At 40.8% G+C, this 57,671-nt stretch carries 53 protein-coding genes and 1 pseudogene (2 of these 54 cut by a window edge); 26 read left to right on the forward strand and 28 right to left on the reverse strand.

What is annotated here, in order from left to right; translation table 11 throughout:
• From MKI85_RS02295 to MKI85_RS02305, 3 genes are all read right to left on the reverse strand, one after another.
• Positions 1–804: the start of a M16 family metallopeptidase gene (locus MKI85_RS02295; protein WP_241624603.1), read on the reverse strand. Its footprint begins 1,962 nt before the window's first position; only the first 804 of its 2,766 coding nucleotides appear in the window; the start codon lies at positions 802–804; the stop codon falls past the left edge of the window.
• A gap of 129 nt (positions 805–933) precedes the next feature.
• On the reverse strand, positions 934–1,758 hold the full coding sequence (locus MKI85_RS02300; protein ID WP_241624605.1) for a PhzF family phenazine biosynthesis protein: 825 nt from the start codon (positions 1,756–1,758) through the stop codon (positions 934–936).
• Between the two features lie 156 nt (positions 1,759–1,914).
• Positions 1,915–3,303, reverse strand: coding sequence for an L-cystine transporter (locus MKI85_RS02305; RefSeq protein ID WP_241624607.1), 1,389 nt, complete (start codon positions 3,301–3,303; stop codon positions 1,915–1,917).
• Positions 3,304–3,460: 157 nt separating this feature from the next.
• Here MKI85_RS02305 and MKI85_RS02310 point away from each other — a divergent pair, with 157 nt between their 5' ends.
• Both MKI85_RS02310 and MKI85_RS02315 read left to right on the forward strand, forming a co-directional pair.
• Complete coding sequence (locus MKI85_RS02310) at positions 3,461–4,051, forward strand: flavin reductase family protein (protein WP_241624609.1); 591 nt, start codon at positions 3,461–3,463, stop codon at positions 4,049–4,051.
• 118 nt (positions 4,052–4,169) lie between these two features.
• Positions 4,170–5,372, forward strand: coding sequence for a YbfB/YjiJ family MFS transporter (locus tag MKI85_RS02315; RefSeq protein ID WP_241624611.1), 1,203 nt, complete (start codon positions 4,170–4,172; stop codon positions 5,370–5,372).
• A 38-nt stretch (positions 5,373–5,410) separates the two neighbouring features.
• Here MKI85_RS02315 and MKI85_RS02320 read toward each other — a convergent pair whose 3' ends face one another.
• Complete coding sequence (locus MKI85_RS02320; RefSeq protein ID WP_241624612.1) at positions 5,411–5,971, reverse strand: M23 family metallopeptidase; 561 nt, start codon at positions 5,969–5,971, stop codon at positions 5,411–5,413.
• Between the two features lie 396 nt (positions 5,972–6,367).
• The gene (locus MKI85_RS02325) at positions 6,368–6,838 is read right to left on the reverse strand and encodes a hemerythrin domain-containing protein (RefSeq protein WP_241624614.1); all 471 of its coding nucleotides are present in this window, start codon (positions 6,836–6,838) and stop codon (positions 6,368–6,370) included.
• A 593-nt stretch (positions 6,839–7,431) separates the two neighbouring features.
• Between MKI85_RS02325 and MKI85_RS02330 the strand changes: the two genes are divergently transcribed.
• A complete protein-coding gene (locus tag MKI85_RS02330) occupies positions 7,432–8,577 on the forward strand; it encodes a catalase family protein (RefSeq protein ID WP_241624616.1) in 1,146 nt (381 codons plus the stop codon).
• 390 nt (positions 8,578–8,967) lie between these two features.
• Positions 8,968–9,756, forward strand: a complete 789-nt coding sequence (locus MKI85_RS02335) for a pseudouridine synthase (RefSeq protein ID WP_241624618.1) — start codon at positions 8,968–8,970, stop codon at positions 9,754–9,756.
• 50 nt (positions 9,757–9,806) lie between these two features.
• Here the strand turns inward: MKI85_RS02335 and MKI85_RS02340 are convergent, their stop codons facing one another.
• Both MKI85_RS02340 and MKI85_RS02345 read right to left on the reverse strand, forming a co-directional pair.
• Positions 9,807–10,511, reverse strand: a complete 705-nt coding sequence (locus tag MKI85_RS02340; RefSeq protein WP_241624620.1) for a hypothetical protein — start codon at positions 10,509–10,511, stop codon at positions 9,807–9,809.
• Positions 10,512–10,607: 96 nt separating this feature from the next.
• The gene (locus MKI85_RS02345) at positions 10,608–12,839 is read right to left on the reverse strand and encodes an NADP-dependent isocitrate dehydrogenase (RefSeq protein ID WP_241624622.1); all 2,232 of its coding nucleotides are present in this window, start codon (positions 12,837–12,839) and stop codon (positions 10,608–10,610) included.
• A 466-nt stretch (positions 12,840–13,305) separates the two neighbouring features.
• Between MKI85_RS02345 and paaI the strand changes: the two genes are divergently transcribed.
• Both paaI and uraH read left to right on the forward strand, forming a co-directional pair.
• The gene (gene paaI / locus MKI85_RS02350) at positions 13,306–13,719 is read left to right on the forward strand and encodes a hydroxyphenylacetyl-CoA thioesterase PaaI (RefSeq protein WP_241624623.1); all 414 of its coding nucleotides are present in this window, start codon (positions 13,306–13,308) and stop codon (positions 13,717–13,719) included.
• A 130-nt stretch (positions 13,720–13,849) separates the two neighbouring features.
• Entirely contained in the window at positions 13,850–14,248 is a 399-nt protein-coding gene (gene uraH / locus MKI85_RS02355) for a hydroxyisourate hydrolase (protein ID WP_241624626.1), read from the forward strand.
• 87 nt (positions 14,249–14,335) lie between these two features.
• On the opposite strand, the gene MKI85_RS02360 is transcribed toward uraH, so the two are convergent.
• Positions 14,336–16,039 (reverse strand): M61 family metallopeptidase, encoded by a 1,704-nt coding sequence (locus tag MKI85_RS02360; RefSeq protein ID WP_241624628.1) that lies wholly within the window; start codon positions 16,037–16,039, stop codon positions 14,336–14,338.
• Between the two features lie 179 nt (positions 16,040–16,218).
• Here MKI85_RS02360 and MKI85_RS02365 point away from each other — a divergent pair, with 179 nt between their 5' ends.
• From MKI85_RS02365 to MKI85_RS16895, 5 genes and pseudogenes are all read left to right on the forward strand, one after another.
• Complete coding sequence (locus tag MKI85_RS02365; RefSeq protein ID WP_241624630.1) at positions 16,219–17,532, forward strand: D-alanyl-D-alanine carboxypeptidase PBP6B; 1,314 nt, start codon at positions 16,219–16,221, stop codon at positions 17,530–17,532.
• Positions 17,533–17,640: 108 nt separating this feature from the next.
• Positions 17,641–18,535: pseudogene (locus MKI85_RS02370) on the forward strand (NAD(P)/FAD-dependent oxidoreductase).
• Between the two features lie 135 nt (positions 18,536–18,670).
• Positions 18,671–19,153 carry an FKBP-type peptidyl-prolyl cis-trans isomerase gene (locus tag MKI85_RS02375; RefSeq protein WP_016167486.1) on the forward strand — a complete coding sequence of 161 codons (483 nt, stop codon included), beginning with the start codon at positions 18,671–18,673 and terminating at the stop codon, positions 19,151–19,153.
• 141 nt (positions 19,154–19,294) lie between these two features.
• Entirely contained in the window at positions 19,295–20,710 is a 1,416-nt protein-coding gene (locus tag MKI85_RS02380) for a cryptochrome/photolyase family protein (protein WP_241624633.1), read from the forward strand.
• A 596-nt stretch (positions 20,711–21,306) separates the two neighbouring features.
• Positions 21,307–21,432 (forward strand): hypothetical protein, encoded by a 126-nt coding sequence (locus MKI85_RS16895; protein ID WP_281070014.1) that lies wholly within the window; start codon positions 21,307–21,309, stop codon positions 21,430–21,432.
• 95 nt (positions 21,433–21,527) lie between these two features.
• Here the strand turns inward: MKI85_RS16895 and yaaA are convergent, their stop codons facing one another.
• Entirely contained in the window at positions 21,528–22,307 is a 780-nt protein-coding gene (yaaA, locus tag MKI85_RS02385; RefSeq protein WP_241624635.1) for a peroxide stress protein YaaA, read from the reverse strand.
• 125 nt (positions 22,308–22,432) lie between these two features.
• Here yaaA and MKI85_RS02390 point away from each other — a divergent pair, with 125 nt between their 5' ends.
• The gene (locus tag MKI85_RS02390; protein ID WP_100241582.1) at positions 22,433–23,062 is read left to right on the forward strand and encodes an alpha/beta hydrolase; all 630 of its coding nucleotides are present in this window, start codon (positions 22,433–22,435) and stop codon (positions 23,060–23,062) included.
• 425 nt (positions 23,063–23,487) lie between these two features.
• Complete coding sequence (locus MKI85_RS02395) at positions 23,488–23,928, forward strand: DUF2147 domain-containing protein (protein ID WP_241624637.1); 441 nt, start codon at positions 23,488–23,490, stop codon at positions 23,926–23,928.
• 142 nt (positions 23,929–24,070) lie between these two features.
• Here the strand turns inward: MKI85_RS02395 and MKI85_RS02400 are convergent, their stop codons facing one another.
• The 4 genes from MKI85_RS02400 to pheA all read right to left on the reverse strand — a co-directional run bounded on the left by MKI85_RS02400 (position 24,071) and on the right by pheA (position 28,640).
• A complete protein-coding gene (locus MKI85_RS02400; RefSeq protein WP_348637228.1) occupies positions 24,071–24,379 on the reverse strand; it encodes a GNAT family N-acetyltransferase in 309 nt (102 codons plus the stop codon).
• Between the two features lie 241 nt (positions 24,380–24,620).
• Positions 24,621–24,995, reverse strand: a complete 375-nt coding sequence (locus tag MKI85_RS02405; RefSeq protein WP_241624639.1) for a hypothetical protein — start codon at positions 24,993–24,995, stop codon at positions 24,621–24,623.
• A gap of 116 nt (positions 24,996–25,111) precedes the next feature.
• The gene (locus MKI85_RS02410; RefSeq protein ID WP_241624641.1) at positions 25,112–27,358 is read right to left on the reverse strand and encodes a bifunctional prephenate dehydrogenase/3-phosphoshikimate 1-carboxyvinyltransferase; all 2,247 of its coding nucleotides are present in this window, start codon (positions 27,356–27,358) and stop codon (positions 25,112–25,114) included.
• Between the two features lie 172 nt (positions 27,359–27,530).
• Positions 27,531–28,640: a prephenate dehydratase gene (pheA, locus tag MKI85_RS02415; protein ID WP_241624643.1), complete on the reverse strand. Its 1,110-nt coding sequence runs from the start codon at positions 28,638–28,640 to the stop codon at positions 27,531–27,533.
• A 441-nt stretch (positions 28,641–29,081) separates the two neighbouring features.
• Between pheA and MKI85_RS02420 the strand changes: the two genes are divergently transcribed.
• Positions 29,082–29,600, forward strand: coding sequence for a type 1 glutamine amidotransferase domain-containing protein (locus MKI85_RS02420; protein WP_241624644.1), 519 nt, complete (start codon positions 29,082–29,084; stop codon positions 29,598–29,600).
• A 32-nt stretch (positions 29,601–29,632) separates the two neighbouring features.
• On the opposite strand, the gene MKI85_RS02425 is transcribed toward MKI85_RS02420, so the two are convergent.
• Together MKI85_RS02425 and MKI85_RS02430 are read right to left on the reverse strand one after the other, a co-directional pair.
• Positions 29,633–30,775, reverse strand: coding sequence for an acyl-CoA dehydrogenase family protein (locus MKI85_RS02425; protein WP_241624645.1), 1,143 nt, complete (start codon positions 30,773–30,775; stop codon positions 29,633–29,635).
• A 158-nt stretch (positions 30,776–30,933) separates the two neighbouring features.
• Positions 30,934–32,280, reverse strand: coding sequence for a dicarboxylate/amino acid:cation symporter (locus MKI85_RS02430; protein ID WP_241624646.1), 1,347 nt, complete (start codon positions 32,278–32,280; stop codon positions 30,934–30,936).
• Between the two features lie 446 nt (positions 32,281–32,726).
• On the opposite strand from MKI85_RS02430, the gene MKI85_RS02435 reads away from it, so the two are divergent.
• Positions 32,727–33,722, forward strand: a complete 996-nt coding sequence (locus MKI85_RS02435) for a glycosyl transferase family protein (RefSeq protein ID WP_241624648.1) — start codon at positions 32,727–32,729, stop codon at positions 33,720–33,722.
• A 114-nt stretch (positions 33,723–33,836) separates the two neighbouring features.
• Here the strand turns inward: MKI85_RS02435 and MKI85_RS02440 are convergent, their stop codons facing one another.
• Together MKI85_RS02440 and MKI85_RS02445 are read right to left on the reverse strand one after the other, a co-directional pair.
• Positions 33,837–34,109 carry a YeaC family protein gene (locus MKI85_RS02440; RefSeq protein WP_241624651.1) on the reverse strand — a complete coding sequence of 91 codons (273 nt, stop codon included), beginning with the start codon at positions 34,107–34,109 and terminating at the stop codon, positions 33,837–33,839.
• 2 nt (positions 34,110–34,111) lie between these two features.
• Positions 34,112–35,017: an NAD(+) kinase gene (locus MKI85_RS02445; protein ID WP_241624653.1), complete on the reverse strand. Its 906-nt coding sequence runs from the start codon at positions 35,015–35,017 to the stop codon at positions 34,112–34,114.
• A gap of 189 nt (positions 35,018–35,206) precedes the next feature.
• Here MKI85_RS02445 and mrcB point away from each other — a divergent pair, with 189 nt between their 5' ends.
• The gene (gene mrcB / locus MKI85_RS02450; protein WP_241624655.1) at positions 35,207–37,606 is read left to right on the forward strand and encodes a penicillin-binding protein 1B; all 2,400 of its coding nucleotides are present in this window, start codon (positions 35,207–35,209) and stop codon (positions 37,604–37,606) included.
• A 16-nt stretch (positions 37,607–37,622) separates the two neighbouring features.
• On the forward strand, positions 37,623–38,171 hold the full coding sequence (locus tag MKI85_RS02455) for a tetratricopeptide repeat protein (protein WP_241624657.1): 549 nt from the start codon (positions 37,623–37,625) through the stop codon (positions 38,169–38,171).
• Positions 38,172–38,208: 37 nt separating this feature from the next.
• Here MKI85_RS02455 and MKI85_RS02460 read toward each other — a convergent pair whose 3' ends face one another.
• A complete protein-coding gene (locus MKI85_RS02460; RefSeq protein ID WP_241624660.1) occupies positions 38,209–39,108 on the reverse strand; it encodes an NUDIX domain-containing protein in 900 nt (299 codons plus the stop codon).
• A 140-nt stretch (positions 39,109–39,248) separates the two neighbouring features.
• Between MKI85_RS02460 and hemP the strand changes: the two genes are divergently transcribed.
• The gene (hemP, locus tag MKI85_RS02465; protein ID WP_100241596.1) at positions 39,249–39,419 is read left to right on the forward strand and encodes a hemin uptake protein HemP; all 171 of its coding nucleotides are present in this window, start codon (positions 39,249–39,251) and stop codon (positions 39,417–39,419) included.
• Between the two features lie 94 nt (positions 39,420–39,513).
• Here hemP and MKI85_RS02470 read toward each other — a convergent pair whose 3' ends face one another.
• The 4 genes from MKI85_RS02470 to MKI85_RS02485 form a co-directional block, all read right to left on the reverse strand.
• Entirely contained in the window at positions 39,514–40,863 is a 1,350-nt protein-coding gene (locus MKI85_RS02470) for a sensor histidine kinase (RefSeq protein ID WP_413351799.1), read from the reverse strand.
• Between the two features lie 6 nt (positions 40,864–40,869).
• Positions 40,870–41,535 carry a response regulator transcription factor gene (locus MKI85_RS02475; RefSeq protein ID WP_241624662.1) on the reverse strand — a complete coding sequence of 222 codons (666 nt, stop codon included), beginning with the start codon at positions 41,533–41,535 and terminating at the stop codon, positions 40,870–40,872.
• 99 nt (positions 41,536–41,634) lie between these two features.
• Positions 41,635–41,979 (reverse strand): NirD/YgiW/YdeI family stress tolerance protein, encoded by a 345-nt coding sequence (locus MKI85_RS02480; protein WP_413351801.1) that lies wholly within the window; start codon positions 41,977–41,979, stop codon positions 41,635–41,637.
• Between the two features lie 208 nt (positions 41,980–42,187).
• The gene (locus MKI85_RS02485) at positions 42,188–43,945 is read right to left on the reverse strand and encodes a GspE/PulE family protein (RefSeq protein WP_241624664.1); all 1,758 of its coding nucleotides are present in this window, start codon (positions 43,943–43,945) and stop codon (positions 42,188–42,190) included.
• A 280-nt stretch (positions 43,946–44,225) separates the two neighbouring features.
• Here MKI85_RS02485 and MKI85_RS02490 point away from each other — a divergent pair, with 280 nt between their 5' ends.
• The gene (locus MKI85_RS02490; RefSeq protein WP_413351803.1) at positions 44,226–45,458 is read left to right on the forward strand and encodes an MgtC/SapB family protein; all 1,233 of its coding nucleotides are present in this window, start codon (positions 44,226–44,228) and stop codon (positions 45,456–45,458) included.
• 252 nt (positions 45,459–45,710) lie between these two features.
• Complete coding sequence (locus MKI85_RS02495; RefSeq protein ID WP_241624666.1) at positions 45,711–46,655, forward strand: sensor domain-containing diguanylate cyclase; 945 nt, start codon at positions 45,711–45,713, stop codon at positions 46,653–46,655.
• Here MKI85_RS02495 and tsaA read toward each other — a convergent pair.
• The gene (gene tsaA, locus MKI85_RS02500) at positions 46,629–47,357 is read right to left on the reverse strand and encodes a tRNA (N6-threonylcarbamoyladenosine(37)-N6)-methyltransferase TrmO (RefSeq protein ID WP_241624668.1); all 729 of its coding nucleotides are present in this window, start codon (positions 47,355–47,357) and stop codon (positions 46,629–46,631) included. The two genes, MKI85_RS02495 and tsaA, sit on opposite strands and share 27 nt — an antisense overlap.
• A 105-nt stretch (positions 47,358–47,462) precedes the next feature.
• Between tsaA and MKI85_RS02505 the strand changes: the two genes are divergently transcribed.
• A complete protein-coding gene (locus MKI85_RS02505; protein WP_241624670.1) occupies positions 47,463–48,242 on the forward strand; it encodes a ferredoxin--NADP reductase in 780 nt (259 codons plus the stop codon).
• A gap of 455 nt (positions 48,243–48,697) precedes the next feature.
• Here the strand turns inward: MKI85_RS02505 and MKI85_RS02510 are convergent, their stop codons facing one another.
• Positions 48,698–49,264 carry a TetR/AcrR family transcriptional regulator gene (locus MKI85_RS02510; protein WP_241624672.1) on the reverse strand — a complete coding sequence of 189 codons (567 nt, stop codon included), beginning with the start codon at positions 49,262–49,264 and terminating at the stop codon, positions 48,698–48,700.
• A gap of 260 nt (positions 49,265–49,524) precedes the next feature.
• On the opposite strand from MKI85_RS02510, the gene MKI85_RS02515 reads away from it, so the two are divergent.
• A complete protein-coding gene (locus tag MKI85_RS02515; protein ID WP_241624674.1) occupies positions 49,525–50,364 on the forward strand; it encodes a hypothetical protein in 840 nt (279 codons plus the stop codon).
• A gap of 167 nt (positions 50,365–50,531) precedes the next feature.
• The gene (locus tag MKI85_RS02520) at positions 50,532–51,320 is read left to right on the forward strand and encodes a DUF2071 domain-containing protein (RefSeq protein ID WP_241624676.1); all 789 of its coding nucleotides are present in this window, start codon (positions 50,532–50,534) and stop codon (positions 51,318–51,320) included.
• A 25-nt stretch (positions 51,321–51,345) separates the two neighbouring features.
• On the opposite strand, the gene MKI85_RS02525 is transcribed toward MKI85_RS02520, so the two are convergent.
• Positions 51,346–51,987 carry a cation transporter gene (locus MKI85_RS02525; protein WP_241624678.1) on the reverse strand — a complete coding sequence of 214 codons (642 nt, stop codon included), beginning with the start codon at positions 51,985–51,987 and terminating at the stop codon, positions 51,346–51,348.
• A 63-nt stretch (positions 51,988–52,050) separates the two neighbouring features.
• On the opposite strand from MKI85_RS02525, the gene MKI85_RS02530 reads away from it, so the two are divergent.
• The 3 genes from MKI85_RS02530 to MKI85_RS02540 all read left to right on the forward strand — a co-directional run bounded on the left by MKI85_RS02530 (position 52,051) and on the right by MKI85_RS02540 (position 54,182).
• Positions 52,051–52,455, forward strand: a complete 405-nt coding sequence (locus MKI85_RS02530) for a MerR family DNA-binding protein (protein ID WP_241624679.1) — start codon at positions 52,051–52,053, stop codon at positions 52,453–52,455.
• A gap of 80 nt (positions 52,456–52,535) precedes the next feature.
• Positions 52,536–53,930, forward strand: coding sequence for a prephenate-dependent tRNA uridine(34) hydroxylase TrhP (gene trhP, locus MKI85_RS02535; RefSeq protein ID WP_241624680.1), 1,395 nt, complete (start codon positions 52,536–52,538; stop codon positions 53,928–53,930).
• Between the two features lie 3 nt (positions 53,931–53,933).
• Positions 53,934–54,182: a YfhL family 4Fe-4S dicluster ferredoxin gene (locus MKI85_RS02540; protein WP_241624681.1), complete on the forward strand. Its 249-nt coding sequence runs from the start codon at positions 53,934–53,936 to the stop codon at positions 54,180–54,182.
• A 144-nt stretch (positions 54,183–54,326) separates the two neighbouring features.
• Here MKI85_RS02540 and ahpF read toward each other — a convergent pair whose 3' ends face one another.
• The 3 genes from ahpF to MKI85_RS02555 all read right to left on the reverse strand — a co-directional run.
• Positions 54,327–55,892: an alkyl hydroperoxide reductase subunit F gene (ahpF, locus tag MKI85_RS02545; RefSeq protein ID WP_241624682.1), complete on the reverse strand. Its 1,566-nt coding sequence runs from the start codon at positions 55,890–55,892 to the stop codon at positions 54,327–54,329.
• Between the two features lie 140 nt (positions 55,893–56,032).
• Positions 56,033–56,935 carry a hypothetical protein gene (locus MKI85_RS02550; protein WP_413351805.1) on the reverse strand — a complete coding sequence of 301 codons (903 nt, stop codon included), beginning with the start codon at positions 56,933–56,935 and terminating at the stop codon, positions 56,033–56,035.
• 59 nt (positions 56,936–56,994) lie between these two features.
• Positions 56,995–57,671, reverse strand: the 3' portion of a protein-coding gene (locus MKI85_RS02555; RefSeq protein WP_241624685.1) for a toxic anion resistance protein. 442 nt of this gene lie beyond the right edge of the window; the window shows 677 of its 1,119 coding nt (coding positions 443–1,119); its start codon lies off the right edge, out of view — the gene reads right to left on this strand; the stop codon is at positions 56,995–56,997.

Below are 57,671 nucleotides of genomic sequence, written 5' to 3' on the forward strand. Positions count from 1 at the left end.
CACGGTAAATTCACGCTGCTTGATTTTACTGGCATCCAACATAGGCACTTGAACCTGAGCAGGAATTTGGCGTGCAGGAATAGCACTAAATTGCTGATCAATCTGTTTTAACACTTGTGCCTTGTCGAATTTACCCGCAATCACCATTGCCGCATTATTCGGTGCATACCATGTGCGGTAGAACTGATTCAGTTCGTTCATTTTAATGGACTGCAATTCGTTTAAATCACCAATCGGTAAACGCCCTAAATACTGGTTGCCATAAGCCGACTTCCACATCTGATCCATCAACACCGCAAAAGGTTGATCCAGACGCACTTCACGCTCACGTTTTACAATCGCAATTTCAGAAGGAACAAACTTTTCTTGCAGCACCAATTTATCCATACGCTCGGCTTCTAAATGCAAAATTTCATTTAAAGCCGTTTGTTCAGGACGCACTACGTTGATATAGCGGGTTGAATAATAGTCGGTACTGGCATTGGTCATTAAGGTGTATTGATCCAGTCTGCGCTGGAATTCTTCGCCTTTAACATTCTGCGTTCCCTTAAATGCAAGGTGTTCTAATAAATGTGCCAAGCCCCCTTTGCCCTGCGGATCATTCAATGAGCCTGTCAGATATATGGTGCTCATATAGACTTTATTTTCTTTATCATTCGGCGCCAAAATTACGCGAAAACCGTTATCTAATTTATATTCTTCAATTTGATGATCTGATTTGACCAAAACAGGCTGTGCCCAAGCAGCCGAACTTAAACCAACAAAAAACAGAGAGAAAGTAAGTTTTTTCAACCGCATCAACATATTAATTCCAATATATTCAGTCATATAAATATTTTATAAGCTGCCTATCTTACGGAATCAAAAATGGGATTTATAGTGAAGTTTTGCAAAGCAACCCTCTGTTTTGAGCGTTGCTTTGTAGCAATCTGTTTAATCTAAAAATAACTCTGCCTGCATATAGAGTTTGCCATAGCCCGAAATTTCAATACGCTCCTGATCCAAAATCTTGCAGTACAATTCACCACCACGTTCAGATGCTTGATAAGCAAACAACTCGGCTTTGTTTAATCGTTCTGCCCACAATGGCGCAATCGCGGTATGAATTGAACCTGTGACAGGATCTTCATTAATGCCCATCGCTGGGGCGAAATAACGCGAAACGCAGTCGTATTGTTCACCTGTCGCGGTAATCGCAACATCAACACTTGAACAATGCGCAGTAATCGCAGTGCGCAATGAACCCAATTGTTTTAACAGTTCTAAATTCGGCTGTTCATCCAGAACATCTTGCACAGACGCATATTCAACAATGTAGGCTTGCTGATTCAAATACACATTTTTAAATGGTTTGCTGAGTGCCTGTGTTAAAAGCTCTGGATAATCTGCTACTTTTTCTGCACGACGAATTGGGAAATTCATACAGATTTTGCCATCTTCAGCCTGACTCACAATGAAGATGCCTAGATTTTTGACATGAAAATGAATGGTTTTGGCTGGGGTAAAATCTTTAAACAGTACGAAGCTGCTGGCTAAAGTCGCATGTCCACAAAAATCCACTTCGGCTGTTGGCGTGAACCAACGGATTTCAAAATGTTCATCATCAATCTTTTTTACAAATGCAGTTTCAGACAGATTATTTTCTAGAGCAATATTTTGCATCAGTACTTCATCTAACCATTGCTCAGCCACAATCACTGCCGCAGGATTACCCTTAAATAATGCATTGCTAAAAGCATCGACTTGATACATTTTCATGATTTTTCTCCATTGTTTCATGCTTATTATGCCGTTACAGCCCAACAATAACAGATACAAATTTATTTGATTTATGGATACAGTTATTTCATGGCATAAAAAAAGAAAGCCAATATCTAAAATACTGACTTTCTCATTCATATCGAAACCGTAAAATTAACTCTCGATTAAATCCACATTTTCTTGTTTGAAAATCGCTTGATCGGTTTGCCCCAAGACTTGACTGGTGACCATCCCCGCAGTCATTGAACCATTCACATTCAACGCTGTACGCCCCATATCAATCAAAGGTTCAATCGAAATCAACAGTGCCACTAGGGTCACAGGTAAACCTAAGATTGGCAATACAATGAGCGCAGCAAAAGTTGCACCGCCCCCAACACCTGCAACACCCACAGAACTCAGTGTCACCACGCAGACTAAAGTCAGAATCCAGATCGGATCTAGAGGATTGATCCCGACCGTCGGTGCAACCATCACCGCCAACATGGCTGGATATAAACCTGCACAACCATTTTGACCAATGGTTGTCCCGAAAGATGCCGAAAAGCTGGCAATTGACTCAGGCACACCCAGACGACGCGTTTGCGCTTCAATATTCAACGGGATACTGGCAGCACTGGAACGGCTGGTAAAGGCAAATGTGAGTACAGGCCAAACCTTTTTAAAGAATTGAACTGGATTTACCCCTGTCATTAACAAAATCAGTGCATGCACAGCAAACATGATGCCTAGACCAATATAAGATGCAACCAAGAAGCCACCCAGATTTAGGATGTCTGCCAACTTTGAATTCGCCACAATATTGGTCATTAGGGCAAACACACCATACGGGGTGAGCGTCATAATTAAGCGGACTAATTTCATGACCCATGCTTGCATAATTTCAATCGCAGCAAGCAATTTCTGTCCTTTTTCAACATCCGCCTTAATTAAGTTTAAGCCTGCAATACCAAGGAACACCGCAAAAATCACCACACTAATAATAGAAGTTGGATGCGCGCCCGTCAGTTCAGCAAAAGGATTGCTCGGAATAAAAGAGAGAAACAGATCTGGAACTTGTAAATTGGTCACTTGCCCGACATAGTCGGTCTGAATCGCATTCAGACGTTCAGTTTCTTGTGCACCCTGAACCAGACCTGCCGCAGTCAAACCAAAGGCATTGGTCACCACTACACCGACAAACGCAGCAATGGCCGTTGTGACTAACAAAATACCAATACTAATGAAACTGATTTTGCCCAGCGAACCTGCATCATGCAGTTTAATGACCGCACCTAAAATGGAAACAAAGACCAGTGGCATGACCACCATTTGCAACAGTTTGACGTAGCCTTTACCCACCAAGTTAAACCATTGCACTGACTCTTGCAGCACGGTTGAGCCTGTGCCATACACCAAATGTAAGACTAAACCGAACACTACCCCCAAGCAGAGACCAGCAAGCACCTTTTTGGCAAGGCTCCAATGGGTATGACGTGTCCGACTTAATAAGAACAGCAATGCCACAAAGAGTATGACATTGATGATTAAGGGCATATTCATGTATTTTCCCTAAATAATGTAACCCTTATTATAAATCAAAATTCCATTCGACTTTTGGCTTTACCTATCAGTGCTAACCAAGTGTTCAAATTTAGACTACTCCAGCAGCAATCAGGGTTATGATATGCCGTAGAAAATACTCTAATTGAATCTAAATATGGCTGATTTCTCTCACCCTCACATTCAACCTGTCGAACTGGCAAAGGCGTACCGTTTACTTAATCATGGTCCAACCGTCTTGGTGTCTGCACAACATGGTCAGGAAAGTAATGTAATGACTGCCGCTTGGGCGTGTGCCTTAGAGCTGATTCCAGCCAAAGTTTCGGTGGTGCTAGATAAAAGCACCAAAACCCGAAAATTGATTGAAGATTCAGGTTATTTTGCGCTACAGGTTCCCACCTTAAAGCAAATTGAGTTGGTTCAAGCATTAGGTTCCATCAGCCAGTTTGATGATCCTGATAAACTCGCACATTGCCATACGCCACTGTTTCACTTTGACGGTTTTGACTTACCTGTGGTGGAAGGCTGTGCCGCTTGGCTGATTTGTGAGTTAATTCCTGAACCACATAACCAGCAAACACATGATCTGTTTATTGGAAAAGTACTTGCAGCCTATGCAGATGATCGTGTGTTCCGTGATGGACATTGGTATTACCACGAAGCCGACCCATCTTGGAAAAGTGTGCATCATGTTGCAGGTGGTCATTACTACACCATTGGTGATGCAGTAGATACCAATAAAAAATAAGCATATAGATTAAATCAATGCTGCATCCTTTCGACTAAAGGTGAAAAGTCAGCGGTTGTTTTTCTTTATTTTTCACCTTATAGTTCAAGTACATTTTTTAAACAATTAGTCAAATTGTATGAACAGGACGTTCTCGGACACCCTCAAACTCAGCCTCTTTCTTTGTTTGAGTATGTGCTTAGGCATTGGTATTTTACGCTTTTCCTATACCGCCCTATTGCCTTCAACACGTGAAGCCTATGAATGGAGTCATAACTTTGCCAGTATTTTAGGCAGTGCCAACCTTTTAGGCTATTTGGTGGGTGCTTATTGGGCAATGAAAATCCCGCAAAATTCCAAAATGCCCATCTATATCATTAGTGCTGCTTTTGTAGGTTCCATCAGCTTGTTTGCATGTGCTTTTTCCAGTTTTTCGGAAACGTGGTATTTAACGTGGCGTTTCATTTCAGGCATCAGTGGTGGTTTACTGATGATTCTGTCGCCAAGTGTGGTCGCACAATGTAGCGATTTACAACATCGCTTTAAAATCAACTTTATTGGTTTTAGTGGCATTGGCTTAGGGGTTTTATGTGCCACACTATTTATGCCCTATCTGGATCGAATTGCAATTTCTACGGCATGGTTAATCTTATGTGCTTTCGCCTTTAGCATGAGTGCATTGCTCTGGTTGCTCGTACGTCCATTTCAAGATCAACTGCAAGCTATTCCAGCAACACAATCGCAATCGGATCAAGTCGGTTTCATTTACTACAGCTTGTTGATCGCCTATGCCTGTAGTGCTTTTGCCTATATTCCCCATTCTTTATTTTGGATTGACTACCTAAGCCATGTATTGGAACTGAATTTATTCTGGATCAATTTCAACTGGATACTGTATGGCTTAGGCAGTGCCTTAGGTGCCTATAGCGCATATGTTTTGGCACGCAAGCTCGGGAATTTTGCCGCACTTAAAGTGTTATACAGCATCTACATTTTTGCAATTTTAATTGCCGTACTCAGTTTCTCACCTGTTTTTACGTTTCTATCATCCTTCTTAACAGGTCTGCTTAACCCTGCTGTCGTGTTCCTGACCTCCTATACTATTTTGCAATTGTACGGTCTGGCTTATAAAAAATTATGGAGTATGGCAACCCTCAGTTTTGCTAGCATTCAATTAGTGGGTGGGATTAGCTTTAGCACTTTGCAGCATTTTGGTGTGTCCTATCATCAGCAATTTAGCATAGCCTCTGCGGTACTATTACTCGGCACCTTACAACTGTTTTGGTTTACTCGCCCACATACGAAGAGCACCAATAGCACCAAACAAATAACCGATCAGTAATATTCATAACTACCCCATTGACCCAGTGAAATATGAAGTTAATTTCCAGTCGAGCGTAAATAAGGATAAGGATTCACTGCCCCTTGACCAGTCAGATAGATACCATAATGCAGATGCGGGGGTGTATTTTTCGCATTGCCCGTATTCCCTACATAACCCAGCACTGTTCCTTGCTCAACCCAGTCTCCAACGTCTATCTGCTGCGCATAAGTATCTAAATGGGCATAATAATGTCGACTTAAATCTGGACCAATCACCCACACCACCTTCCCACCCAAGCTATCTAAACCGACCTTAGCCACTATACCTTGTGTTGTACTTAGTACAGCTGTACCGCGTTTAGCAAAAATATCAATACCTTCATGTTTACGCCCCTGCCCCCTTGCAGCACCCCAAGTATTGCTGATTTGTTTTGATTGAATACCTTCAACAGGCATTGGTAACTGCTGGGAAAGATTTTGACGTGCGAGCTGAAATTGTAATATTGGATATTGCCAACTGGTCGATTCTCCAGAGCTTGGCGGTGTACATGCCTGTAGCATCAAGCTAAGTACGAATATAAGCGTAACGGATTTAAACTTCTGATATTTAGGATTCATTCGAATGATGTAGAACTTTTATAATTGGCTCAATTCTAGCTGTGAGCGCTAAACTTCCCTATAGTGTTTTGGTTATTCAGGCTTATTTCAAAACCCCAATGAGCTGCTAAAAATGATGGCGAGCACAGTATTTTGACAAGCGGTTAAATCACTTTAAGAATTGATGAAAATAAAAAATTTTGACAAAAAAAAAAGCCTACAAATGAGTCAAGTAGGCTTTAAAAAAATTTAAAACAAGTCAGGGAACTATCGGCTTTAAATCTTGTGCTAATAGTGCCAAAGCTGTAAGCCATTTACAATACTTTGGTTAAAGATATATTTAAAATATTTGTTAAAAAGTCCTTTTTTTTGTAATACAGGCAGAAAAATGCCGATAGATTCTGATACATGTCCCAATCAACTGCTCAAACTATCTTTTTGCTTATTTAAATAGTGATGGTATTCCTTCAGATATTGTTGAGCCAATGCTGTCTTTTGCGGCTCAGCTAAAATTTTTCCCGCTTGCTGAAAAAAACCATGCTCCTCTTCTTTCAAATGATGATGCACCGTTTCAGATAATTTCTTGGCAATTGATAACCAACTCGGATGACTAAAATCCAAGTCTGTCAGCTGCTCTAATAGCTCATCCATCGCGTGATGTTCTGCTAAAGCATGACGCGTAATATTCAGTCCTGAATCAGTCATCATGAGTGGAATATAAAAATATCGATCTTCTGCAACGGCATGTGCAAACAATTCATTCTTTAATGCATAAAACAATTCATGCCGTTCTTCACTATCCCCTGAGGTTTCAATTAACTGTTGCGACAAGATTCTCTGCTTATCATGACTTTGTCTTAATGCTTCAAAAATTGTGGTACTTGTCATTGCGATCAACCCTCTTGAACGTATGTATGCATCTACTATGGACATACTCCATAAAATGGTCAGTTTCCGAACTGTTTTATTTTTAAGCGTAATGCATTACCATTTTTTTCAAATTGTGTTTTTACTGCTGTTCATTGTTAATGTAAAAAAATCCAATAATTAGAGCTGCAACCCCAGCTCAATTTGCTAAATGTTTAGACACTATTAAATAGAAAAAATTAAAAAAGAATAAGTCGCTCACCCTGTATTTAAAGCGATTGCACAAGAAGATTTCGTCCCTTGCTCAAAAAGGAATTGCATGAAAAATTCCTAAAACTACAGTTTATAAAATGCTAGTTCTATTAAACTAAATCAAAAATACTCATGACTCTAGAACCAGAGCTTTAGATAAGTACAATAATCTTCACTGCAAAATAGAATGAATATCACCCAATTTTTAAGTGCATGACATTGAGATTTTCAAAAAAGAAGCGATAAATAAAAACCACAGATATTCTTATTATTCTATATATTGAATAAATCTAAATCATTTTTCATCATCAGACTAAAAATCTAAGAATTAAAAATAACAGCTTTAAGCAAGGAGGCAATCAATGCCCAATTTCAAAAGACCTGAGCTCTTAGGTTTTCTTTTTCCCACAGTATTGCTCATAAGTGTTTCCACTATCGTATCTGCAAACACTGCACCAGTAGTGCTGAATACCACCAAAGCGCTTGCTTATCCAAATATAGATCCCAGTTTAAGTGAAAGCCTTTATCCGAATGAGGCCGCCACGGCTAAACAAATTGCAAACAGCATTGAAATGTCCATTCGTAAACAATATGCCACAGATCTCGCACTACGTGATGCACACCCTAAAGCTCATGGTTGCGTACGCGCAGAATTTCAAATAAATGACACATTACCTCCCACCCTAGCGCAAGGTGTTTTCATTCCAGGCAAAACCTATCCAACATGGATTCGTTTTTCCAATGCATCGAGTAATGCTAAACAGGCGGATATTAAAAAAGATGCACGCGGCATGGCAATCAAGCTTTTAGGGGTGTCTGGTAAAAATCTTTCAGATGAACCGTCCTCTACCCAAGATTTCATCATGATCAACCACCCAGTCTTTTTTGCCAATGACCCTGCTCGCTATCTGTCATTCATACAAGATATCAATAGTGACAAATTTCTAAAAAAACTACATATTCCTTTTGCATTAGGGGCAAAAGGCACTTGGATTGCGCTAAATACTAGAAATAAAATTTCAAATCCATTACAAACCAGATACTGGTCTATGGTGCCCTATCAATTGGGATTAGGTAATCAACGTCAGGCGGTAAAATATTCTGTTCGAGCTTGTTCTACCATTGTCAGCCCTTTTCCTACTAGGCCTAACAAGGACTTCTTAAGGGAGGCACTCCGCACGAGTTTGCAGGAAAGCGATGCGTGCATGGAATTTTTAGTACAACCTCGAACATCCAGTGCCATGTCCGTCGAAGACTCTATGACTGAATGGAAAGAAGACCAAGCCCCTTTCTACAAGGTGGCAACGATTCGCATTCCTAAGCAAGTATTTGATACCCCAGAGCAAAATATTTTTTGTGAAAACCTCTCTTTTACACCATGGCATGCATTAGCTGAACACAAACCTCTTGGTGCGATAAACCGAATGCGTAAAGTTATCTATGAGCAGATTAGTCGCGTCCGACATGAAATGAATTCGACTGAAAGATTGGAACCCTCATCCCAATAAAAATTAATTAAGAAAATATGGCTAAACCGTATGGTCAGTTCATAATTTAATGTCTAAAGAAGAAGTCCTTATCGTTATGCAACTTCATCAACAATATATTGCCTTAAAGCATTTAGAAAAAATGGATCAATAATGTGTTCAACTTAAGCATCTTTTGTAGGGCAACTGAAATCAAATATTTACCAAATATGTCCAAGGTTTGGAACAAAGAAGATTACCTATCCGATGTAAAGAATAAAATTGAGGAGCATCAGCCGAAATCTGATATAGTAGCCTACATCTCATGGGCTTTTTCCTTACCCTTCCCGACCTACTCCCACTTATACGGGTAACCAAACGGGTAACACAAGCAAGCCCAAACAAATTTTTTAAATTTTTTAGTAGGTTAAAGTGAAAATAGTCATTCTTAACAAGCCTTATGACGTTCTCTCTCAGTTTCGTAAAGACGAAGCGCATATGACAATGTCTGACTTTGTAGACGATTCAACTTTGCGTTTAGCAGGTCGTCTCGATATGGACTCTGAAGGCTTAGTTTTTTTAACTGACCACGGTGGTTTAAATCAATACATTACCAATCCTGCAAACAAAAAGTACAAAACATATTTAGTACAGCTTGATGGTGATGTCACCGAAGAAGCATTAGAGCAACTTCGTAATGGTATTGAATTAAAAGATGGCATGACTTTGCCAGCTAAAGCCATCAAAGTTCAACAACCTGAATGGTTATGGGATCGTGATCCTCCTGTCCGTTTCCGTGCTTCGGTTCCGACATCTTGGGTTGAAATTTCAATTTGTGAAGGTCGTAACCGCCAAGTACGTCGTATGACTGCTGCTGTTGGCTTCCCGACTTTACGTTTAATTCGTACTAAAATTGGCTCAATTGACTTGGTGCAATTAGGTTTACAACCAGGTGAAACTAAAGAAATTGAACCTTTATTGTACCCAGACTTTAAAGATATTCCTGCGGAAGAGCCGTATCGCTCACGTTCGTATGTGAAGAAACCTGGTGGTACAGGTGGTAAGCCAATGGTTCGTAAGAACAAAGATGGTTCTACCAAAAAATCAGGTACTAAGCGTATTTGGCAAATGGATGAAAGCGAAAAACCTCGTCGTAAGACCAATGGTACAACACGTCCAAATACCAAAGCTCCACGTGGTCGTGGACGTGGTAGTCGTTAAGATTTGATTGTTTTAAAGCCCACGTAAGTGGGCTTTTTAATAACCGAACATTATTGCCTAATAATAAAAGAGCTTTCAATTTCCCAAGAGTTTTTTATAAAGAATGCTTTAAGTAAATAGTTTTCGCTTATTTGACTATTAAATTTAGTTTTATAAATAAGAGTAATTGGAACTGTCATAAATTTTGAATCTACTGATAAATCTGATAACTCAGAATTAAAATAAGTAGTTTCCAATGTAGCTTCATCGACTTTCAACTTACTAATAACAGGAAAAACCTTATTTTTTATATTGATCTCAATATGTAATGCTTCCCCAATTCCTCTCTTATGAATTTTCAGCATTAGCTTCAATTCACCACTTTTAGCTTCATTGATGGAATATTTTTCACAGCTACAAGAATCTATTGATAAATTTGGCATAGCCGAGTGATTCATAGCATCAAATTGTTGCTTTTGAATTTTCGACAATTCTCCTTGCAGTTTTACACTAGCTCTCATCTCATCAATCTGAAGTTTAAGTGCTTTTTCTTGTTGCTCTAAGGCTCTCGTATTCTGATCTAACTGCTTACCTTGCTGTATATAACCCAAAATCAACCAAAAGAAAGCAATTGGGGCAAAAATCCCCGCAAGAAAATCACCTAATTCATTGAGTGATTCTGCTGATTTCAAACTTCCAAGAATCCAAATTAAACCAATTACACCTAACCAAATAACTGTAACTGCTATAGCCCAATTTAAACTTTTCTTATTCATATTTTTATCCAGTTCAAACATCTTGAAATATAAAAAAAGCCGATGCATTTGCATCGGCTTTTTCACATCATCGACTAATAGCCGATTTTGCTAAACTTAAACAGTTTCAAGTGCAGCATTAAGAGTCGCACTTGGACGCATAACAGCGTTTACTTTCACTGGGTCTACAGCGTAGTAACCACCGATATCTGCCGCTTGCCCTTGAACAGCCGAAAGCTCTGCAATGATTTTGTCTTCGTTTTCAGCAAGTACTTTTGCAAGTGGAGCAAACTTCGCTTTCAACGTAGCATCTTCGTCCTGAGCAGCCAAAGCTTCAGCCCAGAATTTCGCTAAGTAGTAATGGCTACCACGGTTGTCCAACTCACCAGTACGACGTGATGGAGACTTGTCGTTGTCAAGTAACTGACCAGTCGCTTGATCTAGAGTTTTAGCAAGAAGTTTCGCCTGAGCGTTGTCTTCTTTAATGCCTAACTCTTCTAAAGAAACCGCTAATGCAAGGAACTCACCTAAAGAATCCCAACGTAAGTGATTTTCTTCTACAAGCTGTTGTACGTGTTTAGGCGCAGAACCACCAGCACCAGTTTCGTACATACCGCCACCTGCCATTAATGGCACGATAGACAACATTTTCGCAGAAGTACCTAATTCCATAATTGGGAACAAGTCAGTGAGGTAGTCACGTAAGATGTTACCAGTTACAGAAATGGTATCTAAACCACGAGCTACACGCTCAAGCGTATAACGCATTGCACGTACTTGAGACATGATTTGAATATCAAGACCTGTTGTATCGTAGTCTTTCAAGTACTTTTGTACTTTCTTGATGAGTTCATTTTCATGTGGACGGTACGGGTCAAGCCAGAAGATTGCAGGCATACCAGAGTTACGTGCGCGAGTTACTGCAAGTTTCACCCAGTCACGAATCGGTGCATCTTTCACCTGACACATACGCCAGATATCGCCTTCTTCAACGTTCTGCGACATCAACACTTCACCTGTTTCTAGGTCAGTGATGTTTGCAATACCAGCTTCTGAAATTTCAAAAGTCTTGTCGTGTGAACCGTATTCTTCAGCTTTTTGCGCCATTAAGCCTACGTTTGGTACTGTACCCATAGTTTTCGGGTCAAAGTTGCCATTCCACTTACAGAAATTGATCATTTCTTGGTAAATACGAGCGAATGTAGATTCTGGCATTACGGCTTTACAGTCGTACTGCTTACCATCAGCACCCCACATTTTACCGCCACTACGGATCATTGCTGGCATAGATGCATCAACAATAATGTCGTTTGGAGAATGGAAGTTGGTGATGCCTTTTGCAGAATCAACCATTGCTAATGCAGGACGGTGTTCTTGACATGCGTGTAAATCTTCGATGATTTCTTCACGTAAAGACGTCGGTAATGTTTCGATCTTTTCATAAAGACCAGCCATACCGTTGTTTACGTTAATGCCTAGCTCATCAAATAATTTGCCATGCTTTTCGAATGCATCTTTATAATAAATCTTAACGCAGTGACCAAATACGATTGGGTGCGATACTTTCATCATGGTTGCTTTAACGTGCAACGAGAACAAAATGCCAGCTTCACGACAGTCTTCGAGTTGTTTCTCGTAGAAGTCACAAAGCGCTTTTTTGCTCATGAACATTGAATCGATAATTTCGCCATCTAGAAGCGCAACTTTTGGCTTAAGAACGATCGTTTCACCAGACTTGGTGATCAATTCCATTTTCACGTTACGCGCGCGGTCAAGCGTCATCGATTTTTCGCCATGATAGAAGTCACCCTCTTCCATGTGTGAAACGTGAGTTTGTGACCATTGCTTCCACTCGCTCATTGAATGCGGGTGTTTTTTAGCGTAGTTCTTTACTGCAGCAGGCGCACGGCGGTCAGAGTTACCTTCACGTAATACTGGGTTTACAGCAGAACCAAGGCACTTACCATAACGTGCTTTAATCTCTTTTTCTTCTTCAGTCGCAGGGTTTTCTGGATAGTCAGGAATCGTGAAACCTTTAGATTGAAGTTCCTTAATGCATGCAGTTAACTGAGCAACAGAAGCACTAATGTTAGGAAGTTTGATGATATTAGTGTCAGGATCTTGCGTAAGACGACCTAATTCTGCGAGGTTATTCGGAACCTTCTGCTCGTCGCTTAAGTAGTCAGCAAATTCTGAAAGCACGCGTGATGCTACAGAAATATCACTTTTGGTGATCTCGATGCCAGCTGGCTTAGTAAAGGTTTCAATGATCGGCAGTAGCGAATAAGTCGCCAACAATGGCGCCTCATCAGTCAGTGTGTAAATGATGTTTGACTTTCCACCAGCCATATATAGCCCCTTGTGTTAAATTGAGTTTTTAGAGAACCAGACTTTTGGCCCAGCCCTACGAACCGATTGCTTAAATAATCCCTGAGAGTATCGTCCCTCAACGCTTTTCAGTCAACGATATATCTTGTGATAACGACATTTCGTGAGAAAATACCCCTCGGTTTATGTGGTTTTTTTAAACACTTTTTAAAGTCAATCAGTTAGATTTCAAATACCTCTTCCACAGTGCTAAAACCATCAGCAAGCATTCTACCAATGAGGGATTGTTTATATTAAATCTAGTATATGACGGTTGAATAACCAAATGAGTGAAAAAATCTCTCAATTTCGCCTTACGCAGTGCATATTTGTTGATCTTTCAAATTTCTAAATTTTATTAAAACGGCTTGATCCAGCCCAATGATAATGCTAATTATGATTCATATTAAATATTATTATTCTAATGGTGTATCAAAAGGATGATGTAATGGAAATCGCAAAAGGACATGCCTTATTTAATAATGACCACGTCATGCAAGAACTTGGTGCGCGTTTAGTCGACTATAAAGACTGCTATGCCAAAGTAGAACTCTTGGTCGAACAGCGACATACTCAAGGACATGGCACCTGTCATGGCGGAATTATTTTTACTTTGGCGGATGGCGCTTTTGCTGTTGCCTGCAACACAGGCGATTACCCTGCTGTAGGACAACACTGTAATATCAGCTACATTAAACCCGGACTGATTGGTGATGTACTCACTGCTACTGCAGAGCTGCGTTCTCAAGCGGGTCGTTCCGAATTTTATGACATCCAAGTTGTTAACCAGAAACAGGAAACCATTGCCGAATTTAGGGGAGTATCACGCATGCTAGTGCCTACGAAAAAAGAACTGTCATAAAAATAATGACCATCTGACCCGACTCCAGCAGCATTACCACAACGTAGCTTCTTGTTTTAGTTACATATTGAAATGTTGAATTTTTTAAGATTGTTTAAACTCAATCTTTTCAAGCTTTAGGATCAATCAGATGGTTAAATTTCTAGTACCGCTTATTGGACTTGGTTTCACTTCTTTCTGCTTTGCACAAAACCCTCTCAGTGTTCATGTTCTTAACTTGGATAACGGCTTACCTTCTGCCAACGTCAAAGTTGTACTCGAAGCACAACAAAATGATAAATGGACAGAGATCAATTCAGCTACAACCGATGAACAAGGTCGAATTAGTGAACTGTATCCCAAAGATGCGCCTTTACAGAAAGGCGTGTATAAAGTCACCTTTAAAACAGGTGACTGGTTTCGCCAAAAGAATGAACGCTCTTTTTTTCCCGAAGTTCCCGTAGTATTCGTCATTGATGGTTCACTTGAGCATTATCATATTCCACTACTGATCAGCCCTTATGGATACTCAACCTATCGTGGCAATTGATCATTCCGAATAAACCCTATTTAAATCCAACATAAAAAAGCCGATGCTAGGCAGCATCGGCTTTTGATTTATTTTTACTTTGTCAGATTAAGCTTTTAACCAAGCATCTGCTTTCGCCTGATTTTCCACTTTCAATTCCACGGTAGTTAAGCCCGTTTCACCACCTTGAACTTCAAATCGCATCAATTCATCACGACGGAAGGCAAAAATCGTGAATGTTTCTTTACGTTTCGCATATTGCGCTAACAGCTTTTCACTGGCTTTTAAGCCGTCAATCGCAAGAATCACATCATTAGCAGAAAGACCTGCTTGTGCAGCTGCACCATCACGGCGTACTTGCTGAATCAGTACACCTTCTGGCTTGTCTACAACCTTCATGCCAAATGGTAATGACTTGTCATTTTTCAGACTATAGCTTAAGCCAAACTCTGGGAATAATTGATCAAGCGGCAATTCATCGACTGTATTAATCAAATGGTTAATCTGTTCAATCCAGCTATCGCCTGTCAATTGTTCACAAATTTCAAAAATGCTGCGTTCATTGACCTGAATCCCATTTTGCGCATTTTCATACAGTTTACGCATTAAGGCATCCAAACTCGAACCACGTAAACGCAGACCTAAGTCCAAGCATAATGCGACTAAACAGCCTTTGTTATAGTAGCTGGTGCCTGCATTATTTGAGTTCTCATCCTGACGATAAAACTTCACCCACGCATCAAAACTCGATTCCGCCACCGTTTGCACGTTACGACCTGGATTTTGTAAGTAACGATCAATCTGGGTTTTGAGTAGTTTGAGATACGACTCTTGCGACACCACGCCGCTACGTAGCAAAATCAGATCGTCGTAATACGAGGTAAAGCCTTCAAACACCCAAAGCAAAGTGGTGTAGCTTTCTTTGTTCAGGTCATAATTAACCAAGTTTTCAGGACGAATAAACTTCACCAACCACGAGTGGAAATATTCGTGGCTGCACAAGCCTAAGAAGCGTTGATAATCTTCCGAGGGTTCTACAGGTTCATCAGCTTTCGGCAAATCATTTCGTGGCGTGATTAAACTGGTACTGTTTGGATGCTCCAAACCACCATAACTGTTACCCGTTGCCATGGTCATAAAGGTATAGTTGGCAAACGGCGCAGAACCAAACATCTTAATTTCATTCGCACAGATTTTTTCAATATCTTGCTGCATGCGTTCCGCATTCATGGCGTGTTGCCCTGAAACGACAAACTCATGCGCAATGCCTTCCGCTTCGAAACCAAAACGGGTTTGTTCTGCCAGTTCAAACGGTGCATCAATCAGTTCTGCATAGTTTTGCGCTTTTAAGGTATAACGCCCTTTCACCAGGCTTTTAGATGCCAAGCCTGTAGCCAACTGGAAATGCTTTAATTCATCTGGCAAGAACAACTCAACTTCAACTTCTTTTTCTTCCTGACCTTCCAAGCCTAAACATGCACAAGCGGGATTGACATATAAGCGATTCTGGTCGACATAGGCACCGCGCACCGAAAGATCATAGGCGTAGACATCATATTCAACCGTAATAAATTCATGGTCGGTATTAAACAAACGCCATTTATTCTTTTCAAATTTCTGGATTTTTAATATACGACCAGCTTCATCATAGGCACGCACCGATTCAATATGCTTGGAAAACTCACGAATGAGATAGCTACCAGGAATCCAAGTTGGGAGAGAAAGAACTTGAGTTGGGTTTGCCAAGAAACGCAGTGTGACATGTACAAGATGCTGACGATAATCGTCAAATTCGATTTGATAATGCAACATAATAGGCAGTTCAAAATAAAATAATTAATCTTGGCAATTAGCTTAGCATTTTTTTTCAAGCCAATGCAGAACTGTGTTATTTGTCTGCAACACAGACTAGCCATTCGTTCAAAAAAGGCATAGCATGCCCCTAGTTTTTGTCAGTTTATTACTGATGGATTAGCTTGATAGGAATACCTTTGAAACGTTTCACTTACCTCCTCACTTTATTTGCATTGCTCTGGACTTCTTTTGCAAATGCAACGTTGCTTAACTTAGTTCCCGAAAGTGTCCAAGCCGAATCTTGGACAATTTTAGACACTCAATCTGGACAAGTGATTGCTGAACAAAATAGTCATGTACAACGTGCACCTGCCTCATTAACCAAAATGATGGTGGGCTATATTGCCTTAAAAGAAATTCAGGCGGGACATTTACGTAAAGATGAGGTACTCACTGCAACACCTGTGGTGAAAACAGTGATGTGGGATGAATCCCAAATGTATTTAAAAGAAGGTGAGCAAATTTCGGTAGATCAGCTACTGGCGGGCTTAATTGTCATGTCAGCCAATGATGCAGCTGTAACACTAGCGGAACGCATTTCGGGAAGTATTCCGAAGTTTGTTGAACGGATGAATCAGGAAGCCAAAGCTTTGGGGATGAAAGATACGCACTTTCAAAACCCAGCAGGCATTACCATGCCTGAGCATTATTCTTCTGCCAATGATTTAGCCCATTTGGGTCAAGCAATTGCCAAGCAAACCCCTGACTATTTATATTATTCCAAGCAACAAAGCTTTAGTTATAATCAACGTTTTCACCGTGCCACCAATTTGGTCCTGAAAATGGATGCGACTGTCGATGGTCTAAAAACTGGTTATACCAAAGCAGCTGGCTACAACCTCGCTTTGACTGCGAACCGTCCAAGTATGAATCCTGAGGCACCAAATCGTCGTTTAGTCGTGGTGGTCATGGGAACAAAAAGTGCAGCCAAACGTGCAGAAGTCGCGTATGACCTGATGAATTTGGCATATACCTATACCCGCAATGAAGTCGCGATTAAAGACAAACAATTGATTGCCGAATTGCCTGTGGTCAAATCCACGCTAAAAATGTTCAAAGTACAAACTCAGACACCTGAACTGATTACCACATCATTGTATGACCAACCTTATGCCATTGATTTAAGCACCTATGACAAAGTCAATCAGCGCATCATGCTCAACACGGGCGATGGTACGATTCGCCCTGTAGAGCCATTGTTAGAAACGCGTACGCACATGAATGTTGAAATGAGTGAAAATGCCTTGACTGCTCCACTGGCGAAAGTCATGCAGCTTGCAACCGTACAGGTGTATCAGAACAATCAATTACTACGCACTATTGCAATTGAGGATGATGTTCAAATTGATGAAGCCAATATTTTTCAGCGCTTCTTTATCTGGCTTAAACACATACTGCCATTTTTCAGTAGCGAAGAACTTAAAGTGAAGATTTATCCCCTCAATGAATAAGAAATGCTTTGGTCTATTTTATGTAAGTTGTTGCAACTTATAAAAAATCCCAATACATCAACTCGAAGAGGATGGCATGTTAAGCCATCCTCTTTTTTTAAATAATCAATAGGTTCGTTAAAAAGGAACGAACTGCATAACATTGTGATTGTGGGTGGTGGTGGGCTTGAACATTCCAGTTTTTGGGTGCATATTTTGCGAGGCACACTAAAGCCAAAATCACGTTGGTCGATCAAAACCTGAAACATATTTGGAAACCGTTATTGCATGAAATTGCCGTCGGTGCACTCAATGCGTAGATCTAGGAACTGAATTATTTCGCGCATGCCGAACAACGTCACTACCAATTTGTCTTAGGTCGCTTTGTTCAATTAGATCATGCAAATAAAAGTATTTTATGCAAACTTCCCTTAACTGGTGTGAGTGCAGAACATCACCACTATTCCTTGAGTTATGGCATACTGATTTTACATCGGTTCAACGTCTAATGATTTCAATCGAAGGTGTACGTGAGCATTACCATTTTTTGCATAGTCGGGCACAAGCCAAACAATTTCAGCAATTGACTGAGTTTGAGAAAGATCATCCGAATCGACTCAAAGTTTACGCAACCCTACACACCAAAACCGACCCGAATATTTTTACCTTTGGCGATTGCGCACATCGCCAACCGCTTAGCAATGAGCCTGTACTCGGTCCCCGAGCATAAATCGCCAGTCAACAGGCGTATTTCTTGGTCAACACGATGTCTTTACGGATTAAAAACAAGCCTCAACCGATGTTTAAATTTACTTATAAAGGCTCACTGGTGTCATTAAGTCATCATCAAGCTGTAGGAGAATGGCTCGGACAAGTGAATATGCAAGGCTAGGTGGCAAAATCGCTGTATGTCTCATTGTATCGCATGCATCAGACCACTTTACATGGCAATATCCGTACTGCATATTTGATGACAAAAGATGCGATGAACAAAAAAATCGCACCTAAAACAAAATTGCATTGAAATTTTTTAAACTGCCCTTATAAACCTTAAAATGTCGTAAAAAAGTACAAAATGCAGTTTTTTGATGAAATATAGTCAACAAAACCTGCTTTTCACTTTATGATGTACCCTTAAAAAATTGAATGGATCAGTAACATGACTGCTATTGCAAATAACCACGTGGTTTCTTTCCACTACACATTGACTAACGCAGAGGGTGAAACTCTCGACCAATCTCAAGGTGAACCACTTGCATATTTGCACGGTGCGGGCAACATCATCCCTGGTTTAGAAAAAGCGCTTCTTGGTAAAACTGTAGGCGAAAAATTCACTGTAAATGTTCCTGCTGCTGAAGGTTATGGCGAATACAACCCAGACCTAGTACAAGAAGTTCCTGCACAAATGTTCCAAGGTGTAGATAACATCCAAGCAGGTATGCAATTCCAAGCACAAACTGATGATGGCGTTCAAATCGTGACAGTTAAAGCAGTTGAAGGCGACAACGTAATCGTTGATGCAAACTTCCCACTTGCTGGTCAAGACTTAACTTTCGAAGTTGAAATCGTAGAAATCCGTGAAGCTTCTCAAGAAGAATTAGATCACGGTCACGTACACGGTGCTGGTGGTCATCACCACTAAGATCGAAAGATCTCAAAAAGGGCAAATACAGATTTGCCCTTTTTTTATGCCTATTTTTTTCTAATTTTATACATCTTGCTGTGCTTAATTCAGCTAAATCGTTTTAGAATCAATTCAGTTGTTTATTCAAGTATTTCGCTCATGCAATTGATTTGGTTCCGACAAGATTTACGTATTCACGACCACGCAGCACTTTGGTATGCGACACAAACAGGACCCTGTTTGGCTATGGTGATCTTATCCCCTGAACAATGGATCATCCACCATGAAGCACCAGTGAAAATTGATTTTTATTTACGCCAATTACATGCCCTAAAACAGCAACTTCAACAGTTGAATATTCCACTCATCATCCGCGCAGTAGGCTTATGGAAAGATATTCCAGAGACCTTACTCAATTTAACCCAAGAGTTTTCAGTAAAAAGCATTCATGCCAATATTGAATTTGGGATCAATGAATTAAAGCGTGATCGCGAAGTACAAACACTGTTGCAGCAAAATAATCAAAGCTTAGAGCTATACCAAGACCGCACCCTTTTTCCGATTGGCTCAATTCGAAATAAGTCGCAACATCCTTATCAAGTGTTCGGTGCCTTTAAAAAAGCCTGCTATGAGGCCCTCAGTATTAGTCTACCGCAGAGCTATCCAACACCTACAGCTCAAGCACCGCTTTCCATCGCAATCGATGATGCTATTCCAGCACTCTCAGCAGTCTCTGCCGAATCGGTAGATTTGAACATTCAAACACGATGGCCTGTCGGTGAAAACCATGCCTTACATCTATTAGAAGACTTTATCGAACATAAAGTTAGCCACTATCAAAATGAAAGGGACTTTCCAAATTTACAAGGTACTAGTCAAGTCTCCCCTTACCTCACCATTGGTATTCTTTCCATTCGCCAATGTATTCAAGCCCTGTTCAGACCTCAACAGGGACATTTTCTGCCTGAAAATGCGGGACAACAAACCTGGTTGGACGAATTACTCTGGAGAGAGTTTTATCAACATATCCTGTTCGACTTTCCGCATGTTTCCAAACATCAACCATTCAAAACGAGTACGCAGTACATCAAATGGCGCGATGTGCCTGAGGATTTAACTGCATGGCAACAAGGACGTACAGGTATTCCGATTGTCGATGCGGGTATGCGGCAACTGCTCGCGACAGGCTGGATGCACAATCGGGTCCGCATGATCACCGCAATGTTCTTATGTAAAAACTTGCTAATCGATTGGCGACTGGGTGAACAATGGTTCATGCAGCATTTGATTGATGGCGATTTATCAGCGAATAATGGTGGTTGGCAATGGTGCGCATCTACAGGTACAGATGCTGTGCCTTATTTCCGCATCTTTAACCCAGTGAGCCAGTCGCAAAAATTTGATGCCAATGGCGACTACATACGTAAATGGGTCCCTGAATTAGCACATCTGGATGCCAAGACTATTCATGAACCGTTTGCCAAAAATCCGAACTTAAAACTGGATTATCCACATCCAATTGTCGATTTAAAATCGAGTCGTCAGCGTGCAATTGAAGCCTTTAAAGGACTTTAATGCAATAGAGCTAAGCTTTACAGAGGTTTGGCTCTTCAAAGTTACTTGATGACTGATGAATCAAAATAGGTGAATAAAGTGATGCTTTAAAAAATGACCAGTTATTATACTTTTCATGTTATACTTCACTTATTCAACTACCCGACTGTACTCTGGTCGAATCTGGTCTCTTTATGACCAGCATCACACTGCTGATCAACAGATTAGACAACATTATCTCCCTAAGTGCTGAAATTCGGCCCTGATAAGATATACCAACTTGCATGAATCAAATCGATCTCTAAATTTTGATCTTTTATTAGCTTCAGATTGGTTTTCTCCCAAAGCCATCTGCAACAGCTATCTTGTGCAGTTAAAGAATTTCGTATGTATTGATTGCTACGTTATGTAAACGGCTCGATTGAGTATGCTCCTGTTGACTCAATTTAGGTGTAAAATTAGTCATATCTGCTATGACTAAACCTGTAGCAGTAATACGGATACAATATCTAAAAATCTAGCCGATAACTTCGGTAAGACTTGGGATAAAGCGTCTAAAGATCCAAGCAATGAATATGGTAGTTGAAATTACTATTTTTTCTTCATATGAGGTGCTTATGCGTACATTTCTTGTTGTCTTACTAACGTCATATTACTTAGTTGGCTGCCAAGGGGCAGTGACGCCTCCTCCTCCCTCTACACAAACACTCATCGAAGACACGCAAAGTGGTTGGGTGGGTTAAAGAATAAAGCCCCAATCAAGGGGCTTTTCTTTTGTATAAGTTGCAGTGTGATTTACGTAATCCATCCGTTCAATTTGGATGATCGACCTCAATCGTTAAGCCGCTTGTTCATCACGCTTAAAGACCAGCTCACCTTTAATCGAGCTTGCCGCATCAAAATAATAACCATCAGTATTGAAAGATTTTAAATCTTCAGCACTATTCATTTTATTTTGAATGATATAGCGCGCCATTAAACCACGAGCTTTTTTCGCGTAAAAACTAATGACTTTGTATTTTCCATTTTTCTGATCCAAGAAAACCGGCTTAATAATTTCAGCCTTCACTTTGCTTTCTTTGACAGACTTATAATATTCATCGGAAGCCAAATTCACCAACAGCTCAGAATTTGCCTGAGCCAAATCAGCATTCACCAATTGGGTAATTTGATCGCCCCAAAACTCATACAAATTATGACCACGTGCATTGGCAAGTTTGGTTCCCATTTCCAAACGATACGGCATCATCAAGTCAAAAGGACGCAATAAACCATACAATCCCGATAACATGCGCAAATGACTTTGAGCAAATTTCAGATCTTGTATACCTAAATCATAAGCATCTAAACCAGTGTAGACATCACCTTTAAAGGCAAAAATCGCTTGGCGTGCATTGGAAAAATTAAACTCAGGTTGCCAGTCACGGAAGCGTGCTACGTTTAATTGTGCAATTTTTTCACTCACACTCATTAAATTGGCGATTTCTGAAGCAGATAGCTTACGACTTACGTCTATAAGTTGTTGTGAATGCGCTAACAGTCTTGGTAAAGTGTGCTGGTCAGTTGGAAGTGCAGATTCATAATCTAAAGTCTTAGCAGGAGAAATTAAGGCGAGCATATACAATCTGATTAAAAAATAATTAAACAAACTATATCAGTAGACTTATTTTTTTTCCAATCTGTGTTTTTACTAAGCATAATCGGTAAAATAGCCGATTCTCCTGCTATTAATCCATTAATCTTATGTCCGAGCAAATTTTCATTCCCGGTCCTGTGGGTCAAATTGAAGTTTTCGTTGATTACCCACAAGGCGAAGTGAAAGGATTCGCGGTAATTTGCCACCCTCATCCATTGCAAGGCGGCACGCCTCAACATAAAGTTCCAGCACTTCTTGCCCAAATTTTAGTTGAAAATGGCTGTGTGGTTTATCGTCCTAGCTTCCGTGGTTCAGGTCAAAGTGAAGGTGTCCATGACGAAGGTCACGGTGAAACTGACGATGTGTTAAAAGTCATTCATCATGCACGTTTGCAACATGTCGGCTTACCTTTTTACGCAGGTGGCTTCAGCTTTGGCGCACACGTGATGGCGAAATGCTACGATGCTTTACCAAGCGAACTCAGATCGATTCAAACGATTTTATGTGGTCTGCCAACTGCGACTGTTGCAGGTGTTCGTCACTATCAAACGCCTGAAATTAAAGGTGATATTCTATTCATTCATGGTGAAGCAGATGATGTAACGACATTATCCGACATGATTGCATGGGCAAAACCTCAGCGACATTTGGTTACTGTTTTACCAGGTGCAAACCACTTCTTCACAGGTTATTTAAAACAGTTACGTATTGCGATTGCACGTTTCTTGTTAATTTAATCTGCAATAACAACTTCGGGAAAGAAATCATTATTATAGAGAATGGTTTCTTTCTTCAGTTGATGCTCCAGTTGGATATCCCCTACGCCATGTAGCCTGCTGATTAATTTTTTAATCGGTCTAGTGCAGACTATTGTCTCAATTTATTTTTCTTTACTTATCAGTTGACTCGCCTGACGATCAAACAATACTTGTGCTCAAAGTGAAATATATCTTCCAACAATTCAATTGGATCAATTGATGCTCTAGGCTTGTCTTTATTTTATACAATATAGAATATTGCTTTGATCGGCTTCAGAAGTTTATTTTCTGATATTTTTTTGGCATTTTCTGCACATCCGTATTTTAATAATTAATTATATAATCAATACCTTAGCTCGCTATAACTTTCTATTTTCAAATTTCAATACTGCGGTCAGGTTTCTATGAAAACATTTTTTGGGGCAATTTTCCTTGCTTTAGCCACTACATCGACCCTTGCACAGGACATTACAGGTACATGGCGCTATATTGATGACAAAACAGGGGAACCTAAAGCGCTGGTGAAAATTGAAAAGCAAAGCAATGACACTTACGCAGGTACTGTTCTCAAACTCACACCGCGCCCAGGTTATACACCAAAAGAATTTTGTACCCATTGCCCTGCACCGTATACCAATAAACCCATCATCGGGATGCAAGTTATTTCTGGTCTAAAGACGCATGATCGTGTGAATTACAGCAGCGGTAAAATTATTGATCCTGTTTCTGGAAAGATTTACAGCTTAAAAGGAAGAGTCAGCCCAAATAACAAAAAACTGTTTTTACGTGGCTATTTTGGTGTTTCAGCGGTAGGTCGTAGCCAGACTTGGTTACGTGTAGAGTAAAATTTTCAGCAGTACTGTGTTGAGTTTCGCTGGTTTTATGCCCCGTATTCGGCTCAATCAAAACATGAAGTTGTTGAATGAGTGATGACTCATTCAACATTTTTTATGCAGCATATTAAGCAATCTTCGAATCACTTAAATTTCAGGCAGAGTACCTACTGATTTCATAAATCACTGCCATATATTTTCTTTGTGCTAATTGCTTTATGATCTTGCCGCCCAAGGTCTCAGCAATTTTGCGACTCGCCCAGTTTTCTTCAGCGACTGGATAATATATCTGCTCCAATCTCAGCTCTGCAAATGCGAAAGTAATTAGAGACTCTACAGCTTCTCGTCCAAATTTATGTCCATGCTGCTGCTCCTTCACCCAAATACCTACGGTCGGCGCTTCACTCTTTAATCGATGTAAGCCACATAGACCAATAAACTCACGAGAGCTTTGATCTCTTATGACAAAACCAACTCATACTGCGATTGCATCTTATACAGCCACGCAGTCCAGACTTCACGAAACTTTTCCTCAGACTCTGGCATATCCCATGCCATATATTGCGCCAGATTTGGGTTAATTGCCGCATAGGTTTCTAAAGCATCATGTTCATGAAAATAAGATAAAACAAGCCGCTTGCTGTTTAATTGAGGTAAATCAACTCTATCTCACATCATGCCTGAAAACCACCTACTGTCTGCGTTCACAGCCACTCAAATCCGCTAAAACTCTCATCAGTTTTCAAAGAATTTTCAACCGCTTGAGCCAATTGATTTATTAAACTGCGCTCACTAATTCGGTCTAACCAGTCCTGATCTTCAGTCGGATATGAAGTAATTTCACACACTAGATGACCTTCCAGATCTGAACCCTGACAGGTAATAGACAAGGGTAAAGCATGGTTATCAACACTCACAGCCACATGATCACCACTTTGTGGCAAGGTATGAAAACCATATTGACCCAGTTTGCCAACCAACAAATCTGCCACATATTCTTGTGTGATATGGCACTGATTCCCTGCTACTGCCTGATGTTGATGCTGCTCGCAATTGGCAGTGAATTGTAATTTTCGCATAATGCTACCCAAAGGCATTTTTGTTATATGGGTTTAGCATAAGCAATAAAAACAAAACAGCCAAGCATTTGCTTGGCTGTTCAATCATAAATACATGACTTGTTGAGTCACAAGGCTTATTCAGTGACCTGAATCGCTAAACCCGCTTGATTTGCAAGCTCAGTAAAGGTTGGGAAGCTGGTTGCAACTGTTTCCGTACCTACAATTTTAATTTCACCTGAACTACGTAAACCCGCCATACTAAAGCTCATGGCAATACGGTGATCATGGTGTGATTCAATTTCACCACCTGCAAAGATAGCAGACCAATCCCCAGATTGACCTTTACCCTCAATGATGATGCCATCTTCTGTTGGCGTACAGTCAATGCCCATAGTTCTTAAGCCATCTGCCATCACTTGAATACGGTCAGATTCTTTTACGCGTAATTCGGCAGCGCCAGTCAGCACAGTTTGTCCTTCGGCACATGCTGCAGCAATAAACAATGCTGGGAACTCATCAATCGCTAAAGGCACTTGGTCTTCAGGCATATGAATCCCTTTTAAAGTACGGCTACCACGAATACGAATATCCGCAATCGGTTCACCACCCGCAATACGCTCGTTTTCTACGCTGAGGTCTGCACCCATTTGTTTCAGAATTTCAATCACACCCGTACGCGTCGGGTTAATGCCCACAGCCTCAAGGGTCACATCCGAACCTTCAGTAATGGCAGCACCGACCATGAAGAAGGCTGCAGAAGAAATATCAGATGGAACTTGAATGTCTGTGCCAACCAATTTACCACCACCTTGTAGGGAAATACGATTACCTTCAGTTTTCACTTCATAGCCAAAAGCACGCAGCATACGCTCTGAATGATCACGGGTCGGCTCAGGTTCAGTCACCGAAGTTTCACCTTCTGCCCATAACCCTGCCAATAAAATACCCGATTTCACCTGAGCAGAAGCCATTGGTAAATCGTAGTGAATTCCTTTTAGTGGCTGGCTGCCCGTAATCGACACTGGTGGTGTACCACGCTCACCTGTGGTTTGAATTTGTGCACCCATTTCACGTAGTGGTTTGGCAATTCGCTCCATCGGACGCTTTGACAAAGAAGCATCACCCGTCATCACAGAATCAAATTTTTGTGCAGACAATATGCCTGATAGTAAACGCATTGAGGTACCTGAGTTCCCCATATACAACGCGCTCGCAGGTGCTTTTAAGCCCTGCATGCCTACGCCATGAATGGTGACTTCACCATTTTTTGGACCTTCAATACTCACGCCCATATCACGGAAGGCTTGTAATGTTGCTAAAGCATCTTCACCCTCAAGAAAACCTGTGACATGGGTTGTGCCTTCGGCAATCGCACCAAACATGATAGAGCGGTGAGACACAGACTTGTCTCCAGGCACGGTAAATTTACCTTGGAACGTCTTAGGGCCTGGCAAAATGGTAAATTGTTGTGTCACCTTATTTTTCTCCATCAGGGGTTTCTTGGCTAACATATGATTGAAATGTTGTCTTGCAGCTTGAGCATTGCCGAGCAATCCCATGAGGGCTGGAGAATCTTCATTTTCAATCAGTTTTCTAAGTACAGTAAGTTGTTGTTCAAAACCATCTACAGCATTCAAAATGGCTTTTTTATTGGCAAAGAAGATGTCATGCCACATTTGCGGATCACTGGCAGCAATACGTGAGAAGTCTCGAAAACCACCCGCAGCATAACGAAAAATATCCAGATTATCGGCGCGGTTCGCCAGTTGCTCGACTAAGTTAAATGCCATTAAATGCGGTAAATGACTGGTATGGGCTAACACTTCATCGTGCTTTTCCACATCCATACAAATGACTTCAGCTTTCGCGGCTTGCCATAAGGTAATTAGTTTTTCAACCGCCCAAGATGCACTACTTGGAAGTGGCGTCAGAATAACTTTATGATGCGCAAATAAGTCGACTTTACCTGCATGCACACCTGTATGTTCAGCCCCTGCAATCGGATGCCCTGGAACAAAACCAGCAGGTAATTGTTCTCCATACACGGCCTTAGCTGCATCAACAACATTGCCTTTGGTACTGCCAACATCAGTAATAATGCAGTTTTCAGACAAATAAGGCTTGATGGTTGCTAAAACATTTTCGGTTGCACGCACAGGCAAAGCCAGTACGACCAGATCAGCACCTTGCACAGCATCGACTGGGTTGCTATAGCCTTGCTCAATTAGACCTAATGCTTTCGCATCTTCCAGCGTTTTCGCTGAACGTGTCGATGCAACAATTTGGTTTGCCAATTTTTCAGCAACTATTACACGAGCCAGACTTGAACCAATCAGTCCGAGTCCAATAAATGCAACTTTTTTAAACAACGGCTGTGTCATCTTTTATGCTTTCGCCTCTAAACCCTACACTTTGGCAAGTGCTTTACAACGGTATCTTTATGCTTAAGTTTGTTTAAAACTCAAATTTTTTGACCGCTGTCCCGATCTCACCATCTTTCATCTAGATTCATGTAGCGAAACAGCAGCACCACCTGTCGATGGTAATTGTCTTTTATAGCACAGCGATTGGATACGATCCCAATACACGCACTTCTTTCACTAAAGGACGAATTTCTTCAATTGCTGCCTTCACATTTTCCTGTTCAATATGCCCTTCAAGGTCAATAAAGAACACATAAGCCCATTTTTCAGGAAGCGCAGGTCGTGTTTCAATACTGGTCAAACTAATTTGATGTTTTGCAAAAGGCGCCAAGATTTCCAGTAAAGCACCTGCACGGTCATGCGCAGAAATCAGTAAAGAAGTTTTGTCATTGCCGCTTTGCGGAACCTTCTCACGACCAATGACCAAGAAACGTGTCGTGTTCTCTGGATTATCTTCAATATTGCTGTGCAGAATTTCTAGACCATAAATACTTGCGGCTACATCGGATGCAATCGCAGCCGAATGCCACTCATTACGGATACGGCGTGCAGCTTCAGCATTTGAGTTTAACGCTACACGTTCCACCCCAGGATAATGTGCATCTAACCATTTACGGCACTGTGCCAAGGTTTGTTGATGCGCATAAATCTGCTTGATGCTGTCTTTACGGGTATTTTCAGAAATTAAGAATTGATGATGGATACGCAGCTCCACTTCACCAATCACATTTAGATTAGATGATTTAAAACAATCTAAGGTATGGTTTACGACACCTTCAGATGAGTTTTCTACTGGGACTAAACCATAGTGAGCACTGCCCGCTTCAACTTCACGAAACACTTCATCAATGGTTGGTAAAGGACGCACTACTGCATCCTGACCAAAATGCTTCAGTACTGCTGAATGGGTATATGTTCCGACTGGCCCTAAGAACGCAATACTTTGTGGCGCTTCTAGTGCTAAACAAGCCGACATAATTTCACGGAATAAACGTGCCATCGTCACATCAGACAACGGACCTTCATTGCGCTCCATCACATTACGCAACACCTGTGCTTCACGTTCAGGACGGTAAAACATTGGATTCTCTTCAGAAGCAAATTTTGCCTTTGCTACTGCTTCAGCCAAGCGCGCGCGACGGTTAATGAGTTGCTGAATCTGCTGATCGACAGAATCAATATCTTCGCGAATCTTGGTCAAGTCTAGAGAAGTCGTAGTGTTTTGATCGTCGTTGATCATTGTTATTTCGCCCTGCAAAAACGTGAATGCCGACAGTATATCAAGAGTTCAATTAAATGGTAGGCAATAAAATTTGGATTCATCCTGATTTCAAGCTACTAGCCCCTAATATTTGCCAAAATCAAACTAAAGTTTTTAATTTTAGAATAGATACAAGTACTGACTTGGATATTTAGAGGACAGGATGATGCAAATTACTCAGGCTCATAAAGTGACATATCCCACATAAAGTGTAATGACAAATATCACACAACCTTAAAATTTGATGAATCACGTTATCTTTATTATTTTTATTTAAAACATAAGACTAGAAAGTTTCATCAACAATATGACATGATCAAGGCATATTACTTTCGATCACAATTTAACCACAATTTAACATGACGTATTTCACAATTTGTCTGTTATTTTAAATTTAAAAATGCTATTCGGAGAATAAAAATGCCAAAAAGAATTGCAGTTTTAGTCACGCATGATTTTGAAGACATGGAATATGTCGAACCTGTTGAAGCCTTTCGTGCAGCCAGTCATAGTGTGGTGAATATAGAAAACAAAGCGGGAAATATTGTCTATGGAAAAAAACGGCGATATTCCGTCACCATTGATGAAAGCATCGACAATGTCAGTGTACAAGATTTTGATGCCCTGCTGATTCCAGGTGGCTATTCGCCTGATATGTTAAGAGCAGATGAACGCTATGTGGATTTTGTGCGACGTTTTGCCAACGCACAAAAGCCAATTATGAGTAGTTGTCATGGTCCGCAATTGTTGATTAATGCTGGTGTGGTCAAAGGACGCCGCATGACCACCATGAAATCCGTGATTATAGATTTACTCAATGCAGGTGCCGTGTTCTATGATCAAGCTGTCGTGAATGACAATAACCTGTATATTTCGTCTCGCGCACCTGAAGACCTACCCGACTTCATCCGTGAAAGTTTAAATGTACTTAAGCTTTAAAGTAAAAAGAGCCTCACGGCTCTTTTATTCTACTAACGCCCCAGCAAACCCCGTGCGACAATTTCTTTCATAATTTCATTGGTGCCGCCATAAATTCGTTGAATTCTGGCGTCAACAAAGAAACGGGAAATTGGATATTCCGTCATGTAGCCATAGCCCCCAAACAATTGCAGCAATTGATCTGCGACTTTCATTTGCATATCGGTCGAAAAACTTTTCAGTGCAGCAGCTGTTTCAACATTCAGTTTGCCCTGCATATATAACTCAACATTTTGGTTATAAAAAGCGGCTGTCGCCAGTTCATCAATTTTTGCCTGTGCTAATACAAAGCGGGTATTTTGGAATTGTCCAATCTTTTTCCCAAAAGCCTGACGTTCCTGAACGTATTGCGTGGTGACATCTATCGCTCCGCGAATTGCACCTAAAGCTGTTGCCGCAATTGCAGTACGTTCACGCGGTAACTCTTGCATTAAATAATGAAAACCCTGTCCAGCTTGTCCTAACAATTGATCCTTTGGTACCTTCACATTATCAAAGAAAAGTTCAGATGTATCTTGGGAATGTAAGCCAATCTTGTCTAAGTTAGTGCCCTTTTTAAAGCCTTCTAAATGTGTATCTAATAAAAGCAATGACACCCCTTTTGCTCGGGCTTGCGGATCCGTTTTCACGGCAAGTACCACTAAATCGGCATGTTGCCCATTCGAAATAAAAGTTTTGGAACCATTCAGAAGATAATGCTCATCCTGCAAAATTGCAGTCGTGCGTAATGCTTGCAAATCAGAACCTGCACCAGGCTCGGTCATCCCAATAGCCCCAACGACTTCACCTGTGACCATTTTCGGCAACCAATACTGCTTCTGCGCCTCAGTCCCGATATGTAGGATATAAGGTGCAGCAATTTCAGAATGGCATGAGATGGCGGTAGAAAGCGCGCCATATCCTGCTCGTGCGGACTCTTCCACTAACATGAGCGAGTAATGTGTAGGTACCCCATAGCCACCATATTGCTCAGGTACATCTACACACAAAAAGCCATTTTCACCCAGCTTGTTCCATACGGCGCGCGGCATAATCCCTTGGCGTTCCCATTGTTCATACTCTGGGGCAATATGCTCTTGCATAAAACGTTTAAAATTATCTTTGAAAAGTTCCAAATCTGCATCATGAGCTAACATTATTCTTCCTGAGTTGTTTTAATCTTCAGTAAATATGCTAGGCAATTTCATTGCTTCTGTCATGTGCAGCTTGTGTCTTATTTAAGGCAACTTCAGGTCAATTCAAATCAATAAACAAAAAAGGAAGCCGAAGCTTCCTTTTGTGCAATCACATCACATTAAGCGTGTGCTTGATTACCTTCATCCATCATTTGCTTGTCTACCTCTTCAGGGTTAGCCAAAGCAAAATCTAGTTTTTCCTTGTCGAGCTGACCAACCCACTTGGCAACCACAATCGTCGCCAATGAGTTACCCACCAAGTTAGTTAAAGCACGAGCTTCAGACATGAAGCGGTCAATACCTAAAATCAGTGCTAAACCAGCAACAGGAATATGACCTACAGCAGACAATGTAGCCGCCATTACAATGAAGCCTGAACCTGTTACACCTGCAGCACCCTTAGAAGAAATCAACAACACCAACAACAATGTGATTTGGTGCGAGATATCTAATTGAGTATTGGTTGCTTGAGCAATAAAGACCGCAGCCATAGTCAGGTAAATAGAAGTACCATCTAAGTTAAATGAATAACCTGTAGGAATAACCAGACCCACTACAGATTTCTCACAACCCGCAATTTCAAGTTTCTTCAACATACGTGGCAACACAGATTCTGATGAAGAAGTACCTAAAACGATTAACAATTCTTCGCGAATCATACGAATCATTTTTAAGATACTGAAACCACAGATACGGCTGATTGAACCCAATACAATAAAGATGAACAATAAACAGGTAATATAGAAACAGATAATCAACTGGAATAATTGCGCTAAGCTGCCAATACCATATTTACCAATGGTAAATGCCATTGCACCGAATGCACCAATCGGCGCAAGCTTCATGATCATATTTACGATATTGAAGAAGACATGCGAAATTTGGTCAATCAGTTTCAGTACTGGCTTACCAGAATCACCTAATTTATGTAGGGCAAAACCAAACAAAATAGCGAATAACAAGACTTGAAGAATTTCACCTTCAGCAAATGCACCCACCACAGTATGTGGAATGACGTTCATCAAGAAGTCGATCGTAGATTGCGACTGACCAGATTCTACATATTTTGAAATACCTGATACATCTAAAGATGCAGGATCAATGTTCATGCCTACACCAGGTTTGGCGATGTTAATTACCAGCAAACCAATCAATAAGGCAATCGTCGAAACAATTTCAAAATAAAGTAAAGCAATACCGCCAGTTTTACCCACTGATTTCATGCTTTCCATGCCAGCAATACCGCTAACAACTGTACAGAAAATCACTGGGGCGATGATCATTTTAATCAAACGAATAAATGCATCACCTAAAGGTTTGAGCTGTTCGCCTAAACCAGGAACATATTGTTCAGCACCATTTACAATCTGGGTTCCACTTGGAGAGAAATGACCAACCAGAATACCTGCAATGATAGCTACAATCACTTGGAAATACAGTGATTTATAGATGGGTTTTTTAGCCATAGCGTTACTTCTAAACATGTTTCTAGAACTAGAAACATCCAATATTCGTCTATTCCTAAGAATACACAGCCCTTAAAAATTCCTTTTATAATCACTACAAAAGGTCATAGGTATTAAGTTAGGCTTAATACCTTCTCATTGAACTAAATAATAATATCCACGATTCCATCGCAGAGAGACTCTTGAAAACTTTTATTTTTCAAGATGATAGAGAGTTTTAATTGATAAGAAAAACTTAATGTTGTCGTATCACTGTTAATTTTACCTAATTTTTAATCAGTAAAACTACAGAAAAGCCCACAAGAGATCAAAACATAGTCGCTTTATTATTAGACATTAGTCTTATAGCCAACACCCTATTTTTCTTTCTTTTATCCTGAAATCTTTCTATTATCAAATGAAACCTTTCTCCCCATAACCACTAAATTACACAGTGACCAAATTGAATGAACACCAAAAGAAATTTATATAAAGATTTTGAGCACCCCTTTGCCCAATTTGTCCGTATTGTCGGCAAAGGAAAAAATGGTGCACGTTCACTCACTTATGATGAAGCCTATCAGGCTTTCAAAATGATTTTGAATAATGAAGTACTTGATGTGCAATTGGGTGCATTCTTAATGTTGTTACGTGTTAAAGAAGAATCTGTAGATGAATTGGCAGGCTTTGTACAAGCAACACGGGACTCCCTCAATTTCAAACCACTTCAGGTCGATCTCGATTGGTCATCTTATGCAGGTAAACGTAAACATTATCCGTGGTTTTTATTGGCAGCCCTTACGTTGGCTCATCATGGCTATCGCATTGTGATGCATGGTGCGGCTGGACACACCCTGAACCGCGTGTATACCGAACAGGTCTTGGAATATCTCGGTTATCCAATCTGTCAAAACCAAAATGATGTAGAGCAACAACTGCAACGTCATCATTTTGCCTATATACCTTTAGAAGTTATTTCACCTGTTCTCAGTGAACTCATCTCTCTACGTAATGTCATGGGCTTACGTTCACCTATTCATACGTTGGCTCGTTTAATTAATCCGTTTAATGCTCAAGCCACATTACAAGCCATTTTCCATCCTGCCTATCGCAGCTCGCATCAACATGCTGCCTTTAAATTAAGTTACTCAAACAGTGCTGTGATTAAAGGTGAAGGTGGTGAGTTTGAGCGAAATCCAGATGCCAAAACTTTGATTTGCGGCATCAAAAATGGGGAGTTGTACGAACATGAATTACCAAAACTCACGCACAACCGAAGCCCCGTTGAAGAAGAATTAGATTTGGCTGTTTTTAAATCTGTATGGGAAGGTCAACAATCACACGAATATGGTGAAATTGCTGTGCTCGAAACCATGGGCATTGCACTCTATACCATGGGAGTATGTGATAGCTATCCTGCTGCAATGCAAAAAGCCAAAGAACTCTGGCTCAATCGCTTTTAATTTTCCATCATTACTTTGTAATTACAAAAGTAAAAATACATAATAAAAGGACTCAATTGTGAGTCCTTTTATTTCTTTCTTGATTCCGAACGTTATGAAATAAGACTTTAGCTTTTAAACAAAACGGATCGGTTTAAATTCTGATTCATTTTTGTGATGATCATCATCACACTCTTCACCTTCTTCCTTCGTGCCGCGATCGATATAACCACTACGCTCAGTTTCAGGTAAGTTTTTCATTTCCCATGCATAAACCGCCTGCATGCAGATCTCGCGCTGCTCTTTGGTCAATGCTACACCATTTGGCCACTTGCCAATTTCAACTGCAGTTTTTAAACGATCAACAATATCAGGATCGAGTACAGCCAGCATTTGTTCAATATTCATATTTAATCCTGTTGTTGCAATGAATCAAAATCTTGGTTCCAACCCAGTTTGGTACGGCACGCCATATAAAAGTCATAACCAGGTGGATGCAATAAGTTTAATTTAAATGGATGTTTACGGATATGCAAACTATCGCCCACATTCAGTGAAATACTATGTTGACCATCGGCACTGGCCATCGGCAAAACGCGATTTTCTCGAATCAGAATCTTAATTTCACTATGTCCACCGACCACAATTGGACGTGAAGACAAGGTATGTGGATGCATTGGAACTAAGGCGATTGCATCCATACTCGGATGAACAATCGGTCCACCACCAGAAAGAGCATAAGCAGTTGAACCTGTAGGCGTCGAAACAATCAGACCATCACTATGCTGACGATAGACATATTGACCATCGATATTCAGTTCAAAGTCAATCATGTGTACCGATTTACCCGAATGCAGCACCACATCATTCAGTGCAATCGCATCATGAATGGTTTCACCTTTAGAGCGTACTTCCATTTCCAGTAGGAAGCGACGATCTTGCTGGAACTCGCCTTGTAAAACTTGGTCGAGCTTAAAAATGACTTCGGTCGGTTTAATGTCTGTTAAAAAGCCCAAACGACCACGGTTCACGCCGATCACAGGAGTATTGTATTTCACCAAAGAGCGAGCAGCATGTAATAAAGAACCATCACCTCCCACTACAATGACCAAATCCACAACCTCACCCAATAAAGCACGGCTGACAGTTTGTGTATTTTTATAGGGAACAAGCTCGGCTGTTTCTGCATCAAAAACAGGATGTAAACCTATGCTCATAAGATGATCGTGAATGAGGCTTAAGGTTTCAACTACAGAAGATTTGTCTGGTCGACCAATTAATCCAATATTCCGAAATGACTTGTGTGAAAGTTGCACCTATGTGACCGCTCCGCTAGGATTCTGGCTTATCATACCATTAAACCCGATTGAAATAAAAAACCTTAAAAATAACCTGATTAGTCCATTCAATTGTATGGCTTTTTGCTTCTGTGACAGATTTATTATTGCAAATTCAGAAAAAGCTTCGCATGATTAGCAAAATTTATCAGGATCTTATCACCTTTTATGAAGTTTGAACGTGGCATAGGATTATTCGCCCTTATTTTCTCCATATTGGTTATTGGTACTTTTCTCGCATTTAGTTTCTACTTAATTCGACTAGACAATATCGTTAGAGAAAAATTTGAAGGTAAGCGCTGGGATATTCCTGCAAAGGTTTTTGCTCGTCCGCTAGAAATTTATACCAATGCACCTGTAAGTCAAAAGGACTTTAATCAGGAGCTGAAGCTATTGGGTTATAAAAATACGGATAGCTATGCGAAATCAGGCAGCTATGTGAGCTCGGGAGATACTTTATTTGTTCATACCCGTGGCTTTGACTTCGGTGATAGTGTTGAACCTGAACAAGTTTTAAAAGTCAGTTTTACCAATGACCAAATTAGTGAAGTGAGTGCAACCAAGCCTTCTTCAACAGGCATTGCACGTTTAGAGCCTTTATTGATTGGTGGTATTTACCCACAACACAATGAAGACCGCGTGCTGATTAAACTCTCCAATGTGCCAAAACCTTTAATTGAAGCCCTAATTGCAACGGAAGACCGTAACTTCTATAAGCATCATGGTATTTCGGTACGTGGTACGGCGCGCGCAGTGGTCAGTAATATCACGGGTGGTAAACGTCAAGGTGGTTCAACCTTGACCCAACAGTTGGTAAAAAATTTCTACTTAAGCCCAGAACGCACTTTAAAACGCAAGGTCAATGAAGCCTTAATGGCATTATTGGTCGAACTCCATTACGACAAAGATGAAATTCTTGAAGCGTATTTAAATGAAGTGAATTTAGGACAAAACGGTAACTATTCGATTAATGGTTATGGTTTGGCTTCACAATTCTATTTTGGTTTACCACTGCGTGAATTGAATATTTCACAGCAAGCCTATTTGGTTGGCTTAGTTCAAGGTCCTTCATTATTCAATCCTTGGCGCAATCCTGAAGGCGCAAAGAAACGTCGCGATATCGTATTGAACAACATGTTGGTGATGGGCTATTTAACTCAGGAACAATATGAACGCGAAATTGCACGACCACTGAATGTGTTAGCTAAACCGACTTTAGGTCCTGCGCGTTTCCCAGATTTCCTTGATATTGTGCGCCGTCAATTACGCACGGAATATCAAGAATCTGATTTAACCAACCAAGGTTTAAAAATTTTCACTACACTTGATCCAGTTGCACAAACCAATATTCAAACTGCCTTTAAGAGTTCGGTTGAGCGCTTAACAAAGAATAATCCAAAGCGCTTAAATGATTTACAAGGTGCTGTCTTGGTTTCACACCCTGAAAACGGTGAATTGGTCGCAGCTGTTGGCTCTACCCAAGACTTTACTGGATTTAACCGTGCCATTGATGCCAAACGCCAAGTCGGTTCATTGCTTAAACCTGTAATTTATCTCAGTGCGATTGAGTCTGGACGTTACAACTGGGCAAGCCCGATCCAAGATAGTTACATCAACATTCCAAGTGATGGAAAGTCTTGGACACCGAAAAACTATAGTGGCGGTGAACATGGTGTCGTGCCTATGGTACAAGCCTTATCCAATTCTTATAACCTGTCTGCGGTGCGTTTAGGACAAGAGTTCGGTGTTTCGACCTTTAGTAATCATCTGAAAAAATTTGGAGTGACTTCCAATATTCCAACCTACCCTTCCATCTTCTTGGGCGCGGTAGATATGTCGCCGATGGAAGTCATGAGTATTTATGGCAACTTTGCTACGGGTGGTTTCAAGTACCCAATTAAGTCCATCCGTTCTGTGGTTGATTCAAATGGTCGCGTGTTGGAACGTTATAGTTTAACCGTACAACAAACCATTGACCCTGCGGCTGCCTATATTGTGAATTATGGTTTACAACAGGTGATGAATTCAGGTACAGGGCGTTCTGCTTACAATACCTTGCCGAGTTCACTAAAACTTGCTGGTAAATCTGGAACCACCAATGATACCCGCGACTCATGGTTCGCTGGCTACTCAGGTAATTATCTCAGTGTTGTTTGGCTGGGTCTGGATGACAATAAAGTCACAGGACTCACAGGTTCTTCAGGGGCATTGCCTGTATGGACCAACGTAATGAGCCAATTACGTCAAAAGCCAGTCAATTTACGTCAAACCGACGATGTGCAATGGCAATGGATCGATAGTGGCTCAGGCAACTTATCGGCTCAGGGTTGTGAGGGTGCATTGTATATACCGTTATTAAGGAGTGCTGTACCACGTCGTGCTACAGCATGCGGCTTTCCTCACTACCAAGTGGAACCAGTTTACACACCTGATACGGAAATGAACCAGAACCCATCTGCTCAACCCGATAGTATGGACAACTATATCCGCGAAAGTGAAAATGACATGCAAAATGACTTGGATCAAAATTCAGGGCGTGTCATTTCAAGTGGAAGTTATGCTAACTAAGGACTAATCATTGCTTATGCTGAGACCCATTCTATTTTCTGCTGCTGTACTGGCTTTGGTCGGCTGCCAAAGCCTACCAAAACCTGAAAGCGCTAAACCTGCCGAAACAGTAGAGAAGCCTAAAACAGAACCCTCAAAATCTTCAGGTGTGGTGATTACACCGTATGAGCAACCTGAAATTAAGCGGCAGAAATTGCAAGTGGTTGTGCCTGAGCAAAAGCCACAGCAAAAATTTGAAGATGGGCGTTCACTGCCTGCCTTTAAACAACTGATGCAACAAACGCAAACAGCTTATCAACAAGGGCGCTGGAATGATGCGGAAGCAGCTGCATTACGCGCACAACGTATCGCACCGCAAGCAGCTGAAACCTATTTATTTTTAGCTTTAGTTGCCAATCAGAAAAACCAGCCTGCCAATGCAGAAGCATTGGCACGTCGTGGTTTAAGCTATGCACAAACACAAGCGATGAAAAAGCAACTTTGGTTAGCTATTGCCAAAGCAGGTCAAAAACAAAATAATGCTAAAACCGTTCAACAAGCACAGCAGGCATTAAAATCACTTTAATGCACTGCGCTGCTCATTTTGACTTCGTTATAACTTATTAAATAAATCGAATGCCCGCTATCCCATAAGCATGATGTGATTGCGCCTCTGGTAACAGCTCCGCCTGCATACCACCCAAGCCAAATACTGGAATGTCGACCTGTTGTGCATATTCTTGAAAAAGTGCCCAGCCCAGAGGAACAACGTCTGGATGGGTCGCTGTTGCCAAGACAGGACTTAATATCATCGCGTCACAACCAATATTTTGAGCATGTTGCATGGCTACCAAATCATGACAAGCTGCAATAAAACGCAAGCCTACAGGTAAATCTCCTCGCTTTAACGCCATAAGCTGATGCTGTTTTAAATGTACCGCTGCTACATTTTTCTGCATCGGTAAAGTCAGTTGTTGCCATGCTGTAATGTTGATAATCAAATTGGCAGCAAGTTCTGGCGCTAATTGTTCCAAAGTTTCTACATCAGCCGCCTGATGTTCAACTCGCCAATAAAGGAGTTGTTGCGGTTTGAGCTGCTCAAGATCATTCAAATGCTCAGAGATTTTAATTTGTGTCGGCCAGTATAGGCGTTGCAAAATACGAAAATTAGCTTTGGGAAAATTCAGATTTAGCAGCTCGGCTCTGCTGTACCATGTCCATGGTTGCTGAATTTCATTTAATAACTCTGCGGGTACAGCGGCTTGAAATAAATGCAGATTCACCACGACATCATCATATTCATGACAAATCACATCAAATGCATGCCAGTCTTTGAGTCCAACACCAACTTCTTCATACACCTCACGGCGACAAGCCTCTACAGGGGTTTCATTCGCTTCGACTTTTCCACCTGGAAACTCGTGCTTATTGCCCTGATGTTGTTCGGCACCGCGCCAGCCCACCAAGACTTTATTTTGATGCAGTAATATGGCAATTGCGACATGAATGTTCGGCTTGGACATAGAGAGTTCCATCACTTTAAAGTGCTATAAGTGTAAGTAATTTTAGTTTTTTTATAAATTGCAAAAATTCCCGTTGACAGACCTATTCGATAATGATTATCATTTAAATCACTCGAGAATACACCACGGAGCCAACAAAAATGAATGCACCATTTAGCCTTTTTACCCGTAATACTGAATCAGCACACGCACTGCCTATGCTACATTCGAATAATCTTTTTGCACTTGGGCGTGAAATTCGCATCATGCATGCAGGTGAAGAATATCGCCTACGTTTAACTCGGAATAATCGACTTATTCTCACGAAATAAAAATAATACAAACCGATAATAACAAACGTGGGAACTAGCAGTATGTCAGCGCGTACTGCTTTTTTAGCTTAGGCAAGAATTAAATTGATATAACTTAGCGAGCTAATGTCTTTATATTCTTAAAATATAGTTCGACTTTTAAACCACCGTAAGTTGAAGCTGAAAAAATCATTTCTGCCTGATGTAACTGCATAATTTTCTTGCAAATAGACAAGCCTAAACCCGAACCTGTGGTTTTAGTGCCTAAAGCCCGATAAAAACGCTCACCTAAACGAGAGATCAACGCTTGATCCAGACCCTGCCCTTCATTTTCTATACATAAATAGACCTGCTGTTGCCTGATTGTCGCTGTTAAATATACCGTCCCATTTAACGGACTGTAACGAATGGCATTATCTAAAAAATTACGCAAACATGTCGCCATGAGTTCTGAATTAACCTCAATCCATGCAGGCTCCAGTTTAGTCTCTAGCCTGACTTGCTTTTGCTGCCTAAAGATCTCCAGACTGTTCCACACCTCTATCGCCAATTCGCTTAAATCCAGTTGAGATTGCGGTAGATCCGCTGTTTCAGTTGGATCTAGCCGTGCTAACACAAGTAAATTCTCCAACACTTGTGTACCTCGACGCACATCTTGCTGAATCAGTTGTAATTCCTGAGTAAATTGTGGCTGATCTTGAAATTTTCGTTGTAAAACCTGCAAACGTAATTGAATTGCCGAAAGTGGTGAGCGTAATTCATGAGAAGCATCTGCGGTAAAACGCTGTTCTGCCAGCAGTGACTGTTGTAAGCGATTTAATAATTGATTCAGTTGTAAAACAATGGGTTGTAATTCTTCAATCTCCGGCTCACTGCTTTGAATAGGAGTTAAATCTTGCGCACTTTTATTGGATATTTTTTGCGATAAAATCTGCATGACTTTAAACTGACGCCCAATCGCAAAATAAGCAAACAACCACTGCAACAGCCACAACGCAATTAACAACAATCCATAAATCAGAAAACTACTCAACGCTTCTTCGAAACGGATTTTAAGTGGCTGATAAATCACGACCTGCATGCCCGTTTCAGAATCTAAAGTCTGGTAACTGCGCCAGAATTGCTGCTGATACCAGACATAATCAAAATGATCATGCCGTTGATGAGAAACATCGATGATAGGCTCTAAGTCAAAGTTTTCCGATTGCGCCAAAAGTTGCTGTTGATCTCGCAATTGATATTGCAGATCAAATTCTTCGCTGAGATGTGTAATTTGGGATTGATCCGCAGATTTCTGATCTTGCATCAATAAAGCATCTGCAATTTCATCCATAAGTTCATCTTGAAGATTCATGCTTTGATAGAGAGCAATTCCGACCAACAAAACAAAAGCAATCGAACCTGCTGCAACTGAACTCAGCACCGTTGTTTTCACTAATTTCTTTTGTAGCGAGATCGCCTTGATCGACATTTATGGCTCCTGATTCATTCGGTAACCCAAGCCCCGAACCGTTCTAATGTACCCAGCACCAATCTTCTTACGCAGTTGATAAATAAAGACCTCAATGGCATTACTCTCAATTTCCTCGCCCCATGCATAAAGAGACTCTTCCAACTGCTCACGTGTCACAATATGCTCAGGCTTTTGCATCAATTTATATAAGATCTGGAATTCTTTGGCTGTCAGATTTATCACTTGTCCATCTTGATGCGCGACTTTAGCTTGCGGGTCGAGCTGCAAATTGGCAAAAGTTAAATACGGTCCTATAGACGCTTGTTGCTGTAAGCGCAATTGAGCCCGAACACGGGCAGATAGCTCTTCTAAACTAAAAGGTTTGACCAAATAATCATTGGCACCTAAATCTAAGCCTTCAACTCGGTCATGAATACTGTCGCGCGCAGTAATAAAAATTACAGGAACTCCCTGCTGACGAGTTCTGATGGTTTTTAGGATGTCATCCCCTGTGGCTTGCGGTAAACCTCGATCCAGCAAAATACAATCATAGTGATGCTGTGCCACAGCATGTATAGCATAGTCACCTCGATCAACCCAATCGACACTATACCCATCCATTTCTAACCAATCTTTTATACTTTCAGCTTGAGAGGCATCATCTTCGGCTAATAATATTCGCATCTAGTACTCACATCGCATATGCTCATTCAGCATGCCTTGATCTGGTTTTACATGCAAAAGCCACATGATATATGTGGCTTTTGCTGAATTACTGATAACTTAAAACTTGACGCTATCTACATCAATTTCAACCCGCTTTGCTAGACGATAATCGATATCAACCTCACCTATGAGAGTGACAGGCGTTTTAGCGGAGATCGGTTGACCACGCCATAATTCATCATCAATTTCCACGGTGATGGTTCCAGTCGAATCTCGGAACTGGTATTTCTCATCCCCCAGTGCTTTTTCCACAAAACCCTTCAGTTGCACAGGAGTCTGGTCTTTTAAACTCAGTGCTTGCTTGACCGCGATCTGGGTAGGTGCAATCGCCTGTTGATTCACAGCAGTATTGGCAATCGCAAAACCGCTCAGGCTACCAAGCGCAAGAGTCATAACCGTCATTTTTGTATATTGTTTCATTACTTCGCCCTCATATTCATGTCTTGATTTGCTTAAAGTGATTAAAACAGAACTACATGAGTTGAATCTTAAGATATGATGTGTCCAATCCTCAAAATTTAAAGCCCTGATGGATCTCAAGTTTATTGTCGAACTTTCGGGATGCAACCGATTGAATACAAACCGTTTAAGATTGTTGTTAATGCTGGAATTAATTTAATGGAACCACCCGCAACACTTCCTCTAAAGTGGTCATACCTGCCATCACCTTACGCGCACCAGCAATCCTTAACGGTTCAATGCCTTCTTTTTTCGCCTGTTGACGTAATTCAGTCAGATTTGCATTCGCACCTATCAATTGCTTAGTGGTTAAGCTGAGTGGCATGAACTCATAAATCCCGACTCGCCCTTTATAACCTGTATGTCGACAAGCTTCACATCCTACAGCGCTATACACTTTTTCAGGCATTTCCATGATGTAGTCAAACGTGAGATGTTCCCATTCATTTTCATTGATCTGGCTTTCTTGCTTACAATGCGGACAAAGTTTACGTACCAAACGCTGCGCCAGTACACCCAGAATGGTCGCTGCGGTTAAAAAGGGTTGCACGCCAAGATCATGCAAACGAGTTAAACTTGAAGGGGCATCATTAGTATGCAAAGTCGAGAGGACCAAGTGACCTGTCAGCGCAGCTTGAATCGCCATGTTTGCAGTATCGTGATCACGAATTTCCCCCACCATAATAATGTCTGGATCCTGACGCATTAAAGCGCGCACACCATCGGCAAAACCCAAATCAATTGCGGTATTGACCTGCATTTGGTTAAAGCTCGGTTCGAGCATTTCAATCGGGTCTTCGATGGTACAGACATTGACTTGGTCGGTTGCCAATTGCTTCATGGAAGAATATAAGGTCGTAGTTTTACCTGAACCCGTCGGTCCTGTAACCAGAATAATGCCATGACTATGCGCCGTCAGGCTTTGCCATTCATTGAATAAATTGCCTTCAAAACCGAGCTGTTCAAAACTACGAACCAGTACCTCTGGATCAAAAATACGCATCACCAGCTTTTCACCAAAAGCTGTCGGCAAGGTCGATAAACGTAATTCCGTTTCCTGACCTTTTGGCGTACGGGTTTTTAAACGACCATCTTGTGGCTTACGCTTTTCGGCTACATTCATGCGACCTAAAATCTTGATTCGAGAAATGACAGCCGTGAGCGTATTGGCAGGCATGTTATAAATGGTATGCAGCACACCATCGATACGGAAGCGTACCTTCCCCGTATCTTTACGCGGTTCCATATGAATATCACTGGCACTTTGTTCAAAAGCAAACTGTAAAATCCAGTCCACCAGTTTCACAATATGCTGATCATTGGCATCAGGGTTTTGTGTATCCCCCAATTGTAATAAGGCTTCTACCCCTTTGTTTTCCCGATCATACGCACTGGACTTGAGTGAGTTTGAAACTGCACGACTGACCTGATAATACTCAACCAAATAACGCTGTAATTGATCTGGACTGAGCAGTACCCGTTGAATCTTTTTAGGCAGCAAACTGCGTTCTAAATTACTCACCCACTCGGTTTTATACGGTTGATCAGTGGCAATTAAAACTTCATCTAGTTTCACTTCGACAGCAAGAATGCGGTTACGGACAGCAAATTCTTGAGACATAACATTGGTCAGTGCTGCGACATCGGCTTTTAATGGATCAATCACATATAAAGGCAATGCAGATTTATCGGCTAGCCATTGCATTAATCGATTCAGAGACAAGGTTGCTTGAGGATAGAGTTGATCTTTTAAATTAAAATTTGCAATCCACTGTAAAGGATGCCATTTCAGTTGCTCTCTTTGACGATGGGTCGTTTGAACTAATAATTTTTCGCGCTCATCAATGCGTCCATCTTTAAATAATTGGTCTAAACACCATGTGGTATCAATTTCAAAATTAAAATTCATTGTTCTAAGCCTCAATGTCTAGCAACACTATAACAGACTTTATTTACCCATTGTTTATTGGCTTTTCATCGATAAAACAAGGAGTAATATCTTAATCTCCCTATATTTAAATCTGAGGACCAGCTTTATCCAGCTCAGCGTTTTTGACATGAAATATGGTATAAAGTAGGAAATATATTCAATATGCTTATGATTAAAAATAATCCAAACATTCAATAAAATTACACTGGCTCATAAAAGGTTTTCATACAAAATGCCAAATTCATTTTTTGATCTGACCATGCTACAAAGCTCCTTTCAAGAGCTGCTGACTATTATGGCAGCGGCTCTAGGCTGTGGCTTACTGATTGGATTAGAACGTGAAAGAAGCAAACACCGTGAAAATCCAAACAGTTTTGCCGGCGTACGTTCGTTTGTCATTTGTGCCTTGATGGGCGCACTGTGTTTTGCTTTTGGAATTGCCGTTGGAATTGTTGGAGCAATCATTGTCGGTGGCATTACCGTATTCTCTCTGCGTAATCAAGTCAATGATCCTGGCGTGACCACTGAACTAGCATTCGTGATGACCTATTTTATTGGAGCACTCTGTTTGTGGCATGCACCATTTGCAGCAGGTCTATCGGTTATTTTGACCATCATTTTAATGCTGAAACATCCCATTCATGGCTTCGCTAGTCAATGGATCATGGAACGTGAATTTCGAGATGGCTTATTTCTACTAGCCCTCATTTTAGTGGCTTTACCCTTAACTCCCAACATTCCTCTTTGGGGAACGGTCCTCAACCCGCATATCATTCTCAAGCTGCTGGCTTTAATTCTTGCTGTTCAGGCACTTGCCCACATAGCAAAACGGTTGCTTTCATCCCGAAACGCCCTGATTCTGTCTGCACTGGCTTCAGGCTTTGTGTCCAGCACAGCCACCATTGCCAGTTTAGGAATGGAAGTTCGTGCAGGTCGTGGGGAAGCCATTCCAAATGCAGGAGCTGCCTTATTGTCTTGCGTTGCTACCCTGTTACAGATATTACTGATTGTCGCAGGCATCAGCTTGACGTGGCTAAAACTGATTATTTTACCCGCATGCGCGGCAATGACCATTTTAGTACTCTGGGCACTCTGGTTAATGCGTAAGACCAAACCCTCTGCTCCGACTGAACATCCCGATGGTCGTATGTTTAGTTTAAAAGAAGCCGCCATCATTGCCGCAACGCTCACTATTATTCAGGCAGCAGTGTATGGTTTAAGCTTGCTCTTGGGCGATGCTGGCTTAATTATTGGCACACTACTGGCTTCACTATTTGAAATCCATGCCGCCATGGCAGCAATTGTAGTACAAGGCGGACCTGATAATTTAACACTTATCTACGCCTTGATTTTAGGTATGGCTGCCCATGCAATTGCCAAATCAGTCAATGCCGCGCTCACAGGTGGCCGTAAATATGCATGGGCTTTTGCTCCTGCTCAAATTTTACATATGCTGGTATTTATTACTTTGTTATGGTGGTTCATCCGTTAAGTTAGCACAAAACAATAGAAGGAGATCAATTCTAAAATTTGTTTTAATTTTCATCATCAACATTCTGCTTTATTTAATAAAAATGACACAATAATTAACTAATATTCATTAATTTGTATAAATATGATTTAAATCACATTAAATGCAAATTAAATTGTAAGTTATTACTGTCTAACACCAATTAATAATTAAGAATCACTTAGAATAACAACCCACTTCGTTCTTCAATTTCCGTAATCAAAGGTTCGTGCAATGACCGACATAGGTTTTAAAAGTTTTCATGACGCAGGACAAGCGGTATTAAACTTTTTATATCAACGCTTTGGTTTTGACCTATGGATGATTACCCGTGTTGAAGGTGAAGACTGGATCATCTTGCAAACAGAAAACCATGGTTATGACGTACACGCAGGACAAGTATTTCACTGGACAGATTCGTTTTGTTCACAGATGGTATTAGGCAATGGACCTAAAATTGCCCCTATTTCAGAGCATGTTCCAGCCTATCTCCAAGCACCGATTGCCCAACAACTCATAATTAAGGCCTATATTGGTCAACCACTGACCAAAGAAGATGGTAGTTTATTTGGAACACTCTGTGCCATAAGTCCTGAACCCAAATCAGAAAGCCTTAAAGAAGAACAAAATTTAATTGAACTACTGGGCGATTTACTCAGTCAAATTTTACAGACTGAACTCCGTGAAATCGAACAAACCCGTAAAAACGAGCGTTTACAAGCTGAAGCACTACGCGACCCATTAACTGGTTTGTATAACCGTCGTGCTTGGGATCAGTTTGTACTGGCAGAAGAGGAACGCTGCCAACTTTATGGTCACCATGCCACCGTATTTATGCTCGATTTGAATGATCTTAAATTTATGAATGATGTGCACGGTCATGCTGCGGGTGATCAGATGATTCGACAAACGGCGACTGTATTAACAGAGAGTTGCCGTAATACCGACATTATTGCCCGCCTTGGAGGAGACGAGTTTGCCATTTTAACAGTGGAAAATGACCTCGAAGCTTCCCAAACACATTTATCTCGCATCATAGAAAATTTACATGCCAAACAAATTAGTGCTGCAATAGGTTTTGCTATGCGCGATCCTAGTGAGGGCATTCAAGCTGCCTGCTTGCAAGCCGACAAGAATATGTATCAAGACAAATTACAACGTATTAAGGATAGGCTCTAAAGCAATCACTTCTAGCATCTGTTCTTGAATCATAAAACTCACATCCAGATCCGCAAATTTCATTTTATAAATACGCTCACTGTCTTCCTGATAGGCAGGGCGTGGATCAAGCGACAGTACCTGCTCCAATTCATGAATGCTTTGCTCTTTCGTCTGCTGCTTAGCTAACAACTGTTGCTTGTCTAGCGTGGCTTGTGCTGACCAGTATACCGTCATACGTTGCGGTTCTTGCTGTGCATAACCACTCTCTGCTTCCAGCACGGCATCTGAGTAATGAATATAGGGCTTAATATCCAAAATAGGCGTACCATCCAACAAATCACTGCCTGTGACATACACCCGTACCGATTTGCCCTCTTTTTTCACAGCTTTGAGTTGAACCACCGACAGACCCATGGGTGCAGGTCGATACATACTGCGTGTCGCAAATATCCCTATTTTTTTATTGCCCCCTAAACGCGGTGGTCGAACTTGGGCGCGGAACTGCTCTTTTTTCTGCTGATTCTTATTGTCATGAAATTGCCAGATCAACCAAAGATGACTAAATTCTTCAATCCCTTCAAATGCAGCTAAATCATTGTATGGCGCCTGCATTTCTATATAGGACTGCACTTGTACCAGATTTGGTTGTCGAGGAATTCCGAATTTTTCCTGATACGGCGAGTGCATAATTCCAATAATTGGCAGCTGAATTTCAGACATAATCAATTTTTCTGATAAGTTCAATTAAATATATTCAGTTTATCGAGAATGATTTTAGATTAGAATAGCAAACTGTTCTAATTTGATAATTTATTGAGACCTTTCATGGCTGCTTTTAACGTCGAAAAGATTACTCACGTACACCACTGGAATGACACACTGTTCAGTTTTAAGACGACGCGTGATACCGCATTACGTTTTAAAAATGGTCAATTTGTGATGATTGGTCTTGAAGTCAATGGTAAGCCACTCATGCGCGCTTATTCTATTGCAAGTGCAAATTACGAAGAAGAACTTGAGTTTTTCTCTATTAAAGTGCCAGATGGTCCATTAACCTCAATCTTACAAAAAGTAAAAGTGGGCGATGAACTTCTAGTTTCTAGAAAACCTACAGGTACTTTAGTGCTGGATGACTTGAATCCAGGTAAAAATTTATACCTCCTTTCTTCAGGTACTGGTCTTGCTCCATTCTTAGCAACCATTCGCGACCCAGAAACTTATGAGCGCTTTGAAAAAGTAATTGTCGTGCATGGTACCCGTTTCATTTCTGAATTGGCTTACCAAGACCTAATTTTAGATGAACTCCCAAATAACGAATTCTTTGAAGAGTTAGGTATTAAAGACAAGTTGGTTTACTACCCAACTGTGACTCGTGAAGATTATCCAAACCAAGGTCGTGTTACTACCGCAATTGAGTCTGGTGAGATCTTTGAAAAAATCGGCTTACCACGTTTCAACCCTGAAAATGACCGTGCAATGCTTTGCGGTAGCCCTGCATTCTTGAAAGATGTTGCTGCTTTACTTGATCAGCATGGCTTAAAAGAATCACCACGTATGGGTGAGCTCGGCGATTACGTGATTGAACGTGCTTTTGTTGAGAAGTAATTTGCAAAAGTAGATTAAAACCGAGGGATTTCCTCGGTTTTTTTTATATTTCAACTATTTAATTTTCCCTTGATTTGACTACTTTTTAATCAAAAAATCCAAGATTTGTCATTAATTACGACAAAGTGCAGCAAAAGTGTTGTACCGATCGACAAAAAAACCTATAATTGCTCTCGTAAACAGACAGGTCTGTCTATTTTCAAGTTCGTCTTTGTTGAGCTGATGTTATTTATAATCAATCCAGAGGGTACTTTATAATAATTATAATAAATAACACAAGAAAGGAGTTTAAAGCTCCTCTATAACATTAATATTTTAGACAGCTTCTGCTCGGGGCCGACTAAAATATTAATATCAGGGAACTATCAGCGAGGCGTGAATACCATTTATGGTATTCACGCTTTTTTATTTGTCATGTGACTCTAGTAATAAAAAAATGAACCACATGGCAAATATTAATCACCCATCAACTCTAACTGGATCAATTTATACACGCGTTTCCAGTATTCATCAATTTTGACCATGCCCTTATCCATTTGCGCCTGAATAGTCATGCCATCTAAAATGCTGGCTAACATCGTGGCTAATTGGAATGGCTGAGACACCCCTAACTTTTCCAAAGCAAAACGTATACGTTCAGTTAACCATTCTTTATATTCCATCGCTGGCTGCATGGTCGAAGGATAAACCTTTGACACTTCCTCAACGGCTTTCTGGAACATACATCCATTGAAGTCGTCCATTTGGAACCAAGCGTGATACCAGTAAAAAATGGTTTTTATATGGTCTAAATATTCCTCAGCTGGACACTGAGCTATTGCTGCATCTAAAGATTCTTGTAAGTTCATATTTCTACGGTGTAAGCACTCTTCAATGAGTTTCGCCTTGGACGGAAAATATTTGTAGAATGTCATTTTAGCGACACCCGACTCACTAATAATTCGATCGATTCCAATCGAGTTATAGCTATAAGAATTAAAAAGATGAAGCGCAGTACTAATAATGTCGTCTTTTTTGGACATGCTATTTACCTACCAAACTTATCTTTAAGCAGAAGTGGGTCAAAATGGAGTAAAAAAGGGGCATCTTTTTTAAGAAATGAAACTGATGAGTAATATTATATCATTATTTGAATCCGATGATTAAACTCATACGTGATGTTTCATATGTACTTATTCTATAATAAAAAATCGATAAAAGTGAAGCTCCACTCATAAATCTTTATAGCGTATTTAATTTTTTTTTAATATGATTAAATTTATCAAAATTTGATCTCTCTCTCATGAGTACACTTGCTTTTACCCAATCAGAAAATGCACGATTGGAAGCTTTAAATTTTATCCGACATTCTGTTGAACAACCTTTATGGACACAGCATGTCGAGCAAGTGAGTGCGCTCAAACAGCAAAGTATTCAACATACGCTGTTCCAGCTTCCTATATTAGAACGTTTACACCAACAAGCGCTTTCTCTAGAACAGCTCAAACTGATTCATATCAATTATTTTGCTGCCATTGTTAAAGTCTTTACCGATGCCTTGAGCATGCTGATTTATCAAGCGCATCAACTGGAACAACATCCGAATATTCAGCAACATCAACGCGTCCATGCCAAAGCATATGCACGCTACTTACTCTCACTCAATTTGATTGATGAATTGGGCTTTAATACTTTCGAGTTAGCATTAAGTTCACCCAGCAAATCCCACCTCGTGTATTTTATGGATTTACTGCAAGCTTTAGAGATTGATCCGCAAAATGAACAAGCTGTATGTCCTGAGGCGTATGCACTCAATCAATTTATTCAGTCACATTTAGACTCATACAACAATTTACTGTTAATTTTAGCGTGTGCAGAGTTACAAGTGATTCACTATAGCGAAGCGCTACGTATTAATTTAGAAAAATACAACCCACGCTTTAGCGAAGGCTATTATGCCTGCCACGGCATCGTCGATCACTCCGAAAATTTAGCCAATGATGACAATCATGAAGATGATATTTGGGCGCTATTGACGCAAAGCTATCAAGATAATCACAGCAGTGATTATCAAGCATTGGTGCAAGAATATCTCAATCTTTGGGCGCAGTTCTGGCAAAAAATGAATGCCTTAAACACATAGTGTCATGCCATTGATAGGCTAATATTTTCTATTTAAACATTTAAGATAAAGGCAATTACATCACTCTATTTCTCAAATGAGTCCATTTATATCACCATTCTTATCTATACGAATGTAACGACTTTGCTTAATATGGCATGAAGAATTAAAAATTTGACCAAAGTTAAATGACTTTCCCACAATTAAAATTTGATGATTATTTACATCCTCGCCCACAACCGACTGGGATGGATGCACAATGCAAATTACAGCATTTTGCCTTGGTCACCTATGCCATTGACCCAGCGCGTTTGGAAGGGATGCTTCCTCATCGCTTTAAGCTCGATACCATTCAATATCAGGGAAAAGAACAAGCACTTATTTCTGTGGTGGCGTTTGTTATGCTTAATCTCACCTCAGCCGTTTTTCCATTCCCAAAGGTGAGCATGGGGCAAATCGATTACCGAATCTATGTAATTGATCAACACACGCAGCAGCGATGTGTTTGGTTTATTGGTACCACAGTGGACTCCTGGACATTACCTATCCCAAGAACTGTTTGGCAACTACCTTGGCATGCAGGCATTTCTTACTTCGATTGCCTGCAAGATGCTGAAGGCTACTATCAACACTATAAGATGCAGACCCAATCCGAATGGGCAAGTGCGGAGTTACAGCTCTGCCAATCCAAACAGGATGAATGGCATTATGCTGGGTTTCCTGATTTAGAAAGTTATTTGGTGTTTTTAACTTATCCTTTGGCTGGCTTTTATCATCGCCGAGATGGTCAGCTCGGTACCTATCGGGTTTGGCATGAACGACTACAACCTAAACCCGCACAATTGCTACATGCCAAATTTGACTTACTTGAGCGACTGAATTTAGTTTCCTTCGAAGATCAACTAAATCCTTATAGTGTGCTGATTGAACCCATGAATGAATTTACGATATATCTGCCGCCACAAATCATTCGGTAAAAAAGAGAGTATCTCTCTCTTCTTTTTATTGGCATTCTTCCAATTTATCTACAGCTTTACTGCTATTACGCTCTGCCAGTGCATGTTTAATAACGCGATAACCACCTGTTAAGCCGAGTACTGACATGACTAACGCTACGAATAAATCAGGTAATAAGCTCCCCGTTCCAAAGACCCCGATTGCAGCAATAATTACAGCAATATTGCCAATCGCATCATTACGGCTACATAACCAAACCGATTGCATATTTGCATCCCCATCTCGGAAAGCATAGAGAATTACCGCTGCTATGACATTCGCGATTAATGCCAAGATCCCAATTGCCCCCATAGTAATGGCTTCAGGTGGTATGCCTTGTAAATAGCTATAGCCAGTTTTGACAATTACGACTACTCCAAAGCTTGCCATGGTGATGCCTTTCAGCAAAGCGACTGTTGCACGCCAATATAGGCTTGCTCCCAATACCGCCAATGAAATGGCATAGTTGACTGCATCTCCAAAGAAATCTAGCGAATCCGCCCACAGCGCGGATGAATGCGCATAAGCACCACCAATCAGTTCAACCACGAACATGGTCAAATTAATGATCAGTGCAATCCATAAAGCCGTTCTAAACTTACTATTCGGTTTAATTGGTGCGGGCTCATGACTACAGCTACATGCCATTTCCATACTCCTGATTCTGTATTATGCTTATTTAAAACTATGGACTCACTCTAAGGTCAAGCCATGCAGCATTATTTAATCCATCAACTCGCCAAAAAAACCCAGTTGCCTGTAGATACTGTGCGTTTTTATGAAAAAAAGCAGCTGATTACGCCGAGCTATCGCGCTGAAAATAATTATAAATATTATGATGAAGCGACCTTAAAACGCCTACAATTCATTAAGCAATGTCGTGCTTTTGATATGTCACTGTCCGAGATTCAGCAACTGATTGACTTGATAAAACAACCGCAGCAAGGCTGCCAAATTGTCGATCAAATGATCGAACAACACATCCAACAAGTTGAAAAGCACATTGCCGAATTGATCTCATTTCAAAGCCAGTTACAAGAACTGCGTCAATCCTGTTCCAGCAATACCACCATTGATCACTGCCAAATTTTAAAAAACCTAGGATTATCAGAATAAAACCGACCAATTTACTGGGTTGAATCCTTTTTTGATATCCATACAATAAAGCCATATTCTTTGTATGCCTTTATTCTGCCATGAGCATTCACCACGTTACCGAACTTCTCTCTCCTGCTGGTTCTCTCAAAAATATGCGTTATGCATTTGCCTACGGTGCAGATGCGGTCTATGCAGGACAACCGCGTTATAGCTTGCGCGTACGGAATAATGAATTTGATCATGACAATCTCGCCATAGGCATTCAAGAAGCACATGCCCTAGGTAAAAAATTCTATGTGGTCGTCAATATTCAACCGCATAACAGCAAACTCAAAAATTTCATTCGCGACCTTGAGCCCGTGATTGCTATGCAGCCTGATGCCTTAATTATGTCCGACCCCGGCTTGATTATGATGGTGCGTGAGCAATTCCCAGACATGCCTGTGCATCTTTCAGTACAAGCCAATGCCGTCAACTGGGCAACCGTGAAATTCTGGAAAAACATGGGACTGACTCGTGTAATTCTTTCACGCGAATTGTCACTGGAAGAAATTGAAGAAATCAAAAACCATGTACCCGACATGGAGATTGAGGTTTTTGTACACGGCGCATTGTGTATGGCTTACTCTGGACGCTGCTTGCTTTCAGGCTATATGAATAAACGCGATGCCAACCAAGGCGCATGTACCAATGCCTGCCGTTGGGATTACAAACTGCATCAAGCCCAAGAAAATGAAACTGGGGATGTGATTCCCGTCCATCAAGTCCATGAAACCCAGTGCTGTAATAGTGATGTAGATGAACAGCACGCTATTGCCCAAAACCAATGCTCTGAACCTGTCCTGCTACAACGTAATGAAGAAGACATGTTTGCTGCCGAAGAAGATGAACATGGCACGTATTTCATGAATTCTAAGGATTTACGCGCAGTCCAGCATGTCGAGCGTTTGACTCAAATTGGGATTCACTCACTCAAAATTGAAGGTCGAACCAAATCTTATTTCTACTGTGCGCGTACTGCTCAAATTTACCGTAAAGCCATTGATGATGCGTTAGCAGGTAAGCCTTTCGATCCGTCGCTGATGTTACAACTGGAAGGCTTGGCAAACCGTGGCTATACCGAAGGTTTTTTACGTCGCCATGTGCATAGCGAATATCAAAATTATGAAACAGGTTCTTCACGTTTTGACCATCAACAGTTTTGTGGTGAAGTGCTAGAACGCCATGGCGATTACATCAAAATTGACGTGAAAAACCGCTTTGTTGTGGGAGATACCCTTGAGTTAATGACCCCGCAAGGCAATATTCAGTTTGTATTGACCGAGATTTTAGATAAAAAAGGCAATTCAATTGCTGATGCTAAAGGCTCAGGTCATATTATCGATATTCCTATGCCTGCCGATGTTGATATGCAGTATGCCCTGCTGATTCGTAATCTACCGAATTCAGAAATCGATATTTCAGCGTCTTCACTGGCTTATGTGGCAGGTTAAGTCATGGCTTTAAGAATCACGGATGCCTGCATCAATTGCGACATGTGCTTACCCGAATGTCCAAATGATGCCATTTATGAAGGTCAGAAAATCTATGAGATTGATGTAGCACGCTGTACAGAGTGCGTGGGTTTTTATGAACATCAAACCTGTATGGCAGTCTGCCCGATCGATTGTATTGAAGTTCATCCTGAACACATTGAAAGCAAAGCGGCATTAGAGGAGAAATTTAAAACGCTGAATATTATTTAAAAATAAAACTGTTTTAATCAAATCTTGGGGGAAAACAATAAACAATAAAAAAAGGAACATCGGTGTTAGCGTCCTCAGTTCCTATAAAAAGTAAAAAGTTTAATAGCAAGCCAACATAACACTGTTTATGTTGGCTCTTTTTTATTACTGACCTGAACGAATCATGTAATCAAAAGCAGATAGCGACGCTTTTGCACCTTCACCTGTCGCAATAATAATTTGCTTGTATGGCACAGTGGTACAGTCACCCGCAGCAAACACACCTTTCACATTAGTTTCGTTGCGTTCGTTAATCACAATTTCACCACGTGGAGTCAGCTCAACTGCACTGTCTTTCAAGAAGTCGGTATTTGGCAATAAACCAATTTGTACGAAAATCCCAGCCAACTCAACAGTATGTTCAACATCGGTTGCACGGTCTTTGTATTTCAAGCCAGTTACCTGAGCACCATCACCGACTACTTCAGTGGATAAAGCATTCATGATGACAGTCGCATTTGGCAAGCTGTTTAACTTGTCTTGCAACACTTGGTCGGCACGCAGTTTAGTATCAAACTCCACCAAAGTCACGTGCTCAACAATACCTGCCAAGTCAATTGCTGCTTCTACACCAGAGTTCCCCCCGCCAATCACAGCAACACGTTTGCCTTTAAACAACGGACCATCACAGTGCGGACAGTATGCAACACCACGGGTACGGTATTCAGCCTCACCTGGTACATTCATTTCTCTCCAACGTGCACCTGTTGAAAGGATGACTGTTTTCGATTCAAGTTTTGCACCATTTTCAAGTTCAACAGCCACCAAGCCGTTGGCTGTTTGATCCGCGCCAGTGATTTTATTCACACGTTGCAAGTTCATAATGTCCACACCATATTCACGAACATGTGCTTCCATATCTTGCGCAAACTTAGGACCGACAGTTTTTTGTACCGTGGTAAAGTTTTCAATATCCATGGTATCCATGACCTGACCACCAAAGCACTCCGCCACAATACCTGTTTTAATGCCTTTACGTGCTGCATAAATTGCCGCAGTACCGCCTGCAGGTCCACCGCCAATCACCAATACATCAAACGCATCTTTGGCATTCAATTTGGCTGCTTCTTTCTCAGCAGAATTGGTATCCAGTTTGGCAATAATTTCTTCCAACGTCATACGACCTTGACCAATGTGTAGCTCATCTTGGAACACCATGGGTACTGCCATGATTTTGCGTTGTTCCACTTCTTCTTGGAAGAAGGCACCATCAATCATGGTTGCTGTCGAACCTGGGTTATAAATGGCAATCAGATTCAATGCTTGAACGACGTCAGGACAGTTATGGCAGCTTAACGATACAAACACATCAAAGTTCGATTTGATGTTTAAAGCTTTAATTTGGTTAAGTACTTCTTCAGAAACTTTTGGTGCATAGCCAGATACTTGTAACAATGCAAGAATGAGTGAGGTAAACTCATGTCCCATTGGCAAACCCGCGAAATGTACACGTGGTTGCTCTCCTGCTTTAGCAATCGCAAAACTTGGACGACGTGTATGTTCACCATCGAAGCGTGCTGTCACTTGGTCTGATAACACCGCAATTTCAGTGACCAACTCTTTAATTTTTTCAGATTTCTCTGAAGCATCTAAAGACGCAATAATTTCGATTGGGCTTTCAAGACGTTCTAAAAGTGTTTTTAATTGCGCAGAAGTATTTTGATCTAACATTGCTAACGACTCCAGTGGAGAGATAATTTAGTTGATGAATGCATCATAATAAAAAACATAAAATTGGTAAAACAGTTTGTATTTATAAATACAATCGAAATATTAGATCAATAGGAAAAATAGTACATAACTTGAATCACTTACCCGAAATTTTTTAGGTTGTGCTCAATTCTACGCGTTCGTGCCATAAAATACCGAGATAATGTATACAATATTAAGCTAAGAATTACATTTAGAATAAACAATGAAATAAGAGCAACTTGTAGAACACTCCCCCACTTTTGCACTTGCATGACCTGTGGTGAAACAGACTGTGCTATCGGGGTAATCGCTTTACCATAGAGTTGTTGCTGCATGCTCCATAACTGTGAAGGACTAAATCCGTACTGAATAAAATTGGGGTCATTTTGCTCAGCATCAACCAGTGTCAATACATAAGGTATCGCGGCATTTTCGTCGGCAGGCGAATGCAACAATGCGATTTGCGCCAGTACATAAGCTTTTATGGGCTGTGCCAGTTGCGTTTGCTCTAACTGATGTACCAATTCACTCTGATGCAAGCGATTTTCATATTGAATCGCCTCAGCATAAGGGTGCTCCGCCTCATCTTTCCAATCATATTGCACATAAGTCAGTGCTGACCAAATACAGATAAATGCAATTAACCAGCCAACAAACTTCATTACAAAGGATTGAAAGCGAATAGCGAAGAAGCGAATTTTCTTGAGAAAATGAATCACAAAAAATGCGCCAATAAAGGCACTGGTCATTTTCAACAACAACCAACCAAACCAAGAAAGCAAATTGAAGAAATAGTCTGGTGCTTGCCCAAACTGGGCCAATGCGCTGTCTGCACTCACTGGAATATGCAGTTGTTTAACTTCTGGGCTTAGCCCAAACCAACTGTACAGCATATCCTGCTGGAAAAAGTAGCTCAGTAAAGCCACTAGTGCCAAACTGGAAGTGAATATACACCCCCACATTAGATGGGTTTGCCGACGTTTAAGCGTCTGCACACCTTGCTGAATGTGGCTTGGATTCATTGCATATTCATCTTCTAAATGGGACAAGTGACCTCCTGCAAAAGACTAAAAATAAAAAATTAGCGTTGATTTGACTCTAATACCAACTGACTCAAATTACTTTGTAAGTTACGTAAACGCTGCGTCGCCTCTTCACGCTTCTGCATCCCTTCCTTTTGTACCTGTAATACGTCATTCACAGTTTGAATTAAGGTATTTTGCACATGCTCAAGGGTTTCAATATCAATTACGGAACGTTGATTGGCACGTGCAGTATCGACTGAATTTTGATGCAATAAATCCGCATTACGGCGTAATAAATCGTTGGTGGCATCGTCAATGGTATTTGCCAGTTGTACACTGTTCTTTTGCTCTTGCAGAGAAATAGCAAGACTGATCTGGTTTTTCCACGCGGGCAAAGTAATGTTTTTGATGGCATAGAACTTATCCACCAACATCATATTATTCGACTGAATAATGCGAATCATGGGTAAGGTCTGCATGGCCGATTGCTGCAACACCTGTAAATCACTGACCCGCTTCTCAAGATTATTTGAGAGATGATTCAGATCATAAATTTTCTGGGTCGTGGTTTGATCCTGCTCCTGTGTAGTTAAGCTGGCAATTTGCTGCTGAACTTCATGCTGCTTGATCTTTCCCGCAGCCACATAAATGCCCAACTGCTTATATTCATCCTGCACAGAATCAAACATCTGTTCCAACGTCTTGACCCGATCTTTCAGCCCCAACTGTGAAG

The organism is Acinetobacter zhairuonensis (genome assembly GCF_022601715.1).
Taxonomy (GTDB): Bacteria; Pseudomonadota; Gammaproteobacteria; order Pseudomonadales; family Moraxellaceae; genus Acinetobacter.

What these genes read in the sequence shown, in the direction of transcription:
- MKI85_RS02300 (WP_241624605.1), bottom strand. Translation starts at nt 1,758, where the DNA reads ATGAAAATGTATCAAGTCGATGCTTTTAGCAATGCATTATTTAAGGGT.
- MKI85_RS02305 (WP_241624607.1), bottom strand. Translation starts at nt 3,303, where the DNA reads ATGAATATGCCCTTAATCATCAATGTCATACTCTTTGTGGCATTGCTG.
- MKI85_RS02310 (WP_241624609.1), top strand. Translation starts at nt 3,461, where the DNA reads ATGGCTGATTTCTCTCACCCTCACATTCAACCTGTCGAACTGGCAAAG.
- MKI85_RS02315 (WP_241624611.1), top strand. Translation starts at nt 4,170, where the DNA reads ATGAACAGGACGTTCTCGGACACCCTCAAACTCAGCCTCTTTCTTTGT.
- MKI85_RS02320 (WP_241624612.1), bottom strand. Translation starts at nt 5,971, where the DNA reads ATGAATCCTAAATATCAGAAGTTTAAATCCGTTACGCTTATATTCGTA.
- MKI85_RS02325 (WP_241624614.1), bottom strand. Translation starts at nt 6,838, where the DNA reads ATGACAAGTACCACAATTTTTGAAGCATTAAGACAAAGTCATGATAAG.
- MKI85_RS02330 (WP_241624616.1), top strand. Translation starts at nt 7,432, where the DNA reads ATGCCCAATTTCAAAAGACCTGAGCTCTTAGGTTTTCTTTTTCCCACA.
- MKI85_RS02340 (WP_241624620.1), bottom strand. Translation starts at nt 10,511, where the DNA reads ATGAATAAGAAAAGTTTAAATTGGGCTATAGCAGTTACAGTTATTTGG.
- MKI85_RS02345 (WP_241624622.1), bottom strand. Translation starts at nt 12,839, where the DNA reads ATGGCTGGTGGAAAGTCAAACATCATTTACACACTGACTGATGAGGCG.
- paaI (WP_241624623.1), top strand. Translation starts at nt 13,306, where the DNA reads ATGGAAATCGCAAAAGGACATGCCTTATTTAATAATGACCACGTCATG.
- uraH (WP_241624626.1), top strand. Translation starts at nt 13,850, where the DNA reads ATGGTTAAATTTCTAGTACCGCTTATTGGACTTGGTTTCACTTCTTTC.
- MKI85_RS02360 (WP_241624628.1), bottom strand. Translation starts at nt 16,039, where the DNA reads ATGTTGCATTATCAAATCGAATTTGACGATTATCGTCAGCATCTTGTA.
- MKI85_RS02375 (WP_016167486.1), top strand. Translation starts at nt 18,671, where the DNA reads ATGACTGCTATTGCAAATAACCACGTGGTTTCTTTCCACTACACATTG.
- MKI85_RS02380 (WP_241624633.1), top strand. Translation starts at nt 19,295, where the DNA reads ATGCAATTGATTTGGTTCCGACAAGATTTACGTATTCACGACCACGCA.
- MKI85_RS16895 (WP_281070014.1), top strand. Translation starts at nt 21,307, where the DNA reads ATGCGTACATTTCTTGTTGTCTTACTAACGTCATATTACTTAGTTGGC.
- yaaA (WP_241624635.1), bottom strand. Translation starts at nt 22,307, where the DNA reads ATGCTCGCCTTAATTTCTCCTGCTAAGACTTTAGATTATGAATCTGCA.
- MKI85_RS02390 (WP_100241582.1), top strand. Translation starts at nt 22,433, where the DNA reads ATGTCCGAGCAAATTTTCATTCCCGGTCCTGTGGGTCAAATTGAAGTT.
- MKI85_RS02395 (WP_241624637.1), top strand. Translation starts at nt 23,488, where the DNA reads ATGAAAACATTTTTTGGGGCAATTTTCCTTGCTTTAGCCACTACATCG.
- MKI85_RS02405 (WP_241624639.1), bottom strand. Translation starts at nt 24,995, where the DNA reads ATGCGAAAATTACAATTCACTGCCAATTGCGAGCAGCATCAACATCAG.
- MKI85_RS02410 (WP_241624641.1), bottom strand. Translation starts at nt 27,358, where the DNA reads ATGACACAGCCGTTGTTTAAAAAAGTTGCATTTATTGGACTCGGACTG.
- pheA (WP_241624643.1), bottom strand. Translation starts at nt 28,640, where the DNA reads ATGATCAACGACGATCAAAACACTACGACTTCTCTAGACTTGACCAAG.
- MKI85_RS02420 (WP_241624644.1), top strand. Translation starts at nt 29,082, where the DNA reads ATGCCAAAAAGAATTGCAGTTTTAGTCACGCATGATTTTGAAGACATG.
- MKI85_RS02425 (WP_241624645.1), bottom strand. Translation starts at nt 30,775, where the DNA reads ATGTTAGCTCATGATGCAGATTTGGAACTTTTCAAAGATAATTTTAAA.
- MKI85_RS02430 (WP_241624646.1), bottom strand. Translation starts at nt 32,280, where the DNA reads ATGGCTAAAAAACCCATCTATAAATCACTGTATTTCCAAGTGATTGTA.
- MKI85_RS02435 (WP_241624648.1), top strand. Translation starts at nt 32,727, where the DNA reads ATGAACACCAAAAGAAATTTATATAAAGATTTTGAGCACCCCTTTGCC.
- MKI85_RS02440 (WP_241624651.1), bottom strand. Translation starts at nt 34,109, where the DNA reads ATGAATATTGAACAAATGCTGGCTGTACTCGATCCTGATATTGTTGAT.
- mrcB (WP_241624655.1), top strand. Translation starts at nt 35,207, where the DNA reads ATGAAGTTTGAACGTGGCATAGGATTATTCGCCCTTATTTTCTCCATA.
- MKI85_RS02455 (WP_241624657.1), top strand. Translation starts at nt 37,623, where the DNA reads ATGCTGAGACCCATTCTATTTTCTGCTGCTGTACTGGCTTTGGTCGGC.
- MKI85_RS02460 (WP_241624660.1), bottom strand. Translation starts at nt 39,108, where the DNA reads ATGTCCAAGCCGAACATTCATGTCGCAATTGCCATATTACTGCATCAA.
- hemP (WP_100241596.1), top strand. Translation starts at nt 39,249, where the DNA reads ATGAATGCACCATTTAGCCTTTTTACCCGTAATACTGAATCAGCACAC.
- MKI85_RS02475 (WP_241624662.1), bottom strand. Translation starts at nt 41,535, where the DNA reads ATGCGAATATTATTAGCCGAAGATGATGCCTCTCAAGCTGAAAGTATA.
- MKI85_RS02480 (WP_413351801.1), bottom strand. Translation starts at nt 41,979, where the DNA reads ATGACGGTTATGACTCTTGCGCTTGGTAGCCTGAGCGGTTTTGCGATT.
- MKI85_RS02485 (WP_241624664.1), bottom strand. Translation starts at nt 43,945, where the DNA reads ATGAATTTTAATTTTGAAATTGATACCACATGGTGTTTAGACCAATTA.
- MKI85_RS02490 (WP_413351803.1), top strand. Translation starts at nt 44,226, where the DNA reads ATGCTACAAAGCTCCTTTCAAGAGCTGCTGACTATTATGGCAGCGGCT.
- MKI85_RS02495 (WP_241624666.1), top strand. Translation starts at nt 45,711, where the DNA reads ATGACCGACATAGGTTTTAAAAGTTTTCATGACGCAGGACAAGCGGTA.
- tsaA (WP_241624668.1), bottom strand. Translation starts at nt 47,357, where the DNA reads ATGTCTGAAATTCAGCTGCCAATTATTGGAATTATGCACTCGCCGTAT.
- MKI85_RS02505 (WP_241624670.1), top strand. Translation starts at nt 47,463, where the DNA reads ATGGCTGCTTTTAACGTCGAAAAGATTACTCACGTACACCACTGGAAT.
- MKI85_RS02510 (WP_241624672.1), bottom strand. Translation starts at nt 49,264, where the DNA reads ATGTCCAAAAAAGACGACATTATTAGTACTGCGCTTCATCTTTTTAAT.
- MKI85_RS02515 (WP_241624674.1), top strand. Translation starts at nt 49,525, where the DNA reads ATGAGTACACTTGCTTTTACCCAATCAGAAAATGCACGATTGGAAGCT.
- MKI85_RS02520 (WP_241624676.1), top strand. Translation starts at nt 50,532, where the DNA reads ATGACTTTCCCACAATTAAAATTTGATGATTATTTACATCCTCGCCCA.
- MKI85_RS02525 (WP_241624678.1), bottom strand. Translation starts at nt 51,987, where the DNA reads ATGGCATGTAGCTGTAGTCATGAGCCCGCACCAATTAAACCGAATAGT.
- MKI85_RS02530 (WP_241624679.1), top strand. Translation starts at nt 52,051, where the DNA reads ATGCAGCATTATTTAATCCATCAACTCGCCAAAAAAACCCAGTTGCCT.
- trhP (WP_241624680.1), top strand. Translation starts at nt 52,536, where the DNA reads ATGAGCATTCACCACGTTACCGAACTTCTCTCTCCTGCTGGTTCTCTC.
- MKI85_RS02540 (WP_241624681.1), top strand. Translation starts at nt 53,934, where the DNA reads ATGGCTTTAAGAATCACGGATGCCTGCATCAATTGCGACATGTGCTTA.
- ahpF (WP_241624682.1), bottom strand. Translation starts at nt 55,892, where the DNA reads ATGTTAGATCAAAATACTTCTGCGCAATTAAAAACACTTTTAGAACGT.
- MKI85_RS02550 (WP_413351805.1), bottom strand. Translation starts at nt 56,935, where the DNA reads ATGAATCCAAGCCACATTCAGCAAGGTGTGCAGACGCTTAAACGTCGG.